Below are 57,671 nucleotides of genomic sequence, written 5' to 3'. Positions count from 1 at the left end.
TGAAGCGCAAGCCGACAATGACGAAGAAACCGCCTTGTTGGATGAATTGCTAGATGACGACGACGTGTCGTTTGACAGCGACAGCACGGATTTGCTCGATGAGTTACTTTCTGAAGCGGACGAGGACAGCATTCATCTGGATGACGACTTCGATGCGGAAAGTGACAAGTTCCTCAATGAGCTGTTGGAGGAATCTGCAACCACAGACGAGGACGCGTTTGATCACGACAGTGCGACCTTGCTGGATGAATGGGTTGAGCAAGAAAATCAACCGAGTGATACGGTGACCGACGAAGACGAGGTCGAGGCTTCATCGCTGGATGATGGGACTGGATTCCTTGACGAGTTGCTGGAGATCGAGCAACAAGCGCAGGAGCCTGCCGAAGAATTTAATAGTGCGAACTTTAAAGATGATCTGCTGAGTTCGGCGCCAGAACACGATCCTTTACTGGATGAGTTTAAACTCGATGACGATGATGCGTTGTCGTTTGACGACGATGAATTTGACTTTAATCCCGAAATCGAAGGTTTAGACACGACGCCAGAGCCAGAGCCGCAAAGCGAGCCCGACGTGACGTCGCAGCCGGAAGACAAGTCGACTGAAGTCGCCAATGAATTTGGCGTGCCTCAAGATGACGATTGGTTGCTCGACGACGCAATGGAACAGCCTGCCGAAAGCGAATTGCCTCCAGCATCCATGGCGGACGATGCGCCGCTTTCCTCAGCTGATTTTATGGCGGAACTGGATGAGACTCAGGAGCCGGTATCTCAGGATCGCGTTCAAGACACTGCGGGTGAACTGCCAGTGCCAGAAGAGAACGCCATCGATGACATGATCGCTGAAGCGCAGCTTGAATCGGAACCGTTAGCGGATGTTGAGGCGAGTGAAGACGCACTGGCGGCGGAATTCTTAGACGCTGAGGCCGAAGAAGCATTTGGGTTCAACGATATTGAACAGCCAAAAGAAACCGACGCAGCTGCTTTTGCTGACGCGATGGCCGAAGCCGAATTACCGGCTGAAACGGATGTGAGCGATGACGCACTGGCTGCTGAATTTTTAGATGCAGAGGCAGAAGATGAGTTTGGCTTCGATGACGCGGTGCTGCCGGAGTACAACGAAGCGAACGCGTTAGCCGATGCCATCGCTGAACCGGATGTGACGGGCAAGCCTGAAGCGCCGGAGCAAGACAATGCTGTTGAGCCGCAAGTTGCCGCTGATGACGAGTTTGAGTTCGATGATGTCGAGTTGCCGGAGTACAGCGAAGCTGATGCACTCGCGGATGCCATGGCCGAGCCTGATGTGTCGGGTGAACTCGAAGCGCCAGTTCAAGACGATTCAGAGATTGAACCACCACAAGCAGAAGCTGACGACGAGTTTGAGTTCGATGATCTCGAGCTGCCGGAGTACAGCGAATCGGACGCCTTAGCTGATGCGATTGCGGAACCGAATGTATCGGGTGAACCGGAAGCATTTGTTCAAGACGATGCAGAGATTGAGCCGCCACAAGCTAAAGCTGACGACGAGTTTGATTTCGATGATGTCGAATTGCCGGAGTACAGCGAAGCGGACGCCTTAGCCGATGCGATTGCTGAACCGGATATATTGGGTGAACTGGCAGAACCAGTTCAAGACGATGCAGAGATTGAGTCGCCACAAGCAGAAGCTGACGACGAGTTTGAGTTCGATGATCTCGAGCTACCGGAGTACAGCGAAGCGGACGCCTTAGCTGATGCGATTGCTGAACCGGATGTATCGGGAGAACCGGCAGAACCAGTTCAAGACGACGCAGTCATTGAGTCACCACAAGCTGAAGCTGACGACGAGTTTGAGTTCGATGATGTCGAGCTGCCGGAGTACAGCGAATCGGACGCCTTAGCTGATGCGATTGCGGAACCGGATGTATCGGGTGAACCGGAAGCATTCGTTCAAGACGATTCAGAGATTGAGTCGCCACAAGCTGAAACTGACGACGAGTTTGAGTTCGATGATCTCGAGCAGCCGGAGTACAACGAAGCGGACGCTCTAGCTGATGCCATTGCTGAACCGAATGTGTCGGGTGAACCGGAAGCATTCGTTCAAGACGATGCAGAGATTGAGTCGCCACAAGCTGAAGCTGACGACGAGTTTGAGTTTGATGATCTTGAGCTGCCGGAATACAGCGAAGCGGACGCCTTAGCCGATGCGATTGCGGAACCGGAGGCATCGGATGAACTCGAAGCGCCAGTTCAAGACGATGCAGAGATTGAGCCGCCACAAGCACAAGCTGACGACGAGTTTGAGTTCGATGATCTCGAGCTGCCGGAGTACAACGAAGCGGACGCCTTAGCTGATGCCATCGCCGAACCGGAGGTGTCAGAAGCCTCAACGGCTTCGTCGCAAGCGGACGAAGTGAGTGAAGCGATTGAGCCGAAAGCAGAGCAGGGCATTGATTTTGAATCGATGGCGCATCAAGAATTTGATGAGCAAGCCCTCGACTCACTGCTGAATGACAATGAATCCGCTGATGGATTCGCCTTTGACCAACCGATGGACGCGAAAACCATTGATAGCGCAGGCATGGACATTGATGCCATGTTGCAAATGGGTGGCGAAGATTGGAACGGCTTCAGTTTGACGCCGGATCAACAAGCGATCATTCCCGATGAAGTGCCGGAAGATGAGCAAGCGGTATGGCAACAGGACATTCAAAATCAGCAGCCGGAAGTGGAAACAGAAAATTGGGGAACGCAGGAAGATATCGCTGATTTCGATCCGACACAGAACCAGTTTATGACCATTGACGAGCTGATGGCGCAAGTGGAACGTGACGATCCGGCGTTTAACCCTGATGATGAAGCGTTGAAGCTGGATGTGGGGCTTAATGAGTTTCCTGATGTGATCGGTGATATCTCGGATGTGGACGTGGATAACAACTCCGAAGCCGCAGGCAAGTTGGATCTGGCCAAAATCTATATGGAAATGAACGATGAGAAAGGTGCGGTTAAGTTGCTGGAAGAAGCCATCGTGGATGGCAGCGACGACATTCGTCAACAAGCAAAACGCTTGATTGATGTGATTAACGGACGCGCATAAGCACATCGTGGTAACAAGAAGAGGTAACTGGGTTACCTCTTTTTTACCCCATTAGAAATTAACCCCGTTAGGGTTTATACTGCCCGACCCATTTTCAACGCCTTCGTTTTTAAGAGAAAGAGAACATGAGAATCGCTCTGGGTATCGAGTATGACGGCACTCAATATTATGGCTGGCAGCGCCAACGCGAAGTCAATAGTGTCCAGGAAGAACTGGAAAAAGCCTTGTCGGTTATCGCAAATCATCCGGTTGAAGTCCAATGTGCTGGTCGCACTGATGCGGGTGTGCACGGCACCGGACAAGTGGTTCATTTTGACACGACGGCAACGCGTAAAATGATCGCGTGGACAATGGGTGCCAATGCCAATTTGCCGAAAAATATTGCGGTGCGCTGGGCAAAAGAAGTGCCGGATGAGTTTCATGCTCGCTTTAGTGCCACGGCGCGCCGGTATCGCTACGTGATATACAATCACATGTTCCGTCCGGGAATTCTGGCAACCGGTGTCAGCCATTATCACGGTGAGCTTGATGTGGCACGCATGCATCAAGCGGGTCAATTCTTGCTGGGTGAGAATGACTTCACGTCATTTCGTGCCGTGCATTGTCAGTCACGTAGTCCTTGGCGTAACATAATGCACTTAAATGTAACTCGCCACGAGCGCTACGTTGTGATTGATATTAAAGCGAATGCGTTTGTCCACCATATGGTGCGTAATATTACCGGCAGTTTAATTGCCGTGGGTCGTGGTGAGCAGGAGCCCGAGTGGATTCAGTGGCTGCTGGAAGCCAAAGACCGCAAACTGGCGGGGGCGACAGCCAAGGCGGAAGGCTTATATCTGGTTGATGTGGACTACCCAGCAGTGTTTGATTTACCCAAAGCGCCGCTTGGTCCGCTATTCTTACCTGAGAATTTGAACTAATTGGCAGTAATCGGTTCAAAAATGAACAATATTGTGCGTGGGATGCCCGTACAAGAAATAGGTACAACCAGTTTTTTGTCCACAGTTGGCATTTTCTATGCTTTAATCCACACGCGTTAATGTCGAATTAGAATCTGTCGCAATACAGCGGCAGATGAGAGAGTAAAAGGTCTTGCATGAGCTGGCTTGAGAAGATTTTAGAAAAAAGCAACATCGGAAGTTCACGTAAAGCGTCTATCCCTGAAGGGGTTTGGACCAAATGTACATCGTGTGAACAGGTGCTTTATTACGCTGAACTAGAGCGCAATCTTGAAGTTTGTCCGAAGTGTAATCATCACATGCGTATGAAGGCGCGCCGTCGTCTTGAAACGTTCTTGGACGAAGCAAACCGTTACGAAATCGCGGACGAACTCGAACCGCAAGATAAACTGAAATTTAAAGACTCCAAACGTTACAAAGAGCGTCTTGCGACTGCGCAGAAGAGCAGTGGCGAAAAAGATGCGCTGATTGTGATGAAAGGCGAGTTGATGACGATTCCAGTCGTGGCGTGTGCGTTTGAATTCTCGTTCATGGGCGGTTCAATGGGGTCGGTTGTCGGTGCGCGTTTCGTGCGTGCAGTTGAAGCGGCGATTGAAGCGAACTGTGGTCTGGTCTGTTTCTCTGCCAGTGGTGGCGCACGTATGCAAGAAGCGCTGATGTCGCTGATGCAGATGGCCAAAACCAGTGCAGCGCTCGAGCGTCTGACGGCGAAAGGTCTCCCGTTTATCTCCGTGATGACAGACCCAACCATGGGTGGGGTGTCTGCGAGTCTGGCAATGCTGGGCGACATCAACATCGGTGAGCCGAAAGCACTGATCGGTTTCGCGGGTCGTCGCGTGATCGAGCAGACCGTGCGCGAAGAGCTGCCGGAAGGTTTCCAACGCAGCGAATTCCTGCTGGAGCACGGTGCGATTGATATGATCGTTGACCGTCGTGAAATGCGTCAGCGTGTGGCTGGCCTGCTGGCGAAAATGACACGTCAGGAGTCGCCGCTGGTGGTTTCTGTGAACGATGCGCCAAATGAAGCCGCATATTCTGTACCAGAAGCGAACAAAAAAGGGTAAAGTAGGCTCTAACTAAACCAAGCAAAATAATGGTTCTACGTTAGATGAGTCAAAACCCAATTCCTCAAGCCACATCGCCTCTTTCGGTGTGGCTTGATTATTTAACCCATATTCATTCCTCTGCCATCGACCTCGGTCTTGATCGCGTTCAAGCGGTCGCTCAAAAAGCCAACCTAACCAAACCCGCACCGACCGTGATTACGGTAGCCGGCACCAATGGTAAAGGCTCCACTTGCGCGCTCATGGAAGCCATTCTGCTCGAAGCAGGCTATTCGGTGGGTGTGTACAGTTCGCCTCATCTGATTCGCTACAATGAGCGAGTACGTATCAACGGCCAAGATGTACCGGATGAGCAACACACGCAAGCGTTTGATTTTGTCGAGCAGCAACGTGGCGATATCACACTGAGTCTCTTTGAGTTTGGCACCTTAGCGGCCCTGCGCATTTTCCAAACCGAGCAGGTCGATGTGGTGCTGCTGGAAGTCGGCCTTGGCGGTCGTCTCGATGCAACCAACGTGGTTGATCACGATGTTTCTGTGATTACCAGCTTAGCCATAGATCACGTCGACTGGTTGGGCAGTGACATCAATGTCATTGGCTTTGAGAAAGCCGGTATCTATCGTTCGGGGAAACCGGCTATCTGTGGTCAACCGAAACCGCCAGCCACTGTGGCAGCGCATGCCGATGACATCGGCGCGGAATTCCATCAAGTCGGTATTCAATTTACGTATGACAAAGTGAGCGAGACGCGCTGGCAATGGCGCAGCGGCTCGTTTGAACTGACGGATCTGCCGTTGCCCACCTTGCCGCTGCCAAACGCAGCGACGGCCTTGATGGCGCTGGGCTGCTCTGGGCTTGAAATCAGTGATGTCAATATTGTTGACGGGCTGAAAAAAGCGACGCTGGCAGGACGTATGCAGAAAATCAGCGATGCGCCCACCATTTTACTGGATGTTGCCCACAACCCACATTCGGCCGAATACCTGGTGTCTCAGCTCAAGCTGCGTTTCCCCGGCCAAAGCGTGCATTTGGTGGTCGGCATGTTGCATGACAAAGACGTGAAGTCGACCCTTGCGATTTTGAAGCCCGTGGTCAAACAATGGTATCCCGCCTCCTTGAGTGGCCCGCGTGCCGCCAGCGCCGAGGAGTTGTGCCAATACCTTGAGGTGTCGCAAACGCGCTACGCCAATCCGGTTGCGGCATTTGAAGCGGCGTTGACACAAGCGCAAGCGGACGATGTCATAGTCGTGGCCGGCTCTTTCCACACGGTGGGTGAAGTGTTGGAGCATTGGCAAAACAGCAATCCGTCTTAAATCCTAGGGAGTATCAATGGCGAGTAAATTTCAAAGCCGTTTGGTTGGTACCATCATTCTTGTTGCCATCGGGGTCATCGTGCTACCGGATGTGCTGGATGGTAAAAAACTACACTACAAAGAAGACATGGCCAGTATTCCGATCAAGCCTGAGCTTGAGAGCGAAGTGGAAAAATTTGAAGTGTTGGACCCGGTGGAAGATCAAGTCGCCTTGCCGGATTCGCCGGTGACTGCGGTGGATACCGCGCCAGCGAATCCTGCGTCGTCAACGACACCACAACCGAGCAAACCGCTGGCGACGGCGGTGCGAAATGTCCCTGAGAAAAATGATTATCAGGACAGCGCGTGGATTATTCAGCTCATGGCACTGAAAAATTCTGAGAATGCGAAGAATGTGGTGGCCGATCTGCAAAAGCGGGGCTATCAGGCTCATACCAAACAAGAAAATGGTTTTACTCGAGTGATTATCGGTCCGGACGTTTCGAAAAGTAAGCTGGAAAAACAGTTACTGGAATTAGAGAAAATTACCGGCGCGAAAGGTCAATTGCTCAAATTTAAACCACTAAACCCTTAAGAAAACGTTTGCGTCGCGTATTTTTCTGTTAAAATGCGCGCCAACTTAGAATGTAAGAACTCATGAATTGGTTAGATATTGTCATTTTAAGTGTGATTGGTTTGTCTGCACTGATCAGTCTGGTTCGTGGCTTTGCGAAAGAAGCCTTGTCCTTAGTGATATGGTTTGGAGCGTTTTACATCGCTTCGGAATACTACGCCAAGCTGGCGGTATACTTTACTAACATTAAGGATGACATGTTTCGCAACGGAACGGCGATTGCCGCACTGTTTGTCGCAACATTGATTGTGGGCGCGATCGTGAACTACGTGATTTCGCAGTTGGTGCAGAAAACCGGGCTATCAGGTACAGACAGAATTCTCGGCGTCGTCTTTGGCGCACTGCGTGGGGTTCTGATTGTGGCAGCGGCCTTATTTTTTATGGATGCGTTTACCGCATTCCCAAGCTCTGAGTGGTGGAAGAGTTCGCAATTGGTACCGGAATTTAGCCGAATCATTGCGCCATTCTTCGAGCACTTACAAGCAACATCAAGTTTTCTGTCTGGCGCGATTTAAGCGCCAGCTATTGTCGCAAATCGAGGATTAGGACATGTGTGGTATTGTTGGAATCGTGGGTACAACGCCTGTAAACCAGTCAATTTATGACGCGTTAACGGTATTGCAGCATCGTGGCCAAGATGCCGCTGGTATTTGTACCATAGAAAGCAATCGTTTCCGTCTGCGTAAAGCGAACGGTTTAGTGAAGGATGTCTTTGAAGCGAAACACATGCAGCGCCTTCAGGGCTCCGTCGGGATCGGACACGTTCGTTACCCAACCGCAGGCAGCTCAAGCGCCTCAGAAGCTCAACCTTTCTACGTCAACTCGCCATTTGGTATCACCCTCGCTCACAACGGCAACCTCACCAATGCCAACGAAGTTCGCCAGAAACTGTTTGAAAAAGACCGTCGCCACGTCAACACGACTTCTGACTCAGAAGTGCTGCTGAACGTCTTGGCGCACGAGATTGACACCGTGAAAGGCAACGTGACAGCAGAAGACGTCTTCCGCGCGGTGGCCAATGTACACCGTGCGATTCGTGGTGCTTACGCGGTGACTGCGATGATCATCGGCCACGGCATGATTGCATTTCGCGACCCACACGGTATTCGCCCGCTCTGCCTAGGTAAACGTGAAATCAACGGCCGTACGGAGTACATGGTTGCTTCTGAATCGGTAGCACTCGATGCCGTTGGTTTTGATTTCATGCGTGATGTTGCGCCGGGTGAAGCCGTGTATGCGACGTTTGACGGTGAACTGTTTACCAAGCAGTGTGCGGACCACCCCGTGCTGAATCCATGTATTTTTGAATTCGTTTACTTCGCGCGTCCTGATTCGTTCATTGACAAAATTTCCGTGTATAGCGCACGTGTTGAAATGGGTAAGAAGCTCGGCGATCGCATCAAAGCCAACTTCCCGGAACTCGACATCGATGTAGTGATTCCAATTCCAGAAACATCATGCGATATCGCGCTGCAAATCGCTCAGGCGCTGGATAAGCCCTACCGCCAAGGTTACGTGAAAAACCGTTACGTGGGTCGTACATTTATCATGCCGGGCCAACAACAGCGTAAGAAATCAGTGCGTCGTAAACTCAACACCATTCGTTCAGAGTTTAAAGACAAAAACGTTCTGCTGGTGGATGACTCGATTGTTCGCGGCACAACCTCAGAGCAGATCATTGAGATGGCGCGTGATGCCGGTGCGAAGAAAGTGTACATGGTGTCTGCGGCGCCTGAGATTCGCTTCCCGAACGTTTACGGCATCGACATGCCAAGTGCAAACGAACTGATTGCTCACGGCCGTGACAACGAAGCCATCTGTAAACAAATCGGTGCGGATGCACTGATCTTCCAAACGCTAGATGATTTGGTTGACGCTGTGCGCGCAGGCAATCAGGACATCGCCAAGTTTGAAACTTCGGTGTTTAACGGCGAGTACGTGACGGGCGACATCGATCAGCAATATCTGGACTTCCTCGAGTCAATGCGCAGCGATGACGCGAAGACGGAACGTGAAATTCAGCAAGAGCTGGCTAACCTCGAATTGCACAACGAAGGCGCGTAATTCGTTGTCTGCTTAACATTCGTTTTGAACATGAAAAAGGCTTCCCGAGGGAAGCCTTTTTTGTATCTCATGGTTCGCTGGAAACTACAGCACCATGGCGGCCAACCAGCCAAATGCGATTAATGGCAAGTTGTAGTGAATAAAGGTCGGAACCACGGTTTCCCATATGTGCTCGTGTTGCCCGTCGGCATTCAAGCCCGACGTTGGACCGAGGGTGGAATCCGATGCTGGCGAGCCCGCATCACCGAGTGCAGCGGCGGTACCAACCAAGGCGATGGTCGCCATCGGTGAGAAGCCAAATGCCAGACACAGCGGGACGTAAATAGTCGCGATAATTGGAATGGTCGAGAATGACGAACCAATCCCCATGGTCACCAACAGGCCAACAACCAGCATCAGCAGCGCCGCCAGTGGCTTGTTATCCCCAATGCTGGTGGACAGAGACGACACCAAGGTTTCCACGCCGCCAGTCTGTTTCATGACTGCGGCAAACCCTGCGGCTGAAATCATGATGAAGCCGATCATCGCCATCATGTGTACGCCTTTGGTAAAGACGTCGTGTGTTTCTTTCCAAGCAATCACGCCACCAAACGTAAATACCATGAAACCCGCCAGCGCGCCGATGATCATCGAGCCGGTGGTCAACTGCACGGCCAGTGCCGCCAAAATACCTAGGCCAGCAACGAGGATGTGCTTCTTGTTGATCGCCGTGGTTGATTCATTGACGACGGTCAACTCGGTTTCTTTGTATACGCGTGGTTTGCGGTAAGAGAAAAAGACCGCCACGAGCAGGCCAAATACCATGCCCAAGCCCGGCAGCAGCATCGCCATCGGGACTTGGCTCGCGGTGACGCTTTCTAAGCCATTGTCACGTAGGTTTTTCAGCAAAATGTTGTTTAAGAAAATGCCGCCGAAACCCACGGGTAACACCATGTATGGGGTGATCAAACCAAAGGTCAGTACACACGCGATCATACGACGGTCAATGCCCAGACGAGCAAACACGCTCAGCAGTGGCGGGATCAGAATCGGAATGAAGGCAATGTGGACCGGAATAATGTTTTGGGAAGACATCGCCATCAGCAGCAAAGCCACGATCACAACGTATTTCATTCCGGTTGAGGCTGCCGCACTGTGTCGGCCATGAATGCGTTTGATGACGCTTTGAGCCAGCAAATCGGTGACACCCGATTTCGAGATGGCCACAGCAAAAGTACCTAGCATTGCGTAGCTTAGTGCGATGGTGGCGCCACCACCTAAACCACTTTCAAATGCGGCAACGGTGTCGTTAAGGCTCATACCAGCAACCAGACCCCCAACGATGGCACTAAACGTCAGTGCAACGACGACGTTTACGCGCATCAGGGCTAGGACCAGCATGACACAGACAGAAATGACTACAGGGTTCATATACTTCTCGGTCAGTTGTGTTTACTTATTATTAAGGTTATGGTCGTCGGCCAATGGCCAGCCGCCAAGAGCTTTCCATTGATTGACGATGCCGCAGAACAGCTCTGCGGTTTGCTGAGTATCGTAAAGTGCAGAATGGGCTTCACGATTGTCGAACGCCATCCCTGCTGCTTTGCAGGCTTTAGCCAGTACGGTCTGACCATAAGCAAGGCCGCTCAAAGTTGCGGTATCAAAAGTAGCAAATGGATGGAAAGGGACTCGTTTGAGTTTACAACGTTCGCTGGCGGCCATCACAAACCCATGGTCGAACGCTGCGTTGTGCGCCACAATAATGGCACGGCTGCAATCGGCGGCTTTCTGTTCTTTACGAACTTGTTTATAGATCTCTTTCAGGGCGTGTTCTTCGCTGACGGCGCCGCGTAGCGGGCTGAAAGGGTCATAAATGCCGTTGAATTCCAGCGCCGCTTTTTCAAGGTTGGCGCCTTCAAAAGGTTCGACATGAAAGTGAATTGTCGAAGCAGGGTGTAAATCGCCGTTTTCATCCATGGCCAATGTCACTGCGCAAATCTCAAGCAGAGCATCAGTTTGAGGGTTGAATCCTGCGGTTTCTACATCGATTACGACTGGAAAATAGCCGCGAAAGCGCTTTTTCAGAGTCAGAGCTTCATTAATGTCTGTCATGTGATCCCTAGCTTATGTGATAGGGGCAGCATTATTGCAGATTCTCATCGTGAGCAAAACCAAATAGGTGGATTAAAGCGCAATTAAATTTGTGCTTTGGCGGGTGATATTCAAGCCGATTCATTCATATTTCGTGCGGATTTATGCGTTGAATGAGAAAAGGCGGGAAACGCAGGGGGCACGTCTCTGATTTGACAGAAAATCAGCGTACTATCGAGTGGAAATGCACGAAGTATGCCTCGATGGATGTCGCCTTGGCGAGGTTTTTGCATCTTCGAGTTAGAAATCAATAAGGCGGCAAAATATCGTCATTGCCGCTGAACGCGTGAAGAGAAGTAAATCCTTATGAATAAATGGGTTGTAAGCAGTTTTGTTGTACTGAGTGCCTGTTCCTCATTTGCCGCTTCGGCACTGGAAAAGCGCTACGTGGCAACACCACAACAGTCAAGTTGGCAAATGGCGACCAATACGCCGCTCGAATGCCGACTGGTGCATCCCATTCCAAATTATGGTGAGGCGGTGTTTACCTCGCACGCCAGCAAAAAAATTAACCTCGATTTCGAACTCAAAATGCGTCGCCCGATGGGGGAAACCCGCAATGTGAGTTTGGTGTCGATGCCGCCTGTATGGCGACCGGGTGAAAGCGCCGATCGAATCACCAACATCCAGTTCTTTAAACAGTTTGATGGTTATGTCGGTGGTCAAACGGCGTGGGCCTTGCTGAGTGAGTTGGAGCAAGGGCGTTACCCGACGTTCAGTTATCAGGATTGGCAAAGCCGTGATCAGCGTATTGAAGTGGCGCTGTCTGCGGTGCTGTTTCAGCCGCAATACAATGCGTTCAGCGATTGTGTGGCGAGCCTGCTGCCCTACAGCTTTGAAGATATTTCATTCACCATTTTACATTACGATCGCGGCGACAGCGTGGAGCTCAACAAAGCATCACAAAAACGTTTAGCGCAGATTGCTGAATACATTCGTTATAACCCAGATATCGATTTGGTTTTGGTATCAACCTATACCGATTCGACGGATGGCAGAAATGAGAGTCAGAGTCTATCTGACAAACGTGCAGAGTCATTGCAGAAGTATTTTGAATCGCTCGGATTGCCGTCTGATCGCATTCAAGTGCAAGGGTATGGCAAGCGCCGCCCGATTGCCGACAACGCATCGCCTATCGGTAAAGACAAGAACCGCCGCGTGGTGATTTCGCTCGGTCGCACACAAGTCTAAACCGTGTGGTACATCCCCCGAGAATCGGGGGATGACGCTGCCTTAGTGCAAGCGAAACTTGGCAATCAAGTTGCAGGTCGAGGCGGAGTCGATGTCTTTCACCAGCCTGGCCAGCTCAGGATTCGGGTGACGCTTCATAAATTCAACCAGCGCTTTCTTGCAGCAGCCAAGTGAATCCACAAACGCTTCACAGCTCGGGTTACCACATTGCGGGATCAACGTCAGGATACGTTCCGACGCCAGTTCGAGGTATTTTAACTCGTATTGGTCATCGCCGATCGTGCGCCAGAATCCGGCCATGTTATGGCACGAAATCACCGAGATCATCAGTCGGTCTTCCAGCTCAATCTCTTCTGCCACGCCAATGCGATCGCTCAGTGTCAGGGCTTGTTGGTAATGGAGAATGCTACGCAGATGATCCGCTTGTTGCATCGCGATATCTGCTAGTAAGGTGTGTTTTTCCCACTCTTTGATGGTCATCGGTCAATCCTCATGCGCCTGAATAGGTTTAATTTAAATGATAATTATTATCATGTAAACCATGTGAATTGCGGGGAAATACAACAAAACCGCCAGAGCGGCGGTTTTGAAAGGCGTGCGCGTAGGGAGAATTAACCCTCTAGGCCCGCGTTGGCTTGTTTGTTTTGGATCAGCTCAACCATGTAACCGTCAGGATCTTTTACAAACGCGATGTGTGTCGAACCGCCTTTGACTGGGCCCGGTTCACGAGTCACATTACCACCGGCGGCTTTGATGGCGTCGCAAGTGGCGTAAATGTCGTCTGCACCGATGGCGATATGGCCATACGCATTGCCGAGGTCGTAGCTTTCAACGCCCCAGTTATACGTCAGCTCGATCACGGCTGCTTCAGATTCGTCACCGTAGCCCAAAAATGCCAGTGTGTATTTGTATTCGGCATTTTCGTTTTGACGTAGCAATTTCATGCCCATCACTTGTGTGTAGAACGCGATCGAACGGTCAAGGTCGCCAACGCGCAGCATGGTATGAAGAATACGATTGTTTGACATAATGGACTCCTAGCTTTCCGGGTAAACTTTCTCTTTAAATTCGCACAGGTCTTCAATAATGCAGCTGCCACAACGAGGCTTACGTGCCACGCAGGTATAACGGCCATGCAGAATTAACCAGTGATGGACATCGAGTTTGAACTCTTTCGGAACCACTTTCAGCAGCTTCGCTTCCACTTCATCGACGTTTTTGCCGACCGCAAACTTGGTGCGATTGGACACGCGAAAAATATGTGTATCAACGGCAATGGTTGGCCAGCCAAAGGCGGTGTTGAGCACCACGTTGGCGGTTTTGCGTCCCACACCGGGCAGGGCTTCTAGCGCTTCGCGGTTCTCCGGCACTTCGCCTTGGTGTTGGTCGAGCAGAATGCGGCAGGTTTTGATGACGTTCTCTGCTTTGGAGTTAAACAAACCGATGGTTTTGATGTATTCCTTGACGCCATCAACGCCCAAATCCCACATCGCTTGGGGGGTGTTGGCGACGGCATAGAGTTTGTCGGTGGCTTTATTGACGCTGACATCGGTGGCCTGCGCTGACAGCAACACCGCAATCAGCAGTTCAAACGGTGTGTTCCAGTTGAGCTCGGTCTGCGGATGGGGATTGTTTTCCCTTAATCGCTGCAGTATTTCGACACGCTTGCTGTTATTCATGGTGATTCATTACTTCCTTGAAACCGCAGCCGCAGGGGACGCTGCGGCTGTTGGCTTTTTTATACGTTGGTCACGCGCACCCGTTCGATCGCGGGCTTTTCTTGTTTTGGCTGGCGAGATGCCAGCTGTTTATCAATGATGTTTTTGGCGGCAATCAAAAAGCCGACACCGATGAAGGCGCCTGGTGGTAGCAGTGCCAGCAGGAAGCTGTTATCAAAGTGAAAAATTTCGATTCGCAACACTTTCGCCCAATCTCCGAGAAGCAAATCTGCGCCGTCAAACAGGGTACCATTACCGATCACTTCACGGAGTGATCCTAAAACGACCAACACGGAAGTCATGCCAAGGCCCATCCAGAAGCCATCTTGCGCAGAGGGCAGGACGTCGTTTTTCGACGCATACGCTTCAGCACGGCCAATGATGATGCAGTTGGTCACAATCAGTGGAATGAAGATACCCAGGGACAAGTACAAACCGTAGGCGTAAGCGTTCATCAACAATTGTACGCAGGTCACCAGTGCCGCAATGATCATCACAAAGACTGGAATACGCACCTCTTTGGGGACGTAGTCGCGCACCAGAGAAACGGTCACGTTGGAGCTGACCAAAACCAGCAGGGTCGCGATTCCTAAACCGAGTGCGTTGGTCACGGTAGAGGAGACGGCGAGCAGCGGACACAAGCCCAACAGCTGTACCAACGCCGGGTTGTTATTCCACATGCCATTTTTAATCAGCGTTTTATGATCACTCATTGTGTTCACCTCCGCAGTTTAATGGTTGCTTGAAGATGTCGTCACGGTGCTGGTTCACGTACTGCGTGGTCTGCTTCACAGCTTTCACCACGGCACGCGGGGTGATCGTCGCCCCAGTGAATTGGTCGAATTGGCCGCCGTCTTTGCGTACACGCCATTGACCTTCATTATCTTCTGTCACTTGTTTGCCAGTAAAACCAAGAATCCAGTTGGTAATTCGCAAGTCGATTTTGTCACCCAACCCCGGTGTTTCCTGATGCGCGAGCACGCGCGTTCCCGTAATCGTGCCGTCGTTGCGAATCCCGACGATGATCTTAATCGCGCCGTTGTAGCCATCCGGTGCGATGGATTCAATGGCTAATACGTTGGGTTCACCGCCCAGCGTGCCGAGATACACTGGCATGGGTTTGTTGCTGCCGAGCAGCGGATCACTCACCAGTGTACACGTTTGAGACAGGGCATTGTCATGCAGCTTCGGCGGGACGACCTGATTGAGCACCGACAATAGCTGTTTATTTTCTTGCACTTTGATCTGACTTTCGGTCAGGTAGTGCGTGAGCGCAACCACGCCGGTGGACGCACAGGCAAACACAGCAAGGACCAGACCGTTTTTTCGAATAGCGGCTAACATAATGCTCCTTAGTGTCCGTAAGTACGAGGTTTGGTGTAGTAGTCGATCAGTGGAACGCACATGTTCGCGAGCAGCACCGCAAACGCGACGCCATCAGGGAAGCCGCCCCAACTGCGAATAATAAACACCATGGCACCAATAAATGCGCCGTAAATCAGGCGTCCTTTGGTGGTGGTCGATGCGGTGACCGGGTCGGTGGCAATGAAGAATGCGCCTAACATGGTTGCGCCTGACAACAGGTGCATGAGTGGCGAAGCGGTGGTGCCGGGCGCAAACAACGCCATGAGCAGGCTGGTCACCACCAAGCCGCCCAAAAATGCGGCAGGAATGTGCCAGTTGATCACGCGCAGTTTAACCAGAATTAGACCACCGACTAAATACGCCAAGTTCACCCATTCCCAACCTAGACCGGCAATGCCGCTAAATTGTGGTTTCGCCATGGCTTCAGACATCGTGTGTCCGGCACGTAGTGACGTTTTAATCGAATCCAATGGCGTTGCCATGGTCATGCCATCGATGCCAGTCCGAATTTGTTGCAAGGACAAACCATCAACATTAAACCCAGTGAAGATCAGTGAAAATGAGTCCACCAATGAAATGGGCTCCGGTGCCAATTCCGACGGCGCAATCCAGCTGGTCATCTGCACTGGGAAGGAGATCAGCAACACCACATAAGCAATCATCGCTGGGTTAAACGGGTTTTGTCCCAAACCGCCGTAGAGGTGTTTGGCGATTAAAATTGCAAAAATCAACCCAATCACCACGACCCACCACGGTGAAAGCGGTGGAATCGCGACAGCCAATAGCCAGGCCGTCACAATCGCGCTGTAATCACGCAGCGCAAAACGCACCGGTCGGCGGCGCAAGAGCATGACGCCTGCTTCGAACGCCATGGCGACCACAATCGCCAAGAGTAATTGAATCAAGGTACCAAAACCAAAGAAATAACTTTGGGCCAACAGACCGGGCAGGGCGCAGATTGCGACCCATTTCATCATATCGGCAGTACTGCGTTTCGTCCGCGCATGTGGGGAGCTGGCAATGAAAAACGCCACTAGTCGTTCTCCTCAACGTTATTTGGGGTTTGATTCTCGGCTTGCTGCGCGGCTTTGCGCGCTTTGGCACGAGCAATGGCGGCAGCCACGGCGGCTTTCTTTGGATCGCCAGTAGGTTCTTCAGCCGCTGGCGCTTCAACGGGCGCGTTGTCAACCTCAGGCTTGTCGCTGGTCTCTTGCTGGGCAGCTTTGCGCGCTTTGGCGCGAGCAATGGCAGCGGCCACGGCGGCTTTCTTTGGATCGCCGGTAGGTTCTTCAACCGCTGGCGCTTCAGCGGGCGCGTTGTCAACCTCAGGCTTGTCGTTGGCCTCTTGCTGCGCGGCTTTGCGCGCTTTGGCGCGAGCAATGGCAGCGGCTACGGCGGCTTTCTTTGGATCGCCGGTAGGTTCTTCAACCGCTGGCGCTTCAACGGGCGCGTTGTCAACCGCAGGCGTCTCATTGGTCTCTTGCTGCGCGGCTTTGCGCGCTTTGGCGCGAGCAATGGCGGCGGCTACGGCGGCTTTCTTTGGATCGCCGGTAGGTTCTTCAGTCGCTGGCGCTTCAACGGGCGCGTTGTCAACCGCAGGCTTGTCGCTGGTCTTTTGCTGGGCAGCTTTGCGCGCTTTGGCGCGAGCAATGGCAGCGGCCACGGCGGCTTTCTTTGGATCGCCGGTAGGTTCGTCAGTCGCTGGGTCTTGCGTCACCGAAGTCTCACTGGACTCAGGCTGCGCAGCTTTACGCGCTTTGGCGCGAGCAATGGCAGCGGCCACGGCAGCTTTCTTTGGATCGTCCGCAGGTTCGTGAGTCGCTGGGTCTTGCGTCACCGGCGTCTCATTGGACTCAGGCTGCGCGGCTTTACGCGCTTTGGCGCGAGCAATCGCAGCGGCTACGGCAGCTTTTTTCTCGTCGCCCGAGCTTGCCACATCACCGGTGTCGGCTTTTTCTGCTTTCCGTTCGCGCGCCTGACGTTTGCGTTCTGCACGCAGCTTCGCCATGTCGCTATTGTCGGGTTCAGTTGCGCCAGCCTTCGCCGCTTCAGCCTGTTTGGCTTTGGCTTTGGCAATCGCTGCGGCTACCGCAGGTTTGACGGGTGCATCGCTGGTTTCGTTTTGTGCTTTTTGCGCTTTGACGCGGGCGATGGCGGCGGCAATTGCGTCTTCGCCACCACTTTGTTGCATCTCTTTGCGGCGATCGTCTGCGGCTTTCTTAAAGCGGTTTTCACGTTCGGCTTTTTCACGTTCCATGCGCGCTTTTTTCTCTTCAAAGCGCAGTTTGGCCCGTTCAGCGGCTTCCGCTTCCCATTGACGGTTTTTGATTTCTGCTTTGGATTGACGGTAGTACTGAACCAGTGGAATTTCACTTGGACACACGTAAGCGCAAGCGCCACACTCAATGCAATCTTTGAGGTTGAGCTCTTCGCACTTGTCATATTCTTCGGCCTTTGAATGCCAGTACAACTGCTGCGGCAGCAGAGACGCCGGACAAGCGTCCGCGCATTGGCCACAGCGAATGCAGGCCATCTCGTAATCGTGCTGCGGAATTTCGTTGCGGCTTGGCGCCAGAATGCAGTTGGCAATCTTCACGATCGGCACGTTGGCGTGGGGCAGCGTAAAGCCCATCATCGAACCGCCAAGGATCAAACGCGGTAACTTTTTGTCCGCTTGATAACCAAATTCATCGAGCAGCGATTGCACGGGCGTGCCGAGGCGAACCCAAACGTTCCGTGGTTGAGTGAAGGTCTTTCCTGTCAGCGTCACCACGCGGCGAATCAACGGTTCACCGTCGACCACAGCACGTTTGATGGCCTGAATGGAGCCGACGTTTTGCACGATGACCCCAATGTCGGCGGAGTGCTTACCGGCGGGTACTTCCAGATCGGTCAGCAGTTTAATCAGTTGTTTCGCACCGCCGGACGGATACTTGGTCGGAATGGCGCGAATCACAATGTCTTTGCCTTCCGCGGCCAGTTGCAATGCTCGAATGGCTTCCGGTTTGTTGTCCTCAACGCCAATGACGGTCAGCTTCGGTTGCAGAATATGTTCGACAATCCCGATGCCATCGATAATCTCTTGCGCGTGTTCGCGCATCAGCGCGTCATCGGCGGTAATGTACGGTTCACACTCTGCGGCGTTGACGATAAAAATCTCAACGCGGGAGAGGCCAGACTGAATCTTCTTTGCCGTGGGGAAACCCGCTCCGCCGAGGCCCGCGATCCCCGCATTGCGGATGATGTCGATCAGCTCTTCGGGTTGGGTTTGGGTGTAGTCGGCAACCGGATGGCGTTCACACCATTGGTCTTTGCCATCTGGGGTGATCACCACGCACAGCTCGCTTAACCCTGAAGGATGCGCGACGGTGCGAGGTTCAATCGCGCTGACGACGCCAGACGTGGGCGCATGCACCGGCAGCATGGATGTGGTTGAGAATGAGGTCAGGGGCTGACCTTTCAGTACGTTGTCGCCGACCTGCACCAACAAATCACCCGATTTACCGATGTGTTGTTTCAGTGGCAGTACATACTCATGCGCTAAGCGGGCTTCGACGAGCGGCGTTTGAGTCGACTGAACTTTATTTTCCGGCGGATGAATGCCTCCCGGGAAGTCCCAGAGATAGCCGGTTCGAATTTTATCGATTAATGACAACATACCAGTCCTTAACTCGCACTCTTCTGAGAATTCTCGGCATTGGCCGATGAAGAATGGGTAACATCAACAACAGGAATCGCGTTCATTTGCCACTTCCAGGTATCCGTCGTGGTTTTTACGGGAATCATTTCAATACAGTCGGTCGGGCACGGTGCCACACACAAATCGCAACCGGTACATTCATCCTTAATGACGGTATGCAGTGCTTTGTTGCCGCCGACAATGGCGTCGACCGGACAGGCCTGAATACATTTGGTGCAGCCGATGCACATGTCTTCATGAATAAAGGCCACGGTTTTGACGTTGTCGTCCAGATCGTGCGCCGATTCTTGAACCTCAACGCCCATCAAATCCGCCAGTTTTTCGATGGTCGCTTGGCCACCGGGCGGACATTTGTTGATGGCGTCGCCATTGGCAATCGCTTCGGCGTATGGGCGACAACCTGGGTAACCACACTGACCGCATTGGGTTTGTGGCAAAATGGAATCAATTTGATCGACGATGGGATCCGCTTCCACTTTAAAGCGAATGGACGCGAAACCGAGTATGGCACCAAAGACGGCAGCCAGTGCAGCCAACACGAGGACGGCGATTAAAATCGTACTCATTACAGTTTCACCAGACCGGTAAAGCCCATAAAGGCCAGCGACATCAGACCTGCGGTGATCATCGCAATCGAAGCACCTTTGAACGGCGCAGGCACATCGGCAACGTGAATGCGTTCACGCATCGATGCGAAGAGAATCAGAACCAGAGAGAAGCCCACGGCGGCGCCGAAACCATAGATGATCGACTGAATAAAGTTGTGGTTTTCGTTGATGTTCAGCAGCGCCACACCCAACACGGCACAGTTGGTGGTGATGAGGGGCAAGAAGATACCGAGTAAGCGATACAGCGTTGGGCTGGTTTTGTGTACCACCATTTCGGTGAATTGAACGACCACTGCGATCACGAGGATGAAACTCATGGTACGCAAGTATTCAATGCCGAGAGGGCGAAGGATATAGCTTTCAACCAGATACGCGCACACAGACGCGAGCGTTAGAACGAAAGTCGTTGCTAACCCCATGCCAATTGCAGTTTCCAGCTTCTTTGAGACGCCCATGAAAGGACACAAGCCCAGAAACTTTACCAGTACAAAGTTGTTGACTAGCACGGTGCCGACCAACAACAAAAGATATTCGGTCATAGTTATTACGTTCTTAAAATCCGATCCCGATATTATCGTGTTTTGTGACACCAATAACAACCAGTGAACGGTGTGGTTTTAGCTTCACCGACGAAAAACATCGGTTTTGGCGCGTATCGTCGTCGAATGTCGACCCGTTGATATTGTGATTTGAGCGGGGCTGAGGGAAGCGCTGGAGGGCTGTTTGTGGCGATGAGGTTATGTGGCAATGCAAAAAAGCTCGCATCCGCCAGGTAGGACAGGGATGCGAGCAAAGCGTTTGACGATCGGCCTTGTTATCCGTGATGTGTGTGGCCGATCGCGAACAGGCGGTTAAAGCTTGTTCGTGAACGTTCGAGTGATGACGTCTTGTTGTTGTTCACGGGTTAGTGAGTTGAAACGCACGGCATACCCTGACACGCGGATAGTTAACTGCGGGTATTTGTCTGGATGTTCAACCGCATCCAACAGCATCTCGCGATTCATGACGTTGACATTCAGGTGTTGTCCGCCTTCCACCATCGCAGCGTCACCATGGGCTTCGTGGTGGAAGTAACCATCCATCAATGCTGCCAAGTTCTGCTTCTGCGCGGCTTCATGTTTGCCAAGCGCATTGGGCACAATGGAGAAGGTGTAGGAAATACCATCTTTTGCGTAAGCAAATGGCAGTTTTGCCACTGAGCTCAATGATGCGACCGCGCCTTTTTCATCTCGACCATGCATTGGGTTAGCACCGGGGCCAAACGGCATGCCTGCACGGCGGCCATCCGGTGTGTTGCCGGTTTTTTTACCGTAGACGACGTTGGACGTGATAGTCAGGATAGATTGGGTCGGAACGGCTTCGCGATAGGTGTGCATCCGCTGAATTTTCTTCATAAAGCGTTCCACCAAGTCGCATGCGATGTCATCGACACGTGCGTCGTTGTTGCCAAATTTTGGATAGTCGCCTTGGATGTCGAAATCGACCGCAATACCTTCTTCATCACGAATCGGCGTCACGGTGGCGTACTTGATGGCCGCGAGAGAGTCTGCCACAACTGAGAGTCCGGCAATGCCACAGGCCATGGTGCGATACACATCGCGATCCATCAGTGCCATGAGAGATGCTTCGTAGCTGTAGCGGTCGTGGGAATAGTGAATGATGTTTAAGGCGGTGACGTATTGGGTGGCGAGCCAATCCAATGTGCTGTCAAAGCGGGTCATCACTGCATCAAAATCTAACGTGGCGTCTAGCATTTTCTCGGTGGCTGGCGCGACTTGCGCTTTGGATTTTTCATCCACACCGCCGTTGATGGTGTACAGCAACGCTTTGGCAAGGTTTGCACGAGCGCCAAAGAATTGCATGTGCTTGCCCACGATTTGCGGGCTGACGCAACAGGCGATGGCGTAATCATCGTTGTTAAAATCAGGTCGCATTAAATCGTCGTTTTCGTATTGAACAGAAGAGGTCTCAATCGAAATCTTGGCCGCGTAATGTTTGAATGCCGCTGGCAGTTGCTCTGACCACAAAATCGTCATGTTGGGTTCAGGTGCAGGCCCCATGGTGTGCAGCGTATGCAGGTAACGGAATGTCGTTTTTGTCACCAGTGTACGGCCATCAACGCCCATTCCCGCCATGGCTTCTGTTGCCCAAATCGGATCGCCTGAGAAAAGGGAATCATATTCTGGCGTCCGTAAGAAACGCACCATGCGCAACTTCATAATAAAGTGGTCAATCAGTTCTTGCGCTTGTGCTTCTGTGATCACCCCTGACGCCAAATCGCGTTCCAAATAGACATCTAAGAATGTGGATGTCCGTCCCAGAGACATCGCCGCACCATTTTGTGATTTCACGGCGGCGAGGTAACCAAAATAGGTAAACTGAATGGCTTGTTGCGCATTTTTGGCTGGCAAAGACATGTCGATGCCGTATTTCAGCCCCATCTGGCGAATGTCTTCCAACGCTTGAATTTGGTCGGCAAGTTCTTCGCGCAAACGCAACATTTTTTCTAAATCAGCACTGTGTTCAAGAAACGTTTGTGTGGAATCGAACTGCGCTTTCTTGTCGGCTTTTAGGAAGTCGATACCGTACAAAGCAAGGCGGCGGTAGTCACCAATGATGCGGCCACGACCATAGGCATCGGGCAGGCCTGTGATGATGCCGGATTTACGGCAAGCGAGAATGTCTTTGGTATAGAGATCGAAACACGCGGTGTTGTGCGTTTTGCGATAGTCGGTAAAGATTTTCTCAACGGTCGGATCCAGTTCACGGCCATACACTTCGCACGATTTTTTCACCATACGAATACCACCATTGGCAATGATGGCGCGTTTGAGCGGTTGATCGGTTTGCAAGCCGACAATTTTTTCGAGCGCTTTATTGATATAACCGGCGTCGTGAGAGGTGATGGTTGACGGTAGATCCGTATCGAAATCGATTGGCGCGTGCGTTCGGCTCTCTTCTTTGATGCCTTCGAGGACTTGGTTCCAGAGTGTTGAGGTTGAGTGGCTCACATCAGCCAAGAAGGACTCGTCTCCTTCGTACGGGGTGTAGTTGCTCTGAATGAAATCACGGGTATTGACCGAGTGCTGCCATTCACCGGCAGTAAACCCAGCCCATGCGTCGAGCATATCAGTGGTCGGAATAGTCATAAATAAATCCCTAAGTTATTGATAAATAGAATGGAGGCGACGAGTGGACGGAACCATTCTTAACCACTGAAATCGTATGGGTTTAATATATATGAGTAAAATGAATGCTTTTCATTCTTTAAATGATTTTTGTGCATTAATTTTAAAAACAGATGGTTACAGTCGTTTTTATGCAAAAAATGATGGCTGGGTGACAAGACAAGACAAGACAAGACAAGACAAGACAAGACGAGATGGGTGAGGGTAGGGCACGCGGCCGTATGGGGTAGTGTCAGCGGGATTTAGACGGGATTGACTCGGAGGCGGAAAATGTCATCGAGATATGCTCTCTATTTTCGACGAGATAAAACGAAGAAAGCCCAGCGATTGATTCGCTGGGCTTTCGAATTTGGCTCCCCCTGCAAGACTTGAACTTGCGACATACGGATTAACAGTCCGCCGTTCTACCGACTGAACTAAGGGGGAATTGCTGAATGCGGGGCGGATGGTAGCGAGCTGAGATTGGTGTGTCAACCTTTGCGGCTGAAAAATCGGCGAAAAAAATTTCTTCGAAACGCTTTACTTTTCTGTACCCCTTACAGGGTATGCGCTTGATTTACTTATCCACTAAATTTGTGGATAAGTGTGTTAATGAATCTTGAGCAATTATATTTTCTAGACCACGTGTGACTAAATTGCACGATGCAATCGATTTCCATTTATGGCTATTGGGTTGGTTTTATTGGTTTTTTCTTAATTATCCACAGAGGATCTAACTGAGTAATTGAATGGTAATGGATGTTAAATTGAGGTTAAATTTAGAAAAACTGGGGAAAACCCGTGGATTATTTTTTAGGAGAAAAGGTGCCGGACGGCAGATAGGGCTGAGAATAATACCAAAGTCATTTTTTAGAATCCAATACTATTTCAATTTTTTACGCGATCGAAAGCACAAGCTGACCGTATGTTGATGAAGGCATTGAGGATTGGTCGATTCGTCGCCACAAGCGGAATATTTGCTTGCCTTTGGTGGGGACGTAAAGCGACAATAAACTGTATAGATACCCAGGCATAATGAGGACGACATGAGCAAAGCATTTGAATTGGTCTCCGAGTATCAACCTTCTGGTGATCAGCCCGAAGCCATTCGACAACTGTTAGACGGTGTCGATGCGGGTTTGGCTCACCAGACGCTACTTGGGGTAACGGGTTCAGGGAAAACATTTACCTTAGCGAATGTGATCGCGAAAGCGCAGCGTCCGACGATTTTGCTGGCACCGAATAAAACCTTGGCTGCCCAGTTGTATGGCGAGATGAAAAGCTTCTTTCCGAACAATGCGGTGGAGTATTTCGTCTCTTATTACGACTATTACCAGCCTGAAGCGTATGTGCCCACCACCGATACCTTTATCGAGAAAGATGCGGCGGTCAACGCCCACATTGAGCAGATGCGTTTGTCGGCCACCAAAGCACTGTTAGAACGGAAAGATGCGATTATCGTGGCGTCAGTGTCGGCGATTTATGGTCTGGGTGATCCGGATTCTTATCTGAAAATGATGTTGCATTTGCGCCGTGGTGATGTGATTAACCAGCGTGACATGCTGCGTCGGCTGGCGGAGTTGCAGTATTCACGCAACGATGTGGCATTTGAACGCGGTCAGTTCCGTGTACGCGGTGAAGTGATTGACATCTTCCCGGCAGAGTCAGACCAAGATGCCGTGCGCGTGGAGATGTTTGATGATGAAGTGGAGTGCATCAGTATTTTTGACCCGCTGACGGGGGCGATTAAGCAGCGCGATTTGCCTCGTTTTACGGTTTATCCTAAAACCCACTATGTCACCCCGCGCGAGCGTATTCTGGAGGCGATCGAGCACATCAAAGTGGAGCTGGCATCACGTCGCCAATACTTGCTCGACAATAATAAGCTGTTGGAAGAGCAACGCATTTCGCAGCGCACTCAGTTTGATATCGAAATGATGAACGAGCTGGGTTTCTGCTCGGGGATTGAAAACTACTCGCGATATCTCAGTGGCCGTTCGGAAGGCGAGCCGCCTCCGACTCTATTTGATTACCTGCCTCACGATGGGTTATTGGTGATCGATGAATCCCACGTGACGGTGCCACAAATTGGCGCGATGTATAAAGGTGACCGTTCCCGGAAAGAGACGTTGGTGGAATATGGTTTTCGTCTGCCATCGGCACTGGACAACCGCCCCCTGAAATTTGAAGAGTTCGAGGCATTGGCGCCGCAAACCATTTTTGTCTCGGCGACGCCAGGCAATTACGAGTTGGAAAAATCGGGCAACGACATCGCCGATCAAGTGGTGCGTCCGACTGGTTTGCTTGACCCTGAATTGGAAGTTCGCCCAGTGGCGACTCAGGTTGATGATCTGTTGTCTGAGATTCGTATTCGTGCCGCGAAAGATGAGCGAGTGCTGGTGACGACGCTGACCAAACGCATGGCGGAAGATTTAACCGAATACCTGCATGAACACGATGTGAAAGTACGTTACCTGCACTCAGACATCGATACTGTGGAGCGGGTGGAAATTATTCGTGACCTGCGTTTAGGGCTGTTTGACGTGTTAGTGGGCATTAACTTACTGCGTGAAGGTCTGGATATGCCAGAAGTGTCGCTGGTGGCGATTCTGGATGCCGATAAAGAGGGTTTCTTGCGTTCAGAACGGTCATTGATTCAGACCATCGGCCGAGCAGCACGTAACTTAGAAGGTCGAGCGATTTTGTACGCGGACAACATCACCAAGTCGATGAAAAAAGCGATGGATGAGACGAACCGCCGTCGTGAAAAACAACAAGCGTACAATGAATCCATGGGCATTCAACCCCAAGCATTGAAACGTAATGTGAAAGATATCATGGAGTTGGGGGATATCACGAAATCGCGTAAACAGCGCACCAGCAAAGTTGTGCCATTGGCGAAAGTTGCGGAAACGTCAGCCAGCTACGATACTATGACACCACAGCAGTTGGAAAAAGAGATCAACAAACTCGAAGCTCAGATGTACAAACATGCACAGGATTTGGAGTTTGAATTGGCAGCGGAAAAACGCGACCAACTTGAGGCATTGCGCCAGCAGTTCATTGTCAACAGCTAAAAAAATAGCCAATAGAAACGGTTCTATTGGCTGTTATATCGTGAATATCATATTCACTAACAACGTCAGTTGGCTAGGTGACCCTCTCGGGTCAATTCAATAAAAGCATATTCTGTGCCAGTTTGTATCTGTGTGATTCTAAGAAAATTCTGACATTATTTTTACGGTAATATGGCTTTGAATTTGCAAAATGCAACTTCAAATGCGACTATTAAGCAAAATGCAAACGATAAATGGCTAGGCTATGCAATTAAATGATATTCATCATAAAGCGAAATATTTGCTGATGGTCGAAGACACGGCGTCGGTTGCGGCGTTGTATCGTTCGTACCTGACACCGCTCGAGATCGATATCAACATTGTCGGAACGGGACGTGAAGCGATCGAGAGTATCGCCCATCGCGAGCCGGATCTGATCCTCCTCGATCTGCGCCTGCCAGACATGACGGGTATGGACGTCTTGCACGCGGTGAAACAGCGTTCACCGGATGTGCCGGTGATTTTTATGACGGCTCACGGCTCCATTGATACCGCCGTCGAAGCCATGCGCCACGGCGCGCAAGATTTCCTCATCAAACCGTGCGAAGCCGACCGTTTGCGTGTGACGGTCAACAACGCCATTCGCAAGGCAAACAAACTCAAAAACGAGACCGACAATCCAGGTAATCAGAATTACCAAGGGTTCATTGGCAGCAGCCAGACCATGTTGGCGGTGTATCGCACCATCGACTCTGCGGCCACCAGTAAAGCGAGTATTTTCATTACCGGCGAAAGTGGTACCGGCAAAGAGGTGTGTGCCGAAGCCATCCATGCGGCCAGCAAGCGCGGCGACAAGCCGTTCATTGCCATTAACTGTGCGGCGATTCCCAAAGATTTGATTGAAAGTGAGCTGTTTGGTCACGTCAAAGGCGCGTTTACTGGCGCGGCGACGGATCGTCAGGGCGCGGCAGAACTGGCCGATGGTGGCACCTTGTTCTTGGACGAGCTGTGTGAAATGGATTTGGATCTGCAAACCAAGCTGCTGCGCTTTATTCAGACCGGGACCTTCCAGAAAGTCGGATCGTCTAAAATGAAGAGTGTGGACGTGCGTTTTGTGTGTGCGACCAACCGTGACCCTTGGAAAGAAGTGCAAGAAGGGCGTTTTCGTGAAGACTTGTATTACCGTCTGTACGTGATTCCGTTGCATTTGCCCCCTTTGCGTGAGCGCGGCGATGATGTGATTGAAATCGCGTATTCACTACTAGGGTACATGTCGAAAGAAGAAGGTAAAGGCTTTGTACGTTTGGCGCCAGATGTCGTGGAGCGCTTCAAACAGTACGAATGGCCGGGGAACGTGCGCCAGCTGCAGAACGTGCTGCGCAACGTGGTGGTGCTTAATGAAGGGCGTGAAATTGCGCTGACAATGCTGCCGCCACCGCTGAACCAATTGAGTGACTCACGCATCAATGTCCCGAAAGCCAGCCCGGCACCGGTGTCGGTGCATGAAATTTTCCCGTTATGGATGACAGAAAAGCAGGCGATCGAAAAAGCAATCGAGGCCTGTGATGGCAATATTCCGCGTGCTGCGGGCTATTTGGATGTCAGTCCATCCACCATCTACCGCAAGCTGCAAACCTGGAATGAAAAGGTGCAGGAAAAGGAAAAGTAAGCGCACATGGAACTGATGAATCTCAGCAAGATTGATAATCTGGCCCAAGAAATTGGTGAAGAAAACGTCCCGGTATTGGTGGAGATTTTCTTAGGTGAACTCGATACTTATCGCAACAATCTCAGTGATGTCACCTTTGGCGATAAGCTGGAATATCTCAAAGAAATTAGCCACGCACTGAAAAGCAGTGCCGCTAGTTTTGGTGCGGATCAATTGTGTGCGAAAGCGATTGATATTGACAGTCGCGCGAAGCTGGGAAGTACCATTGATGCAACGCTGGATACGGCCATGATGATTGACCTTATCCAGCATACACGTCAGAGCTATGCGCAGTTAATTGCTTAACTGCTCTTCAATGGCTTTACGCAGTTTCACCCGGTCGTGACGCCAGTCGCGGTTGGGTGATGCTAAATCACGGGTGACGCAATTCCAGTCACTGTCTAAATCCGCATGCGCTTCATCCCCCAGAACCACATCAATTTTTCGACCATGACAGGCGCGCTCGCACCACTCGAGCTTTTGGCGCAGCGTCATGCGACCTGCGGGGCCATATTCAGGCGATAAGTTTTCCACGAAAATCAGTTTCGCGTGGCGATTGTTTTCGATGGCCTGACCGAGTTCAGGGAGCAGCAGCGGCGGCATAATACTGGTGAGAAAACTACCAGGGCCCAGAATGATCGCATCAGCTTCAGACAGCGCGACGACCCCTTCACGCGTGGCCGGAACTTCAGGTTCAAGATCCAGACGACGTAAATCCTGCTGCATTTCATCCACGCTGGTTTCGCCGGTCACCCATTTGCCATCCATCGACAGCGCTTTGAGATCAGACGGGTGCTCGGACATCGGGACGATATTCACATCCACTTTCAGCATGCTGCGGATCAAATTGATCGCTTCCAGCGGGCGAACGGACAGATGATCCAACGCCGTGAGCATCAAGTTGCCCAAATTATGGCCATCCAGCTCGCCGGCGCCTTTGAAGCGATATTCGAACATCATCGAACTGATCGACGGTTCGGTGATGAGCTGATTAATGCAGTTACGGGTGTCGCCCCACGCAATACCGCCTTGGCAATGACGAATGCGCCCGGTGGATCCGCCGTTGTCGGTGGTGGTGACGATGCCTGTGGCATTGGCACCAAACACTTTTAACGCAGCCAACATGCGTCCTAAACCGTGGCCACCGCCAATTGCGACCACTTTTTTGTTTTGATACAGAGTCATCTCTCTTCTTCTTATATTTTTACAATCCGCTACAATTTAGAGGATACGATTTATATCTCATAATGATTTCGGGGTAATTTGAGTAACACGCAAGTTTTTTTCGCGTTTACACTGGAATCCCGCACTCTTTTTAAGTATTTTACCAAGCAGCTGCTAATGAGTAACCCATAACGTGGGCGCATTAGTTGCCATTACTCCGAGCTTATTCAGCTAAGTCCTGCGGTAGGATATGGTGAATAAGCCAGTGGTCTCGAGCCACAAGGGCATAGTTGGAAATGGTTATGCCTCCCGTGTTTGGAAAGGTGTGACGTGGCGCAACAATTTGAAGATAGTTTTCAGCGTAAGTTCTACTACTTACGCTTATCGGTTACAGATGTCTGTAACTTTAAATGCACTTATTGCTTACCTGATGGGTATCACCCGTCGGGGAATAAGAATTCCTCTTTTTTAACCCTGCCGGAGATCAAACGTGTTGTGAATGCGTTTGCCACGTGTGGGACCTCCAAAGTGCGCATTACGGGCGGTGAGCCCTCTCTACGCAAAGACTTTACTGACATTATTCATACGGTGGCATCGACCCCGGGCATTCAAAAAGTGGCGACGACCACCAACGGTTATCGCATGGCGAAAGGTGTTGAAGAGTGGCAAGCGGCGGGCTTAACCCATATCAATGTCAGTGTCGACAGCTTAGACCCGCGCATGTTTCACCAAATTACTGGCGAAAACCGTTTTCATCAGGTGATGCAAGGCATCGACCGTGCATTTGAAGTCGGCTATGAGCAGGTCAAAGTCAACGTGGTGTTGATGAAGGACCTGAACGCGCTGGAACTGCCTCAATTTCTCAACTGGATTAAACATCGTCCGATTCAACTGCGTTTTATCGAATTAATGCAGACCGGCGAAATGGACGATCTGTTCAACCGCCATCACGTGTCAGGCACGGCGATTCGCAATCAACTGATTGCTGATGGCTGGATCCTCAAAGCGCGCGCCAACAACGATGGTCCGGCGCAAGTGTTTGTGCATGCCGATTATCAAGGTGAAATTGGCCTCATCATGCCGTACGAGAAAAACTTCTGTACCAGTTGCAATCGCCTGCGCATCTCTGCGCTCGGCAAGCTGCACCTGTGTCTGTTTGGCGAGCACGGTGTTGAGCTGCGCGATCTCATGCAAGATGACGGACAAAACCAAGCTTTGATTGAGCGCATTCAAGCCCAACTGCAAACCAAATCGGTCAGCCACTTCCTGCATGATGGCAATACCGGAATGACGCCGCATCTGGCGTCAATTGGCGGTTAACTCTCTTTTTCTGCTGGGCTTACGGGCCTGGCCGACAACACATTCAACGATTATTGATAAAGGTGGACTCATGGGTCACGCAGAAAGCAAATTTCAGCCTGCTAATATTGCCGTTCTGACGGTATCTGACACGCGCACAGAAGAGAACGACACATCCGGTCGCTACCTCGCCGAACAACTTCAGGAAGCCGGTCATCGCTTGATCGACAAACAAATCGTGATCGATGACATGTACAAAATTCGCGCGGTGGTTTCTCAATGGATCGCCGATGAAAACGTACAAGCGATTATGATCACAGGCGGTACTGGCTTTACATCACGTGACAGCACGCCAGAAGCGCTGAAACCGCTGTTTGATAAAGAAGTAGAAGGCTTTGGCGAATTGTTCCGCATGGTGTCTTATGAAGAAATTGGCACCTCGACTATTCAGTCTCGCGCGGTTGCCGGTTTTGCCAACCACACCGTGATTTTCGCGATGCCGGGTTCAACCGGCGCCTGTCGCACTGGTTGGACGAAGATCATTCGCCAACAAATGGATGCCAGCCATCGCCCATGTAACTTTATGCCGCACCTGTCGGTGTAAGGGGGCGTCATGAGTCAACTGACCCACATCAACGCGTCCGGTGAAGCGAACATGGTGGATGTTTCCGCGAAAAGCGACACCGTTCGTGAAGCGCGTGCTGAAGCTTTTGTGCAGATGGCACCGGAAACGTTGCAACTGATCCTCTCGGGACAACATCACAAAGGGGACGTCTTTGCGACGGCTCGTATCGCGGGGATTCAAGCGGCGAAACGCACCTGGGAGTTGATTCCACTGTGCCATCCACTGCTGCTGTCGAAAGTCGAAGTGCAATTGGAAGCAATTGAAGCGGAAAACCGCGTGCGTATTGAATCCGTGTGCAAATTGGCGGGAAAAACCGGCGTGGAAATGGAGGCGCTGACCGCTGCTTCCGTTGCTGCATTGACCATTTACGACATGTGTAAAGCCGTGCAAAAAGACATGGTGATTGAACAGGTTCGTCTGTTGGAAAAAACCGGCGGCAAATCCGGTCACTTTAAGGTGGATGCATGATCAAAGTACTGTTTTTCGCGCAAACCCGCGAGTTGGTCGGCTGCGACGCGCTGACGTTGGACGCGTCATTTGCCACCGTTGAAGCCTTGCGTGCGCATTTGGCTGCGCAGCCAGGGAAGTGGTCGCTGGCACTGGAACCCGGCAAGCTGTTGGCGGCTGTGAATCAGGCGATCGTGCCGATGGACTTCGCGCTGAATGATGGCGATGAAGTGGCGTTCTTCCCCCCTGTGACCGGAGGTTAATATGGACAATCGAGTTTCTGTTCAAACACAGGATTTTTCCGTTGCCGATGAGTACGCGCAACTTTCTGCGGGCACACAAGCCGGTGCAGTGGTGACCTTTGTCGGAAAAGTGCGCGACATGAACCTTGGCGACAATGTGACGGGATTGCATTTGGAGCACTACCCGGGCATGACCGAAAAAGCCTTGCTTGAGATTTGTGATGAAGCGGCGCGCCGCTGGCCATTGCAAAATGTGCGTGTTATTCATCGTGTTGGTGACATGGACATTGGCGATCAAATTGTGTTTGTGGGCGTGAGCAGTGCGCATCGCAGTGCTTCGTTTGAAGCGTGCGAGTTTGTGATGGATTACCTCAAAACCAAAGCGCCGTTCTGGAAGAAAGAACGCACGACCGAAGCCACGCGTTGGGTCGATTCCCGTGAGTCGGACGCCAAAGCAGCAGAACGTTGGCAGCAATAAGCCACTGATGAACCCAAAAGCAGAGTCGAATGGCTCTGCTTTTTTGATTCTGCCTGCGTCAGTAAATGTGCAGTGTGCCGCGCTGCTGGTGTTTGGCGTGAAACAGTGCTTTGTCGGCAATCGCGACCAGTTTTTCAGCAGTCATGTTCGGTTCGAGCCGCAGGCAGTGCTGAATGCCGATGGTCACCGACAGCACGTCACCGACTCGCGAGGCGTGGTGGGGAATATGTAAGGCTTGAATGTCTTGCAACAGTTGACGTGCTTTGTGTTCGCACTGTTCGATGCTGATGTCAGGAATAAACAACAAAAATTCGTCCCCGCCATAGCGAAAACAGAGATCGCCTTTTCGCTTCCAATGATTCAACGCCTGGCTCACTTGCTTGAGGGCTTCATCGCCTTGCAGGTGTCCGTAGCGATCGTTGAACTCCTTAAAACAGTCAATATCAATCATAAACAGCGCGCTGGACACCTGTTCGAGCTTGGCGACATCGAGCGCCTGTGGCAACAGCGAATCCATGGCGTAACGGTTGTACACCTGCGTTAAATGGTCGATGTGCGTCAGGTGTTCCAACTCCAGCTGGTGACGCGCCAGCTTATCGACCGTTCGCTTGTATTCCGTGATGTTGCGAACAATCCAAAGTACGTATTCGGTGTTTGGCAACGGCACCACAAGTGCGGTAAAAAACTGCACGTCTGTCGGGCCTTCTAACCCCTCAAAGCACGGCATCTGTTTGGGATCTAAATCGTATTCCAGCTCGGTCGCTTCACCGCTGTGAATGGCGTGTGCGATCACCTGCGTAAACCAAGCGGCTTTATCCGGCGGGAGCACTTGGTGCTGGTTCATGCCAATAATGCTGGTGGGGTCATGGTGGCGTTGGGTGTCGGTACCGCCCCATGCTTCGACATACACGCCGTCATGGTTTATCAAAAATGTGGGCTCGGGCAAGGCTTCAAACACCACATGCAGTAGATCCGGGTTGGCCGTAATCACTGAGTAGAAGACAGAATTCACCATAGCTGGCTCTATTGATGGTTGAGTCAATAATTAACATATAGATGAAAACGCAGGGAAAAGCTTGCTTCGTCACGCAGGAACAAAAAATAAGACGGATTTTATCGTGTTGACGTTAAAACGTGAGGCGAGTGGTGTGCAAGGGACGGGGATTCATCGAAAAAAACTATCAACAAAATTGGGGTTTTCCATTTAGTAAAATCAAGAAATTAGTCAACACTTACTAAATACGCAACATGAGTTTGCGAGCGATTAAGGAGAAGCGCGATGGATTCGTTGAAAGTAAGAGACTACATGACCGTGAAAGCCGTGACCTTCAAACCCGATATGTCGATGTCGGCAGCGTTGGAACGGGTGATGAATTCTAACCACTTGGGCGGCCCGGTGATTGATGATCAAGAACGCGTGATTGGCTTTTTGTCTGAACAGGACTTGTTGGAAAAGCTGATCAAAGTGAGTTACCACTGTCAGGACACCCATATTGTCAGCGATTGCATGCATCAAGAGGTGCTGTCGGTCTCGCCGGAAATGTCGATCATCGAGTTGGCCGAAATGATGAAAGTGGGCAAACCGAAGGTGTACCCCGTGGTGGATGAAGGCAAGCTGGTGGGCATCATTACGCGACGTGAAGTGCTTCAGGCGATTGGGAAATACCTCTCCGCGTGTTTTCAGCATCCGGTTTAAGCGACGGCGACAATGTGGGACAAAGGGCACTGCGGTGCCTTTTGTTGTTTCTGCGGTTGTTTCAGCGTCCTAGCGCGAGAATGCGAAATAACGCTTGACCTTGGAGTAGACTCCAAGGTGTAGCATTGAGCCAAGCCTGATAAAAGGAGATCGGTTATGTGTACCAAACATGAAGGTTGTCGCTCAGAAAAATCAGCAGCGCCAGCGATCCAATCTGTGTCTTGCTGCGCGGCAAGTCCAAAAATCCAATCTATTCATCCTGCGGGCGTGCGCGCCCCCGAAGGAAGCTGTTGCTCGTCTGATACAGGCAGCGGCCCCGATGGCCCTGACGAAGACGACCCCGCCAAGGGCACGTCAACATTCAAACAGAGCTGGCGCGTGGCCGGCATGGATTGCCCATCGTGCGCGCGTAAAATCGAAACCGCAGTGAATCAATTGAGCGATATCGTTGATGCGCGGGTGTTGTTTGCGACCGAGAAGTTGGTGGTGCAGTTTAACAGCGCGGCCACAGCAACCGCGATCGAGCAGGCCGTGACCAATACGGGCTTTAAGATTTACAGCGATCAAGCGGCATCAACTGCCGAGCAAACCTCGCCGCGTCATCCACTGCTTGAAACCGAAACGCTACGCATCATCGTGCTGGCCGCCCTGATGGCAGTAGGCGCCTTGGTGAGCTTATGGTCTGCAGAAAGTGGGCATTGGATATTCGTCGTGAGTTGTCTGGCTGGTTTGATCCCCATTGCCAGTAAAGCGTGGAAATTGGCTCAATCGGGCACGCCGTTTGCCATTGAAACCCTGATGACGGTGGCCGCATTGGGCGCATTGTACTTGGGTGAAACCGTTGAAGCGGCGATGGTCTTGCTGCTGTTTTTGATCGGTGAACGTTTGGAAGCCTTTGCCGCCTCAAAAGCGCGCAGCGGCGTGCAATCGTTGATGGAACTGGTACCGGAAACGGCCGTTCGTTTGGTCTCAGGCCAGCGAGTGGAAGTCCCGGTCAGCACGTTGAACCCGGGCGATATTGTGGAAGTGGCTCCCGGTGGTCGTTTGCCCGCTGATGGCGTGCTGCTCGAGCGTGCAGCCAGTCTGGATGAAAGTGCGCTGACCGGTGAATCTCTGCCGGTTGACCATCATCGAGGCGATCAGTTGGTCGCGGGTGCCGTGGTGGTTGACCGAGTCATTCAACTGAAAATTACCTCCCGTCAGGGCGAGAATGCGATTGACCGCATTCTGCATCTGATCGAAGAGGCGGATGCCCGCAAAGCCCCGATGGAGCGTTTCTTAGACCAATTCAGCCGTTGGTACACGCCGCTGATGATGGTTGTGGCGCTGTTGGTGGTCACGGTGCCGCCACTGTTATTTGCCCAGCCTTGGGAAACGTGGGTCTACCGCGGCTTAGCGATGCTGCTGATTGCCTGTCCGTGTGCGCTGGTCATTTCCACACCGGCAGCGATAACATCGGGTCTGGCTGCAGGGGCGCGTCGTGGCGCGCTGATTAAAGGCGGCGCGGCGCTGGAGCAACTCGGCCGTATTCAAACCGTGGCGTTTGATAAAACCGGCACGTTGACCCAAGGCAAACCACAGGTGACCGACCTTGTTGCATTTTCCGGTTGGTCGGAAGCGCGATTGTTGACGGTGACTGCGGCCATCGAGCAGGGCTCTCGTCATCCGTTGGCGATGTCGCTGGTGGACACCGCGCAGCAACGCGGCGTTGTGTTACCGCCTGCGGAGGATAAACAAGCCTTGGTTGGCCGCGGTGTGAGCGGGCGTATTGGTGAGCAGCAGTATCGTGTGTTGGCGCCAAGCAAGGTCGATATCACGCTGGAAGCTTCGGTGACCCAATCCATTGCCACGCTCGAAGCGCAGGGAAAAACCGTGGTCGTTGCGTTTGAGGACGAGCGCGTGATTGGCTTGGTGGCTTGGCAAGATACGTTGCGAGACGACGCGCAGCAAGCCATCGCGGATCTGCATCGCATGGGCATTTCGACCACCATGTTGACCGGGGATAACCCGCGCAGTGCCGCAGCGATCGCCAGCCAGCTCAATATGGATTTTGAGGCCAGTTTAATGCCGGAAGACAAAGTGGAGTTTGTGCGCCAACTGGCGCAGCAGCATCACGTCGCGATGGTGGGCGATGGCATTAACGACGCGCCCGCAATGAAAGAAGCGAATATTGGCATCGCGATGGGCGGCGGAACGGATGTTGCGCTGGAAACCGCAGATGCAGCGATTACGCACAACCGACTCACCGAACTGGCCAGTATGATTGCGCTCTCCCGAGCGACCTTGAGCAACATTCGCCAAAACGTCACCATTGCATTGGGACTAAAGGGCATTTTCTTAGTCACCAGTTTACTGGGCGTGACGGGATTGTGGGTGGCGGTCCTTGCTGACAGTGGCGCGACAGCGCTGGTGACATTAAATGCGCTGCGGTTGTTAAAGTTCAAGAAGTAGCGATGTTTGTGTCTATACTGACTCATGGCAAGGGTGGGCCTTGCCATGTCACGGTATTCAGCGTTGGTAGTGATATTGCGCATAGTTGCATCAGAATCATGATTTTATGTGATTAAGATCTATTTTTATTGAAATGTAACTATTTATTGCGTTAAATCTTGTGATTGCTATCACTTACTGTTTGGGTCGGCTCCGTTAAAGTAGCACGGTACCCAAACATATTTATGAGCTGAATAAGCCACAATGAAGGAGTAACTTATGTCTCAAGCCGTATTCCACCTTGGTGTTACTGAAGCCGATCTGAATGGTGCAACATTGGCGATCATTCCGGGTGACCCTGCACGCGTGCAAAAGATCGCGGAACTGATGGAAAACCCTGTGTTCCTGGCAAGCCATCGTGAATACACGCTGTACCGCGCTGAGCTAGATGGTCAATCCGTTGTGGTGTGTTCAACAGGTATCGGTGGCCCATCAACTTCGATTGCGGTTGAAGAACTGGCGCAATTGGGTGTTCGTACATTCCTTCGTGTGGGCACCACTGGTGCGATTCAGCCTCACGTGAACGTGGGTGACATGATTGTGACTACGGGCTCTGTACGTCTTGACGGTGCAAGCCTGCACTTTGCGCCAATGGAGTTCCCTGCAGTGCCTGACTTTGAAGTGGCAACTGCGATGAAACAGGCGTCAGAAGAGAGCGGTGCGACCGTTCACATGGGCGTGACTGCATCCAGCGATACGTTCTACCCAGGCCAAGAGCGTTACGACACGTTCACAGGTCGTGTGGTACGTCGTTTCCAAGGCTCGATGAAAGAGTGGCAAGAAATGGGTGTGCTGAACTTTGAAATGGAATCAGCCACGCTGCTGACCATGTGTGCAAGTTCAGGCCTGAAAGCGGGCTGTGTGGCAGGTGTGATCATCAACCGCACGCAGAAAGAGATCCCAGACCATTCAACGCTGAAAGAAACCGAAGCGCGCTCTATCAAAGTTGTGGTTGAAGCTGCACGTAAAATGCTGAAATAAGCTTCATCAAATTTCATCAAAAACGCCACCTCCGGGTGGCGTTTTTTTATGTCTGGCGTTTGGCCTTTACGCAATCACCAGCTTGGGGAGCGGTAGATACAGGCTTTCAGTTAAATCAGCCAGCATCTGGTCATACACATGGGCAATGCTCAGCGATACATCGGACGTCAATTGGTAGAGCTGTTCGGCATCGATGTCATACATCGGATTGTCATGCAATTCGGCCAGTGTGTGCATGGCTTTGGAGCACGCTGGTGAGGCGATCGACAGCGGGCTGATCAGCGCCAATTGGTTCAGTTTGCGGCGGACCAAATCACAGTAGTGTTGCATGCGTGAACGGCCGTCGTGCGTGTGCATGTCTTCAATGCAGATGCGCAGCTGCGTCAGGGCGTCCATGGTGTCGATGACTTGCTGCCAGTTCATGTGGTACTCATCGCTCAAATCTTCACGGCTAGATTCCACTAGCCACGCCAGCATGACTTCATCCATCAAGAACATGCAGTGACGAATTGCTTTGCCGTGGATCATTTGGTTGCGCGCAATGGTGCGATCAGACCATTCTTTCATCAATGCTTTGAGCTTCAACTGTAAAATGCGATACATGGGTTTGTTGTCAAAGTGAGCCGTGGCGATCAAATGGTTGGATTTTTCGTGCATCAAGTCGTGCAGGTGACTCAGCTCCGTCTCGCGGTGTTCACCAAACATCAGTGCATGATGCGTTGCACTGCGGTGTTGGCGACATAGATAGAGCAATTGGCGCAGGTCGACGAGCAGTTCGTATTTGCGTTGAAGGGTCGATTCTCTTTGTTTGGCAAAGAAGAACATCAGGCACAGTATGCCGATTGAAATAAGCATCGAAATAAAGACAAACATAACCAACTCCTTGTTAGTGTTTATACTACGAATGAGTTAGCAGTCTTGATGCCAAGTTTTTTATTTTTATAAATCAATTAGTTAACAAAAATAAAACAAATGTTTTGCACTCGAATTGTGCAATGTGAACTAAAAGTGTGAGCTGGTTCAATAAAAAAGCCCTCGGGCAGGTGAGCGCCGAGAGCTTTTGATGGTCAGATGGTGTTCGCGGATGGGGTGATTACATCACACGCATACCCGGCTGTGCACCGTCGTGGGGTTCAAGGATCCACAGCTCGCTGCCACCGGGGCCTGCGGCGAGGATCATGCCTTCAGACATGCCGAACTTCATCTTACGTGGTTTCAAGTTGGCAACGACTACGGTGTATTTACCCACCAGATCTTCTGGGTTGTACGCCGCTTTGATGCCTGAGAACACTTGACGCATTTCGCCACCGATATCCAATTGGAATTTCAGCAGTTTGTCTGCTTTCGGTACCGATTCACACGACACGATCTTGGCAATACGCAGATCCACTTTCGCGAAATCATCAAACTCGATTTCTGCTGCGATCGGGTCTTTGCTCAGTTCAGTTTCTTGTGCTTTTGGCGCTGCTGCTTCCGCGGCGGCTTTCTCGGCAGCCGCTTCTTCGCGTGACGCTTCAATCATCGCTTCGATGTGTTTTGGATCGATACGATTGAACAGGGCTTTGAACGCGCTGATGGTGTGGCCAGTGAGCGGTTGAGCCACGCCGTCCCAAGTCAGTTCTTGGTTCAGGAAAGCTTCTGTGCGCGCGGCAAGGCCCGGCATCACCGGTTTCAGGTAAGTCAGCAGCACGCGGAACAGGTTGATGCCCACGGTACAGATATCCTGCAGCGCTTGATCTTGTCCTTCCTGCTTTGCGACCACCCAAGGTGCTTTTTCATCAACGTATTGGTTGGCTTTGTCTGCCAGCGCTGTGATTTCACGAATGGCGCGGCCAAATTCACGCGCTTCATACAGCTCAGCGATGCGATCGGCTGCTGCGACAAATTCGTTGTACAGCTCAGGCTCGGCGAAGCTGTCAGACAGTTTGCCGTCGAAACGTTTGGTGATGAAGCCTGCGTTACGTGATGCCAGGTTGACAATCTTGTTCACGACGTCTGCGTTGACACGTTGCGTGAAGTCTTCCAAGTTCAGATCCAAGTCATCAATGCGACTGTTTAGTTTTGCTGCGTAGTAGTAACGCAGACACTCTGGATCCAAATGGTTTAGGTAAGTGCTCGCTTTCACGAACGTCCCTTTCGACTTCGACATCTTCGCGCCGTTTACCGTCACGTAGCCATGCACAAACACGTTGTTAGGTTTGCGGAAGCCGCTGCCTTCCAACATCGCTGGCCAGAACAAGCTGTGGAAGTAAACGATGTCTTTACCGATGAAGTGATACAGCTCTGCGGTACTCTCTTTCTTCCAGTACTCATCGAAGTCTAGACCGTCTGTCTTATTACATAGGTTTTTGAACGACGCCATGTAGCCGACAGGCGCATCCAGCCACACGTAGAAGAATTTGTTCTTCTCGCCCGGGATTTCAAAACCGAAGTAAGGCGCATCGCGGGAAATGTCCCACTGTTGCAGGCCAGATTCAAACCACTCCTGCATTTTGTTAGCCGTTTCAGATTGCAGTGAGCCAGAACGTGTCCACTCTTTCAGCATGCTTTCAAACTGAGGCAGATCGAAGAAGAAGTGCTCAGAATCTTTCATGATTGGTGTCGCGCCAGAAACCGCTGATTTTGGATTGATCAGTTCAGTCGGGCTGTACGTCTCGCCACAGGCATCACAGTTGTCGCCGTATTGGTTTTCTGATTTACATTTCGGGCAGGTGCCTTTCACAAAACGGTCTGGCAGGAACATCTCTTTCTCAGGGTCAAACAGCTGAGAAATGGTGCGGCTGGAAATAAAGCCGTTCTTTTTTAGTTCCAGATAAATGTGCGAAGCCAGTTCACGGTTTTCTTCGCTGTGTGTGCTGTGGTAGTTATCAAAGCTGATATCAAAACCTGCGAAGTCTTTTTGGTGCTCTTCACTGACCGCAGCAATCATCTCTTCCGGAGTCATACCCATCTGTTGCGCTTTAAGCATGATTGGCGTGCCGTGAGCATCGTCAGCACAGATGAAGTTTACAATATTGCCGCGTAGGCGCTGGTAACGAACCCAAATATCCGCTTGGATATGCTCAAGCATATGACCTAAGTGGATCGAACCGTTAGCGTACGGAAGGGCACAAGTTACCAAAAGTTTTCTTGGTTCAGTTGCCATACTTAATTATTCGCTTTGTTTGATAGGTATTTAATGTGATAGATAATACTACCTGATGACGCTGTTAACGCCAAGGCGTGAGTAGGGGCAAAGCCTTAACTTTTTAAGGGTTCTGTCTGATGCATGAGAGTGATAGCATGACCTCAAAAGGAGGACTTATGCTTACGTTTACGTCCAAACAGGATTTCTGTTCCTGGTTAAGTCAATTTACCCATCCGAATTTGGTGGCCGATTGGGCATCAACCGCTGGTATTGTGTCTGTGGCCCCGACGGGCGCGTTTGTGATTGAGCTGCCATTTGCCTGCCGCGGTGTTGTTGCAGCGCTCGACGCGTGGCTGACCACGCAACAAGCGTCACACGCGGTTGCGCCGTTTGAATACGCGATTCAAGTCAAACCCAAAGCGCTGGAAACGCAGGTCACTCATCCACTGAAAGGGGTGAAGAACATCATCGCGGTCACCTCAGCTAAAGGCGGGGTGGGTAAATCAACCACCGCCGGGAACTTAGCCTTGGCGATTGCCGCTTGCGGAGCCAAAGTCGGGATTTTGGATGCCGACATTTATGGGCCATCGGTGCCCATGATGTTTGGTCAGCCGGATGCCAAACCAACGGTGCGCGACAACAAATGGATGCAGCCGGTAATGGCTCATGGCATTGCCACTCAATCGATTGGGTATCTGGTGGATAAATCCGATGCAACGATTTGGCGTGGCCCGATGGCATCCAAAGCGTTAGCCCAGTTACTCAATGAAACCGAATGGCCCGATCTGGATTATCTGGTGCTCGACATGCCACCGGGCACGGGTGACATTCAATTGACGTTGGCGCAGCAAATTCCGGTGACGGGCGCGGTGATTGTGACCACACCGCAAGACTTGGCGCTGGCGGATGCTCGTAAAGGCGCGGCGATGTTCGAAAAAGTCGATGTGCCGGTGGTGGGGCTGGTTGAGAACATGAGCTACCACATTTGCAGCCATTGTGGCGAAAAAGAGCACATCTTTGGTGTCGGTGGCGCGCAGACGCTGGCGGCGGAATATGGTTTGTCGCTACTGTCGCAAATTCCACTGCACATTCAGATGCGTGAAGATATTGATGCGGGCAATCCAACTGTCGTGGCACATCCAGACAGTGAACATACCGCGTTGTATTTGGATTTGGCGGAGCGAATTTGCGCCCAGTTATATTGGCAAGGCAAAGCGAAACCGGACCCGATCAGCTTCACTTTGGTGGAGTAATCTAGATCACAAATATTTGCAGAGTGAATGTAATCGTTTGCTCTGTTTTAATGTTGTTCGATCAGGGAAATTATTGATACTTTGCTCCACTGCAAACTGGTATCTACCTTGTGAACTCCCTATAATCAGGCGGTTTATCTTAGTTTCCTCATCTTCACGTATCGGGTGCACATACATGTCTGATAATAATCAATGCGTCATCGTCGGTATCGCTGGCGCTTCTGCTTCTGGGAAAAGCCTCATCGCCAGTACCATTTACAATGAACTGCGTGCGAAAGTAGGCGACCATCAAATTGGTGTGATCACGGAAGATTGCTATTACAAAGACCAAAGCCATCTGAGCATGGAAGAACGTGTCAAAACCAATTATGACCACCCGAGTGCGCTAGACCACGATCTGCTTTGTGAACACCTGCAAAAGCTGACCCGTGGTGAAGCGGTTGACGTCCCTGAATACAGCTACACCGAACATACTCGCACCTCAAATACGGCCACGATGACACCAAAGAAGGTGATCATTTTAGAAGGCATTCTGCTGCTGACGGATCCACGTCTGCGTGATTTGATGCACGCAAGCATCTTTATGGACACCCCACTGGACATCTGCCTGCTGCGCCGCGTGAAACGCGATGTAGAAGAACGGGGTCGTACCATGGAATCGGTGTTGGCTCAGTACCAAAAGACGGTACGCCCTATGTTCATGCAGTTTATTGAACCGTCTAAACAGTACGCAGACATCATCGTGCCGCGTGGCGGTAAAAACCGCATCGCGATTGACGTGTTAAAAGCGCATATTGCGAAGTTGCTAAAATCGTAAATTTAACCAATGCTTAGCATTAGCTGACTTTATTTTTCTTCGTATAAGTGGCACTTTAGGTGCCACTTTCTTTATCCGTCAAGCAAGGAAAAAAGCAGATGAAAAAACTGTTCCTGTTCGTTGCTGCATTGTTGATCGTCGTGCTAGGCGCGATCGCAGCCCTCGTTATTTTGGTCAATCCCAACCAATTTAAGCCCTTGTTGGTTGAGCAAACCAAGAAGCAAACTGGCCTTGATCTGGTGATCGAAGGCGATATCGGTTGGCAATTCTTTCCCTCCATTGGGTTTGAGTTGGGCAAAACCGAACTGAAAAACCCATCAGGCTTTAGTAGCCCGAATCTATTTAAAGTCGACAGCGTCGGGATTGATGTGTCGGTGATGCCGCTGTTTGATAAACAGTTGCAGATCGGCAACATCCGCCTAGACGGTGCCGAAGTGCATCTGGAAACGCTCAAAGATGGCCGCTCGAACTTAGACAGCCTGACCAAAGCGCAGGCCTCGACCCCATCGAACGATGCGAAAGAGACCGCTCCGGCAGCAGAAACACCGACCGCCAATGACTCGGCTTCTGCGGCGCAGGATTGGTCCATCAACCTCGCTGGTGTTTCCATCAACAATGCGTTGCTCGAAATACAGGATCGCAAAGCGGGCACACAAACCAAGTTGTACGATGTGCAGTTGCAAGTGTCTGAATTTGCTGCTGACGCTTGGACTCGTGTGGATTTTGCAGCCAAGGGCAGCAACAACCAACAGCAGTTTGGTGCCAGTGGTAACGCGGAAATCAAGCTGTCGAAAGATTTCAAACAATATGCGCTGCGCAATATCACGCTTGATGCGAATTTCAGCGATCCAAGCACGCGTATTGATTCAGCCAAACTGGCCTTGGCAACCTTTGAGTTTGATAAAGCCAACGCGCTGACATTCTCTGCCAAAGGCACCGCCTCGCAGATGAAACTGGACGCCAACGGCAGTGCCTCGGTGACCGTTGATCAGGCAATCAGTCACGTGAGCGTTGAGAAGTTGGATTTAACCGCCAACCTTGATGGTGCGGCGTTGCCACAATCGCCGATGAAGGTGACCATGCAATCTTCAGTCGCGTTTGATATGACCAAAAATGCGCTGAGTGTGGTTTTAGATAAACTCACCGCCAACGCATTGCAGTTCGATGGAAAAGCCAACGTGGTGTTGGGGGATATTCCCAAAGTTCGCTTTAATCTGCACAGCCCAGATATCGATTTGGATGAATTCCTCGGGCTCAATCAGTCAACAGCAACCGCTGAAAGCAAGCCAGCCGCTGGTGGTTCTGCAGGCAAGAGTTCTTCAGACAAAGCTGAGGTTGAACCGGATTTGTCGGCACTGAAAACGTTGGATGTCGCGGGTGATATCGCCATCGATAAATTTAAAGCCAGCAACGCAAAAATGCAGAACGTGAAAACCAGCTTTACGGTGAACCGGGGCGTGATCGATCTTAAATCGTTTACTGCCAACCTGTATGACGGCAGTGTGAAAGCAACCGCGCAAATTGACGCGCGCAAAACACCAGCCACATACACCGTGAAGAAAACTGCTATTGGTATCAAGGTTCAGCCGCTGCTGAAAGATGTGTTGGATAACGACAAACTGGAAGGCACCGGGAACATCGATGTCAACGTGCAAGGGAAAAGCCTGACGCCAACGGGGATCAAACAGAATCTCGCGGGTACGGTGGCGATTAATTTTGCCGATGGGGCCGTCAACGGGATCAACGTGGCGCAGCTCATTCGTACCAATTACGCCAAGATCAAAGGCCAGACCGTGACGGAAGTCGATTCTGTGCAGAAAACCGATTTCAGCGCGATGACCGCGACCCTGAAGCTGAACAAAGGCGAAATGACCACCGATAACCTCAACATGCAATCGCCTTTGCTGCGCATTCATGGTGAAGGCAAAGCGAACTATCTGCAGGAAACTGTCGATTTTCTGGTGCGCACCTCAATCGTCGGAACCTTGGAAGGGCAGGGAGGCAAGAACATTGATGAACTTCGCGACGTGACCATTCCAATCAGCATCTCTGGTCAGTGGGCAGATCCGAAATTCAAGTTGGTATTTGATGATGTGCTGAAACAGAAAGCACAAAAAGAGATAGATCGTGGCCTTGAGAAACTCAACGACAAGATCAAAGACGAGAATACCAAGAAAGCGGTGGATGGCTTACTCAAAGGACTATTCAAATAAGCGTTCGACACCTCAATCAGTTGACGTACTGAACCAATCTAGGGCTGGCATATCCAGCCCTTTTTTATGGTGGTAATGAGATGCGTAGGGTCTTCCTCACGCAATGGGGAAGAAGGGAAGCAACGGCGCAGTGCGAGTTTACCAATCCACGCCTTGTAACGCTTTCACGCCGGACTCGAACGCGTGCTTCACGTTTTTCACTTCAGACACGGTATCGGCCATGTCAATCAGCGTACGATGGGCGCCACGGCCCGTGATGATGACGGATTGCATGTACGGGCGATTCTTGAGCGCCTCAACCACTTCATCAAGGTCGATGTAGCCGTAACTCACCATGTAAGTCAGTTCGTCAAACAGCACCACATCCAGTGACTCATCTTGCAGCATGCGTTTGCACTCTTGCCACACCAGTTGTGCAGCTGCCGTGTCGCTCTCTTTATTTTGCGTTTCCCAAGTAAAGCCCGTTGCCATGACCTGAAATTCAACGCCGAGTTTTTCCAGCAGGTTGCGTTCACCGTTGTCCCAAGTGCCTTTAATAAATTGTGCCACGGCACACTGTTTACCGTGGCCCACCGCACGTGCAATGGTGCCAAAACCTGAAGTGGATTTCCCTTTGCCGTTGCCGGTGATGATCAGCAATAAGCCTTTCACTTCCTGTGCGGCCGCAACGCGCGCATCAACTTGTTCTTTGACTTTCTGTTGTCGTGCTTGATGGCGTTCTTGTTTGATCTCTTCGCTGGACATGCGCAATCCTTGTTGTCGTGATACTCCCGCTATGATAGCCCAACTCGTGAATGGCAAACACCAACGAAAAGCATGGAGATACCGGCAAAATACGCGTGTTGACGCGGGCGAAGGCTGCCAACCGGTGGCAGCGTTGCCTGCCGTGCGCTAAATGGAGAGCTTTTGCACGGTTTCCGACACCAGATCTGCGTCGTAGATGATCTCTTCAATCACACGTGAGACGGTGTTGGCTTGATTCTCACCGTGTGAGGCTTTATCAAACACGACTTTGATGGTGTGATCGATATTGCCAATGATTTGCGAGTTTTTGTCGATCACGGATGCGATTTCAGATGTGGATGCTGAGGTGCGAGAGGCCAGTTTACGGACTTCATCGGCGACCACGGCAAATCCACGTCCTTGATCGCCAGCTCGCGCCGCTTCAATCGCCGCGTTGAGTGCCAACAAGTTGGTCTGTTCGGCGATGTCGCTGATGGTGGAGACGATGGCCTCGACGTTCTTCGATTGGCGATTGAGTTCTTCAATCAACCCACTGACGACATCGACCGCGGCATTGATCTCTTTGGAATTCGACAACATCGATGCAATAGAGCCTTGCCCCTGACGTGCAATGGAGACGGTGTCTTCGGCAATTTGACAGGACTTTTTCGCGGCATCGCGTACGACCATGGCTTGCTCAACCCGTTCGGTGATGTCGCTTGCTAGCTTGATGATCTTCACCACCTTGTTTTCGTGATTGAAAATGGGGTTGTAGGTGGCTTCCAACCAGATCACGCGCCCGTGCTTGTCCCGGCGTTTAAAAAGACCAGATTGAATTTTTCCGCTGGCGAGATCGGCCCAGAAATTGGGATTGTTTTGGTAAAAATCATCTTCGCAAAATAGGCGATGATGCTGACCGACAATGTCGTTGAGCTGATAATCCAAACAGGCGAGAAAGTTTCGGTTGGCGCTGAGAACCGTGCCATCGGGCGTAAAATCAATCACTGCCAGTGACTTGTCCATTGCTTTGAGCAGTGCCTGATTTCGCTCTAATTCCACTTGCTCTTGAGTGACGTTCGACGCCACTTTGGCCACGTAGGCGACGTGGCCATGCTCAAGTACCGGAAAGTACGTCGCAGCCACCCAAACGGCGTTGTCGTGGCGGTCTTTGCGAATGAATCGACCTCGAACGGGGTGGCCGCTTTTTAAGTCGTGCCATAACTGTTGATAGTCCGCTTTGGCGGTGTCTTCAGGAAAGCAAAGTATGCTGTGATGTTTGCCTTGAACCTCCTCTAGGGTATATCCGACCACACTCAGAAAGAGTGCGTTGGCAAAGCGGATGTGGCCGTCAGGCGTAAATTCGATGTACGGTACTTGGTCTCTGATGGCGTTTTTAAAGCATTCGAACTGAAACCGTTCTTGTTGCAATGCTTCCATGGTGTGGCGAGTTTTCTTGGACCCAAACATGTCATTCCCTCAACAAATAAAACTAGGTCAAACCATCAGTTATTTAGTCGTAATAGCGGATGATTACAAGCCGCATTGACCGCTTTTTGGCGGAAGTGTGTGAGCCGATGTATTCAACATGCGTTTCAACAACATCAACTGCAACTCGAATGTATGATGGCATGGATTCTGTGATCTTATTCTTTTGATATGCAATGAGTTTAGTTCAAATTCGGAGGGATGCGATCTCAACGACAGATTGAGTCACCTGTCATGTGTTGTATGAATCGCATTTACTCAACGTGATAAGTCTGTCAATTACACAAATTTATTTGAAGTTGCTGGCAATATTGCGCGTTTTTTACTCAATTGGTCACTCATTTGCCACGGGCCATCTATAGTCAGTCATGAAACCAATGACAATATCTCCACGATACACTTCGCTTGCTTAAAGGGCTGAGCTGCTGCTTAGCCCTTTCTTTTTGTGTGATGCATCTACCCATCCATCAAGTCGTGTGATTCGTTCATAGCATCAGCATGTGAATTTATACTGTAATTATATACAGGTATCTTTTATACTGCGGATTCATCTACACCGATGGAGAACGAGAATGGAATGTGCAGTGCAGACAAACCCACGCTTTCCCCGCGCCGACACGGATGGCGTGATGATGGAGTGTGAAGCGCGGACACAACGCACCCACTTGGCGGTTGAGCGCGTGGCACGAGAATCGCAATGCTTGGCAGATTGGCTCAGCTACGTTTATCTTGACCATACCGCGACGCAAGACGTATGCCGTCGCCGTCTGTTTAATGCCATTGATGCCCAGTGGCAACAGCAACACTTGGATCGTGTCCTTGCTCCTTCTTTCCGATCGCTGATCCCTGTTCTTGTTGATGGTTTTGCGCTGACACGAGGCGGCCATGCCGAATTGATGTCACGCGTGGGGCGTCGACAGGCATTCCCGACGTTTACGCGTGTCTATTTGATCAATGCGCTGGTGGAGGCGGACAGCTTGGCTTCTGGAGAACGTTGTGAGGCGTATAAACAGGAGCGCCGAGCCTACTACCGCCACCAGTGGCCGACTTGGCAAAGCAAAGTGAATGAGTTAATGCACCTTTTACTGCAATACGATCAGATGGCGCGTACACTTTTTAAAAACAAACTGGAATGAGTGGATGAAACGTAAAACTGCCATATTGGTTGTGTGTATGGGAAATATTTGTCGTTCTCCAACGGGAGAAGCGGTGCTGAAACACAAAGCGCAGCAATTGGGGCTTGAGATCGAGGTCGATTCTGCGGGCACCATTGGCTATCACCAAGGGAACCTGCCCGATGCACGCGCAAGAGCGGCGGGAGAAAAACGTGGTTATTCATTTTCTGGAATGCACGCTCGTCAAGTGACGAATGATGACTTCGCTCATTTTGACCTTATTTTGGCTGCAGATCGCGACAACTTATCGGATTTAAAACAGCGCTGCCCATCTGAATATCAACATAAATTGGCGCTATTTTTGAGTTTTGGCCATTCAGAATATGATGAAATTCCCGACCCTTATTACGGCGGAGAGCACGGTTTTGAAATGGTGTTGGATCTGATTGAAGAAGCGTCCGAGCAATTGCTTTTTCAACTCAAACAAAAAGGCCAGTGTTGAACACTGGCCTTTTGGGTATCAAGGATAATTAGAAACGGTAGCTGGCTTGGATACCGGCAATCCATACGTTGCCGCTCATTTGACCGTCAAATTGGCCACCCACCGCCTCGGCTTTGTCATCGGAAGCATAGCCACGAGATTCCAAAATGTCGGCATCTTTAGCGAAAATGTAGGTAAATGCAGCGTCTAGAGTGAGCTGTTCGGTGATGTCGTAACCTGCACCGATACTTAGCCAAATACGATCAGTTTCTGGAATCGTGATTGTACGGTTTTTAGTGCTCACCGCGGCGGTATCGTAGGCGACACCCGTGCGTAGCGCCAGTTTCGGATCGAGTTGATAGGTCGCACCAACGGCAAAGCGGTAGTTGTCTTTCCAGTTTTCTTCTTTCACCATCACCGAACCCATGGTATCGAGTTCTGCTTGCAGCTTTTCAAAGCTGCTCCAGTCCGTCCAGTTGATGCTGGTATGCAGCGCAAACTGATCGGTGATTTGGTGGTAGGTTGACAGCTCAGCCGTTGCAGGTAGTGTCAGCATCATATGGCCGGTATCAGACAGCACGGCATTGTATGCTTGAACATACATGTTTGCTGAGCCTGTCAGTTTCAAATCGACTTCAGATTTATACGCAAAGCCAATGCGGTTGCTCGGCGTCACTTGCCATGCAGCGCCGGCTTGCCAGCCCCAGCTGGTGTCATCGCCTTCCATGTATTTCAACGTTGTGCCTTGAGCAAGGCCAAGCGCTGCAGTTTGTGCGGGTGATTTGGCGCCAAAGTGGCCTTCACCTTTCACAAAACGAACACCACCACCCACGCTAACGGTTTCTGTCAGTTTGTAGGCGATGTTGGCGTTGGCTTCCATGGTTTTCACCATGGCTTCATTACCAAAATGGCTCGCGGCGAACCCAGAATCTAATTCGGTTTCCATGCCGTAGTTGGTGCCAAATGCCAGGCCAACAGCCAGTGTGTCACTCAGTTGGTGAGACAGATAAAAGTTTGGAATGACAGCATCATTGGCGTAATCAGAAGAGCTGGCGCTTGAGGTCTTGCCGTAAAAGTTCACATCGCCTTCGACGTCCACATTGGGGTTCACGTACAGTGCGCCTGCTGAAAATTGGGTGCCTTTCAGATAAGTAAGCATGGCAGGGTTACGCCATTGTGCGCCTGCGTTGTCAGCCATGGCAGCTTCACCAGCGTACGCTCGGCCAAGGCCGGTTGCAGAGTATTCTGCTAACTGGAAACCAGCTGCTTGAGAGAGAGTTGAGACACTTGCTAGACCACATGCTACTGCAATAGAAAGAAATTTCTTATTGGTTTTCATTATATTGTTCGCTGAATTTATCTGAATGGATGACCGTAAAGTCTAAAACTAGAGCTTTTGCTTTAACAATAAAAAACACTGTATTGGACTTGTTTGGATATAAAATCTGCTAATTGATGGATAAATAGCGAAAGTAACTGATTTAAACCGTACGGTTATTCTTCTTTCGGCGTACAACTGTAGGGCGGGGGGCGCCTTTGGGGACACAAGTGTTCGCCAAAATTCAATCGGGTGAAAGCATTCCAGAAATAAAAAGGGCTGGAAATCCAGCCCTTAAAGTGAGTTGTCTATCGACTATTTTGCTTAGAATGTACGGCTGTATTGTAAGCCCAATAGGATCGCATCAGCGTGCGTTGTTGCTGTGAGGCTTGAACCTGCATCCGTTTCTTCTACGTCAACATCTTTGCCCATTAGGTAAGTAAAACCGAAGTCAAAGTTAGACTGTTCGTCGATTTGATAGGTGAAACCAGCAGAGAACCATTGGCGGTCTGAATCTGGTACAGAGATTGATGTTTTCTTGTCCTGAGCGCTGGTGTCGTACATGTAACCGGCACGTAGAGTCCAATCTCTGTTCAAGTAATACGTACCACCTAAAGCATAGTGCCAGCCATCTTGCCAGTTATAGATCTTGTCATAGCTTCCGTTTGATGTTGCACCAACGGCGGAACGAGAAGAGTCGAGGTTTCTGAATTCAATTTTGTCGAAGTCGCTCCAACCGATCCACTGAACGCTATAGTGAACAGCGAATTTAGTATCTTCAATTTTGTGGAAACCTGAGAATTCTGCGATATCTGGAAGTGGCAGCGTGATTTTCTGGCCGTAATCATCTTTTGCTTCAAAGTCTGGGCTGTAGCGATATGACAGACCGAATCGGTTGTTCTTGTTTACTTCGTAAACGGTACCTACGTTAAAGCCATAAGCCCAGCCGTCAGCTTTATCGACGTTTAGCAGAGAAGTACCTTGTCCAGGAATGACCGTTGAGCCAATCACTAAAGGACTTGATGGGAATCCTTCACCTGTTGTTCTTTTCATGGTGCCTTGACCATAGATAATGTCAAAGCCAGCACCAAAGCTTAACTGTTCATTTAAACGATATGAACCAGCAAGGCCTAAGTTGAAGCTTTTTACGTCAGTTAGACCACCGTATTCAGCGGCAGCGTAGCTGTCAGAGAATTCTGTTTTTGTGCCAAAGTTGGAGTAAGCGCTTACACCAACAGCAAATTTTTCGTTGATTGGGACAATCAAATGTAAGTTTGGCGCAACAGAAGTGCTGCCTACGTCGTCGGTATCTTCTACATCAACAGAATTACCTAAAACGCCTGTGTACTCGACATTTTTTACATCGATCATTGTGGTAATGGTTTCAAAACCTAAGGAGAGAGAGGTTTTGTCAAACAGAGCCATTGCTGCTGGGTTACGAGACATCACCGCTGCGTTATCTGCGATAACGGCATCACCGGCGAATGCTCGGCCAAGGCCTGTGGCAGATTGAGCGTTGAGCTGGAAGCCCGCAGCCATTGCTTGCTGCGTAGCGAGAGAGACGGTCACTGCTAAGAGTGACTGTTTAAACAGACGCGTCTTGTTCATTTGGACTTTTCCTTATTATTCGCCTCTTTGGGCGTTTGTTTTGAGCAATTGCTCAGTTGGTGGCTGATACTAGACGCAAGTATAGAGTATAGAAATCCGACCATTGTCTAATTGGATGATAAAGTTATAGAAATGATGACCATTTGGCATGAAAATGCTCGGATATGTGATTTTTTAGAGTTTTAACTCTATTTTAACAATTAAAAAACCCGCTCAAGGAGCGGGTTGGGGTTATTTTGCTGGTTTTATCATCGGCATCAGATGTTCGGCTATTTTCGCAACATTTTCGCCTTGATTACCGACGAGTATCAAACTCATGTGGCCGATGGGCTCAATGATACCGGACATGCCAGCCTTATCGAACTGGACATTTTGCTCACTGGTCATGGCGGTCAAAAACAGCGTGACTTTGCCTTTTTCGCCTTGAAAAACCATGTGAACAGCATTGGCATGCCCAAATCCGCAATGGTTGAGGTAGTACACGTGATACGGGAAGGTCCCGTTGAGGTGATAGGCGAAAGGTTGCATCTTCGCATTAATTTGGCGGGAGCTAACCGCTTCATCTAATACAGAAACAAACACTTCTTCGTCTAAAACGTGCTTGACGGCGATATCTGCAAGACTCGCTTGTGCTGGCGTCACGAGCAGGTTGCCCCAATTGACTTGTCCTACCGCTAAACCGACGACAAACGCCACGGATGCAGCCATCGCCATGGCACGGCGTACAAAGCGCGGACGCACAACGTTATCGGCAGCCGAACTGTGGCTGAACAAGATACGATCTGCCAAACCATCGGGCACCTCGACTCGCATTGCTTCAGCAATTCTTGCATCCAGGTTCAACACGTCGTCGGCAAATTTGCTGTTTGCTTCATGCGCAGCAATAGCCTCTTGCATCGCTTTGTCGCGATGCTTTGGATCCGACAACATGCGGCGGCGAAATTCTAAATCATCCATTTTGCTGCCCCCTGTAATTCTCTGAAGAATCTAACATCTCTTTGAGTTGGTTGCGTGCCCGAAATAGTCGGGTCATCACGGTGTTTTTATTCAGCTCCAGTATCTCAGCAATCTCCTCGCCACTAAAGCCCCCAATCACTTGCAAAAACAGCGGCTCTCGGTAATCCACATCCAGTTTCATGATTTGTGCGTGCAGCCATTCCTGTTGATGATGTGCATCATCTGAAACGTTGGCTTCGTTGCTGTGGTCATCGATGTCCACCAAGTCAAACTGTTTGCGTTCAAACCGCCGTGCGTTTTCGCGCCGCAATATGGTAATCAGCCACGACTTTGCGGCTTTCTCATCTTGTAAACTGTCGAGCGATTTCCACGCCCGTAAGCAGGTTTCTTGCACCAGATCTTGCGCCACGCTTTGGTCTTTACACAGCCAGTAAGCGTAGCGATAGAGATCGCGATGGTAAGCACGAACCAGTGCTTCATATTTTCTTTGTCTGTCCATACCGCTATTGACCGGACGGTTGGAACTTTTCTTTCCAAATATTTTGAGTAGCGACACAAAAGTCTCCAGTTGATCACGCCAGATCCGTTCAGAAGGAGGAATGCACAAATACTATTCAGTTTCGAAATGTGCTCAGAGATTGTTTTGAATCAAGTTTAGGCGGCGTTGGGGTTACAAAACCACGATAAAATTGATCTAAGCCAAAATCTCATGCCTTGATACGGTTATAGTAGCTCCTGTCATCTAGTTAGTCTTTGCGGCTAACGTGTTGAGCAAGATGACACTTCCTTTTGAAGGCTGACTTTACTTTCTCCTAATCAGGAAACTGATTATTTTCAATTGGCGCAAGTTAATTGCTTTAAAAACATTCCGACCACACAACTTTGTGTGGTTTTTTTTTGCCTCCGATTTTTGTTTCCCACACCCTCGACCTACTTTGACAAAAGCCAAACCCATAAACTCTTTGATTCTTCTACACTTAACAAGTGATTCGCTGCAAATATCACGTTTATTTAAACAGTTGTTTGATTGTCTTAACAATCTCGTTACAATGCATCAGGTCAGACCTCTTATTCTAAGGAGAAACAATGGGCAAACAGGAAGTGAGAACACGCTCCGGTGAACGTGTGGCGATCGTAGCGGGTCTACGAACTCCCTTTGCGCGTCAAAGTACAGAATTTGGCCAGGTGCCAGCTGTTGATTTGGGCAAAATGGTCGTGAGCGAAATGCTGGCGAGAACGGATATCGATCCCGCGTTGATTGAACAAGTGGTGTTTGGTCAGGTGGTACAGATGCCCGAAGCGCCGAACATTGCGCGTGAAATTGTACTGGGTACTGGGATGAGCATTCATACCGATGCGTACAGTGTCACTCGTGCTTGTGCCACCAGTTTTCAGTCGGCGGTGAACGTCGCAGAAAGCATTATGGCCGGTACCATTGATATCGGCATCGCAGGTGGTGCGGATTCTTCCTCTGTTTTACCCATTGGTGTGTCTAAGAAACTGGCGTCGAGCTTGCTGGCGTTGAGCAAAACCAAAACCTTGGGCCAGAAATTGAGTGTGCTGAAATCCTTGTCACTCAAAGACTTGATGCCAGTGCCGCCTGCGGTGGCCGAGTATTCCACCGGTTTGTCCATGGGGCAAACGGCTGAACAAATGGCGAAATCGCATGGTATTTCGCGTCAGGATCAAGATGCCTTGGCGCATCGGTCGCATACACTGGCGGCGCAAGCTTGGAAAGACGGTAAGATTCGCGATGAAGTGATGACCGCTTTCCCAGAACCGTACAAAAAATGGATCGATACCGACAACAACATTCGTCAGGATTCCACGCTGGAAGGCTACGCCAAATTGCGTCCGGCGTTTGATCGCCAATACGGTAGCGTGACGGCTGCAAACAGTACGCCACTGACCGATGGTGCTGCGGCCATCATGTTGATGCGCGAAGGCCGTGCGAAAGAGCTAGGGCTTGAGATCCTTGGGTACATTCGCTCCTATGCATTCTCTGCCATCGGTGTGGAAAAAGACATGCTGATGGGGCCGTCTTACGCCACGCCTCTGGCGCTGGATCGCGCTGGCATTACGCTTGCCGACCTGACGCTGATTGACATGCATGAAGCGTTTGCCGCGCAGACGTTGGCCAACCTGAAAATGTTTGCCAGCGACAAATTTGCGCAGGAGTATTTGGGTCGCAGCCAAGCGATTGGCGAAGTGGATATGGATAAATTTAATGTGTTGGGCGGGTCGCTGGCGTATGGCCATCCCTTTGCGGCAACGGGCGCGCGCATGATCACGCAAACATTGCGTGAATTGAAACGTCGTGGTGGCGGTTTGGCCTTGAATACCGCGTGTGCCGCGGGTGGATTGGGCGCAGCAATGATTCTGGAGGTGGAGTAATGAGCCAATCGAAAGCATTTCATCTGAGTGTTGATGAGCAGAACATTGCGTGGCTGGCCATTGATGTGCCGGGAGAAAAAATGAATACCTTGCAGGCGGCATTTGCCGACGACATGCAGGCCGTGTTCAAACAGCTCGACGCGCAAAAAAGTCAGCTCAAAGGGTTGATTGTGCATTCGCTCAAACCGGACAACTTCATTGCGGGCGCTGACGTGCGCATGCTGGAAGCGTGTACGTCTGCACCGGAAGCTCAAGCGTTGGCCACGCAAGGCCAAGCGATGTTCCAGCAGTTGTCCGATCTACCATTCCCCGTGGTGGCCGCGATTCATGGCCCTTGTTTGGGCGGCGGTCTGGAATTGGCATTGGCCTGTGATTATCGTGTGTGTACCGATGACGATAAAACGCGTCTCGGTTTGCCGGAAGTGATGTTGGGTCTACTGCCAGGCTCTGGTGGGACGCAACGTCTGCCGCGCCTGATTGGTTTGTTGCCTTCACTGGATTTGATTTTGACGGGCAAGCAATTGCGCGCCAAAAAGGCCAAGAAACTGGGCGTGGTGGATGCGTGTGTACCACATACCGTGTTGCTTGATGTGGCCAAACGTTTCATCGACGAAAACGGCAAGAAGAAAGGCAAAGTCAAACTGACGACCAAAGAAAAGCTGATGTCTCAGACCGGGTTTGGCCGCAAAGTGATCTTTGATCAGGCGAGTAAGAAAACGGAACAAAAGACGCGCGGAAATTACCCAGCGGCAAAAGCGATTTTGGAAGTGATTCAACATGGTCTTGAGAAGGGCATGAACGCCGGGCTAGAGCTGGAAGCCAAACGTTTTGGCGAACTAGTGATGACACCGGAATCGAAAGCACTGCGGTCGATTTTCTTTGCGACCACCGAGATGAAGAAAGAGAACGGCACCGATGCGACCCCGCTGACCGTCAATCGTATTGGCGTGCTGGGCGGCGGATTGATGGGCGCGGGGATTAGCCATGTCAGCGTAGCAAAAGCCAAAGTGCCGGTACGTATTAAAGATGTGTCCAACGATGGCATTCTCAATGCACTGAATTACAACTACAAACTGTTTGATAAGCAGCGCAAGCGTCGCATTCTTAGCAAAGCGCAATTGCAGGCACAAATGAGCCAGCTGTCTGGCGGTATCGATTTCACCAGCTTCAATCACACCGATGTGGTCATCGAAGCGGTGTTTGAAGATCTGGCTCTGAAACAGAGCATGGTGGCGGATATTGAAGCCAACGCGAAAGCGAGCACCATTTTTGCGACGAACACGTCGTCGCTGCCGATTCATCACATTGCCGCGAAAGCCGCGCGTCCTGAGAATATCGTCGGTCTGCATTACTTCAGCCCGGTGGAAAAAATGCCGCTGGTGGAAGTGATTCCGCACGATACCACGTCGGATGAAACCATCTCGACCGTGGTGGCTTTGGCGCGCAAACAAGGGAAAACGCCCATCGTGGTCAAAGACTGCGCGGGTTTTTACGTCAACCGCATTCTGGCACCCTACATGAATGAATCGGCGCAGATCCTGATGGCAGGTGAACCGATTGAAAACCTAGACCGTGCGCTGCTTGACTTCGGCTTCCCGGTCGGGCCGATTACGCTGCTCGATGAAGTGGGCGTTGATATTGGCGCGAAGATCATGCCGATTTTGGTCAACGAACTGGGGCCACGTTTCCAAGGGCCAGATGTGTTTGATACGTTGCTCAACGATGGCCGCAAAGGGCGCAAATCAGGCAAAGGCTTCTACAGTTACAAAGGCAGTAAGAAGAAGGAAGTCGATAAGTCCGTGTATAAATTGCTGAAATTGACGCCGGAATCGAAGTTCAGCGACCAAGACATTGCGCTGCGCTGCATTTTGCCGATGCTCAATGAAGCGGTGCGCTGCTTGGACGAAGGCATTATTCGCAGCCCGCGTGATGGCGATATTGGGGCGATTTTCGGCATCGGTTTCCCGCCGTTTCTCGGTGGCCCGTTCCGTTACATGGACCACATTGGCATGAAAAAGCTGGTCGAGCTGATGAACCAACATGCCGAGAAATATGGTGATCGTTTTGCGCCGTGCGATGGCTTGTTGACCCGTGCAGGCTTGGATGAGCGTTTCTATCCAGCCTAAACCACGCAGTGAGCGCATCGACAAATAACGGGGCATTGGCCCCGTTTTTTTATCGCCGTCTTGCACATTGGTCTTGCGTGTCTTGCCGCGGAGTGTGCTAGCATAATTTGCAATATCAAGAAGTAAGAAGGATTCAACATGGATGCGCTTGAACTGCTGTTACACCGTCGCTCAGTTGCCAAACTTGAGGCGCCTGCGCCGGAAGGAAAGGCTTTGGAAAACATCATTCGTGCGGGGCTGCGTGCGCCTGACCACGCCAACTTAATGCCTTGGCGATTTGTGATCGCTCAAGGAAGCGGTTTGCAGAAGCTGTCGAATATTTTGGTCAATGCGGCCTTAAGCGATCACAGCGATGATGCGGTGGTGACCAAAGTGAAGAATGCGCCGTTTCGCGCGCCCATGGTCATTACTGTGATTGCGAAAGTCACGCCGCATGAGAAGGTGCCCGCGTTTGAGCAGCATTTATCGGCTGGTTGTGCGGTGCAGGCGATGCAGATGGCTGCGATTGCGCAAGGGTATCAAGGCATCTGGCGCTCTGGAAACTGGATGTTCCATCCACAAGTGCATCAGGCATTTGGGCTGGAAGGTGACGATCAAATCGTCGGTTTTCTCTATTTAGGCACGCCAGCGATGACGCCGATGAAAGTGCCAGAGCGCGAACTGAGCCAGTTTGTGGAGTTTCTCTAATCGCAGCACTGCAATACTACGCGCGTTCTAACAGGCGGTCTCACTAACTGCAGTCGATCTTAAACAGAGAGGGCCTTGTGGCCCTCTTTTCTATCGGTTTGTTTTCTTCGTGACTCTCTGCTGAGTCACCATGACTTAGTGAATGTGGTAAGCAATCACGAAGTCGATAAACAGGCGCACTTTCTCAGGCAGATGATCTTTGTGGTTGTAGAGCAT

General features: G+C 50.9%; 51 protein-coding genes, 1 tRNA gene and 1 riboswitch (2 of these 53 only partly in view). Of the genes, 28 read left to right on the top strand and 24 right to left on the bottom strand.

From position 1 onward, the window contains the following. The 7 genes from ACF8PK_RS18515 to purF all read left to right on the top strand — a co-directional run. On the top strand, positions 1-3,073 hold the 3' portion of the coding sequence (locus ACF8PK_RS18515) for a FimV/HubP family polar landmark protein (protein WP_392442955.1). It extends 1,604 nt beyond the left edge of the window; 3,073 of the gene's 4,677 nt are visible here — the last part of the coding sequence; the start codon falls outside the window, past its left edge; the stop codon is at positions 3,071-3,073. A gap of 125 nt (positions 3,074-3,198) precedes the next feature. Beyond that, positions 3,199-3,993, top strand: coding sequence for a tRNA pseudouridine(38-40) synthase TruA (truA, locus tag ACF8PK_RS18510; RefSeq protein ID WP_004726663.1), 795 nt, complete (start codon positions 3,199-3,201; stop codon positions 3,991-3,993). A gap of 176 nt (positions 3,994-4,169) precedes the next feature. Continuing rightward, positions 4,170-5,096: an acetyl-CoA carboxylase, carboxyltransferase subunit beta gene (gene accD / locus ACF8PK_RS18505; protein ID WP_004726662.1), complete on the top strand. Its 927-nt coding sequence runs from the start codon at positions 4,170-4,172 to the stop codon at positions 5,094-5,096. Positions 5,097-5,140: 44 nt separating this feature from the next. Then, entirely contained in the window at positions 5,141-6,409 is a 1,269-nt protein-coding gene (gene folC / locus ACF8PK_RS18500; protein ID WP_392442952.1) for a bifunctional tetrahydrofolate synthase/dihydrofolate synthase, read from the top strand. Positions 6,410-6,425: 16 nt separating this feature from the next. After that, positions 6,426-6,983: an SPOR domain-containing protein gene (locus ACF8PK_RS18495; protein ID WP_014205533.1), complete on the top strand. Its 558-nt coding sequence runs from the start codon at positions 6,426-6,428 to the stop codon at positions 6,981-6,983. Positions 6,984-7,045: 62 nt separating this feature from the next. Further along, on the top strand, positions 7,046-7,537 hold the full coding sequence (locus ACF8PK_RS18490; protein WP_004726659.1) for a CvpA family protein: 492 nt from the start codon (positions 7,046-7,048) through the stop codon (positions 7,535-7,537). 34 nt (positions 7,538-7,571) lie between these two features. Then, positions 7,572-9,086, top strand: a complete 1,515-nt coding sequence (purF, locus tag ACF8PK_RS18485) for an amidophosphoribosyltransferase (RefSeq protein WP_014205532.1) — start codon at positions 7,572-7,574, stop codon at positions 9,084-9,086. Between the two features lie 84 nt (positions 9,087-9,170). On the opposite strand, the gene ACF8PK_RS18480 is transcribed toward purF, so the two are convergent. Together ACF8PK_RS18480 and rnt are read right to left on the bottom strand one after the other, a co-directional pair. Further along, the gene (locus ACF8PK_RS18480; protein WP_038151368.1) at positions 9,171-10,496 is read right to left on the bottom strand and encodes a Na+/H+ antiporter family protein; all 1,326 of its coding nucleotides are present in this window, start codon (positions 10,494-10,496) and stop codon (positions 9,171-9,173) included. A gap of 21 nt (positions 10,497-10,517) precedes the next feature. Further along, entirely contained in the window at positions 10,518-11,177 is a 660-nt protein-coding gene (gene rnt, locus ACF8PK_RS18475; protein WP_004726656.1) for a ribonuclease T, read from the bottom strand. Between the two features lie 345 nt (positions 11,178-11,522). On the opposite strand from rnt, the gene ACF8PK_RS18470 reads away from it, so the two are divergent. Continuing rightward, positions 11,523-12,407 (top strand): flagellar protein MotY, encoded by an 885-nt coding sequence (locus ACF8PK_RS18470; protein ID WP_004726655.1) that lies wholly within the window; start codon positions 11,523-11,525, stop codon positions 12,405-12,407. A gap of 42 nt (positions 12,408-12,449) precedes the next feature. On the opposite strand, the gene ACF8PK_RS18465 is transcribed toward ACF8PK_RS18470, so the two are convergent. The 10 genes from ACF8PK_RS18465 to pflB form a co-directional block, all read right to left on the bottom strand. Then, complete coding sequence (locus ACF8PK_RS18465; protein WP_004726654.1) at positions 12,450-12,887, bottom strand: DUF2753 domain-containing protein; 438 nt, start codon at positions 12,885-12,887, stop codon at positions 12,450-12,452. Between the two features lie 131 nt (positions 12,888-13,018). Beyond that, positions 13,019-13,435: a lactoylglutathione lyase gene (gene gloA, locus ACF8PK_RS18460; RefSeq protein ID WP_143679270.1), complete on the bottom strand. Its 417-nt coding sequence runs from the start codon at positions 13,433-13,435 to the stop codon at positions 13,019-13,021. Positions 13,436-13,444: 9 nt separating this feature from the next. After that, the gene (gene nth, locus ACF8PK_RS18455; RefSeq protein ID WP_004726652.1) at positions 13,445-14,086 is read right to left on the bottom strand and encodes an endonuclease III; all 642 of its coding nucleotides are present in this window, start codon (positions 14,084-14,086) and stop codon (positions 13,445-13,447) included. Positions 14,087-14,145: 59 nt separating this feature from the next. Next, positions 14,146-14,838, bottom strand: a complete 693-nt coding sequence (locus ACF8PK_RS18450) for an electron transport complex subunit E (RefSeq protein ID WP_004726651.1) — start codon at positions 14,836-14,838, stop codon at positions 14,146-14,148. Beyond that, positions 14,831-15,469, bottom strand: a complete 639-nt coding sequence (rsxG, locus tag ACF8PK_RS18445) for an electron transport complex subunit RsxG (protein WP_004726650.1) — start codon at positions 15,467-15,469, stop codon at positions 14,831-14,833. The genes ACF8PK_RS18450 and rsxG overlap by 8 nt, the downstream gene beginning before the upstream one ends. A gap of 8 nt (positions 15,470-15,477) precedes the next feature. After that, positions 15,478-16,524: an electron transport complex subunit RsxD gene (gene rsxD, locus ACF8PK_RS18440; RefSeq protein ID WP_004726649.1), complete on the bottom strand. Its 1,047-nt coding sequence runs from the start codon at positions 16,522-16,524 to the stop codon at positions 15,478-15,480. Beyond that, positions 16,524-19,148, bottom strand: coding sequence for an electron transport complex subunit RsxC (rsxC, locus tag ACF8PK_RS18435; RefSeq protein ID WP_392442946.1), 2,625 nt, complete (start codon positions 19,146-19,148; stop codon positions 16,524-16,526). The genes rsxD and rsxC overlap by 1 nt, the downstream gene beginning before the upstream one ends. 8 nt (positions 19,149-19,156) lie before the next feature. After that, positions 19,157-19,756: an electron transport complex subunit RsxB gene (rsxB, locus tag ACF8PK_RS18430; protein WP_275724020.1), complete on the bottom strand. Its 600-nt coding sequence runs from the start codon at positions 19,754-19,756 to the stop codon at positions 19,157-19,159. Then, positions 19,756-20,337: an electron transport complex subunit RsxA gene (rsxA, locus tag ACF8PK_RS18425; RefSeq protein WP_004726646.1), complete on the bottom strand. Its 582-nt coding sequence runs from the start codon at positions 20,335-20,337 to the stop codon at positions 19,756-19,758. The genes rsxB and rsxA overlap by 1 nt, the downstream gene beginning before the upstream one ends. A gap of 312 nt (positions 20,338-20,649) precedes the next feature. Next, the gene (gene pflB, locus ACF8PK_RS18420; protein WP_392442942.1) at positions 20,650-22,947 is read right to left on the bottom strand and encodes a formate C-acetyltransferase; all 2,298 of its coding nucleotides are present in this window, start codon (positions 22,945-22,947) and stop codon (positions 20,650-20,652) included. Positions 22,948-23,038: 91 nt separating this feature from the next. Here pflB and ACF8PK_RS18415 point away from each other — a divergent pair, with 91 nt between their 5' ends. Further along, positions 23,039-23,188: a hypothetical protein gene (locus ACF8PK_RS18415; RefSeq protein ID WP_392442939.1), complete on the top strand. Its 150-nt coding sequence runs from the start codon at positions 23,039-23,041 to the stop codon at positions 23,186-23,188. 148 nt (positions 23,189-23,336) lie between these two features. On the opposite strand, the gene ACF8PK_RS18410 is transcribed toward ACF8PK_RS18415, so the two are convergent. Further along, a tRNA-Asn gene (locus tag ACF8PK_RS18410) sits at positions 23,337-23,412 on the bottom strand. A gap of 599 nt (positions 23,413-24,011) precedes the next feature. Between ACF8PK_RS18410 and uvrB the strand changes: the two genes are divergently transcribed. The 3 genes from uvrB to luxU all read left to right on the top strand — a co-directional run bounded on the left by uvrB (position 24,012) and on the right by luxU (position 28,035). Further along, a complete protein-coding gene (gene uvrB / locus ACF8PK_RS18405) occupies positions 24,012-26,042 on the top strand; it encodes an excinuclease ABC subunit UvrB (protein ID WP_055466263.1) in 2,031 nt (676 codons plus the stop codon). A 286-nt stretch (positions 26,043-26,328) separates the two neighbouring features. After that, positions 26,329-27,690 carry a quorum-sensing sigma-54 dependent transcriptional regulator LuxO gene (luxO, locus tag ACF8PK_RS18400; protein ID WP_086027297.1) on the top strand — a complete coding sequence of 454 codons (1,362 nt, stop codon included), beginning with the start codon at positions 26,329-26,331 and terminating at the stop codon, positions 27,688-27,690. 6 nt (positions 27,691-27,696) lie between these two features. Next, positions 27,697-28,035: a quorum-sensing phosphorelay protein LuxU gene (gene luxU, locus ACF8PK_RS18395; RefSeq protein WP_004726642.1), complete on the top strand. Its 339-nt coding sequence runs from the start codon at positions 27,697-27,699 to the stop codon at positions 28,033-28,035. Here luxU and ACF8PK_RS18390 read toward each other — a convergent pair. Beyond that, positions 28,024-28,914: a YvcK family protein gene (locus ACF8PK_RS18390; RefSeq protein ID WP_004726641.1), complete on the bottom strand. Its 891-nt coding sequence runs from the start codon at positions 28,912-28,914 to the stop codon at positions 28,024-28,026. The genes luxU and ACF8PK_RS18390 overlap by 12 nt on opposite strands. Before the next feature lie 182 nt (positions 28,915-29,096). Beyond that, positions 29,097-29,235, top strand: a riboswitch (molybdenum cofactor riboswitch). Between ACF8PK_RS18390 and moaA the strand changes: the two genes are divergently transcribed. The 5 genes from moaA (at position 29,224) to moaE (ending at position 31,984) form a co-directional block, all read left to right on the top strand. Beyond that, on the top strand, positions 29,224-30,213 hold the full coding sequence (gene moaA, locus ACF8PK_RS18385) for a GTP 3',8-cyclase MoaA (protein WP_195723457.1): 990 nt from the start codon (positions 29,224-29,226) through the stop codon (positions 30,211-30,213). It overlaps the preceding riboswitch by 12 nt. 70 nt (positions 30,214-30,283) lie before the next feature. Further along, positions 30,284-30,796: a molybdenum cofactor biosynthesis protein B gene (gene moaB, locus ACF8PK_RS18380; protein WP_004726639.1), complete on the top strand. Its 513-nt coding sequence runs from the start codon at positions 30,284-30,286 to the stop codon at positions 30,794-30,796. Positions 30,797-30,805: 9 nt separating this feature from the next. Then, entirely contained in the window at positions 30,806-31,285 is a 480-nt protein-coding gene (gene moaC / locus ACF8PK_RS18375) for a cyclic pyranopterin monophosphate synthase MoaC (RefSeq protein ID WP_004726638.1), read from the top strand. Further along, the gene (moaD, locus tag ACF8PK_RS18370) at positions 31,282-31,527 is read left to right on the top strand and encodes a molybdopterin synthase sulfur carrier subunit (RefSeq protein ID WP_004726637.1); all 246 of its coding nucleotides are present in this window, start codon (positions 31,282-31,284) and stop codon (positions 31,525-31,527) included. The genes moaC and moaD overlap by 4 nt, the downstream gene beginning before the upstream one ends. 1 nt (position 31,528) lies before the next feature. Next, on the top strand, positions 31,529-31,984 hold the full coding sequence (moaE, locus tag ACF8PK_RS18365) for a molybdopterin synthase catalytic subunit MoaE (RefSeq protein WP_014205521.1): 456 nt from the start codon (positions 31,529-31,531) through the stop codon (positions 31,982-31,984). 58 nt (positions 31,985-32,042) lie between these two features. Here the strand turns inward: moaE and ACF8PK_RS18360 are convergent, their stop codons facing one another. After that, positions 32,043-32,996, bottom strand: coding sequence for a sensor domain-containing diguanylate cyclase (locus tag ACF8PK_RS18360; protein WP_172475415.1), 954 nt, complete (start codon positions 32,994-32,996; stop codon positions 32,043-32,045). A gap of 267 nt (positions 32,997-33,263) precedes the next feature. Between ACF8PK_RS18360 and ACF8PK_RS18355 the strand changes: the two genes are divergently transcribed. From ACF8PK_RS18355 to udp, 3 genes are all read left to right on the top strand, one after another. Then, complete coding sequence (locus ACF8PK_RS18355; protein WP_392442934.1) at positions 33,264-33,680, top strand: CBS domain-containing protein; 417 nt, start codon at positions 33,264-33,266, stop codon at positions 33,678-33,680. A 156-nt stretch (positions 33,681-33,836) separates the two neighbouring features. After that, positions 33,837-36,131 carry a zinc/cadmium/mercury/lead-transporting ATPase gene (locus ACF8PK_RS18350; protein WP_392442931.1) on the top strand — a complete coding sequence of 765 codons (2,295 nt, stop codon included), beginning with the start codon at positions 33,837-33,839 and terminating at the stop codon, positions 36,129-36,131. A gap of 258 nt (positions 36,132-36,389) precedes the next feature. Then, positions 36,390-37,151 (top strand): uridine phosphorylase, encoded by a 762-nt coding sequence (udp, locus tag ACF8PK_RS18345; RefSeq protein WP_004726632.1) that lies wholly within the window; start codon positions 36,390-36,392, stop codon positions 37,149-37,151. Positions 37,152-37,217: 66 nt separating this feature from the next. Here the strand turns inward: udp and ACF8PK_RS18340 are convergent, their stop codons facing one another. Next, positions 37,218-38,024: a hypothetical protein gene (locus tag ACF8PK_RS18340; RefSeq protein ID WP_014205518.1), complete on the bottom strand. Its 807-nt coding sequence runs from the start codon at positions 38,022-38,024 to the stop codon at positions 37,218-37,220. A gap of 220 nt (positions 38,025-38,244) precedes the next feature. Beyond that, positions 38,245-40,296, bottom strand: coding sequence for a methionine--tRNA ligase (gene metG / locus ACF8PK_RS18335; RefSeq protein ID WP_392442928.1), 2,052 nt, complete (start codon positions 40,294-40,296; stop codon positions 38,245-38,247). Positions 40,297-40,454: 158 nt separating this feature from the next. Between metG and apbC the strand changes: the two genes are divergently transcribed. The 3 genes from apbC (at position 40,455) to ACF8PK_RS18320 (ending at position 44,561) form a co-directional block, all read left to right on the top strand. Next, positions 40,455-41,531 (top strand): iron-sulfur cluster carrier protein ApbC, encoded by a 1,077-nt coding sequence (gene apbC / locus ACF8PK_RS18330; protein ID WP_392442925.1) that lies wholly within the window; start codon positions 40,455-40,457, stop codon positions 41,529-41,531. A gap of 175 nt (positions 41,532-41,706) precedes the next feature. After that, positions 41,707-42,348: a uridine kinase gene (udk, locus tag ACF8PK_RS18325; RefSeq protein WP_004726628.1), complete on the top strand. Its 642-nt coding sequence runs from the start codon at positions 41,707-41,709 to the stop codon at positions 42,346-42,348. A gap of 98 nt (positions 42,349-42,446) precedes the next feature. Beyond that, positions 42,447-44,561: an AsmA family protein gene (locus ACF8PK_RS18320; protein ID WP_392442923.1), complete on the top strand. Its 2,115-nt coding sequence runs from the start codon at positions 42,447-42,449 to the stop codon at positions 44,559-44,561. A 138-nt stretch (positions 44,562-44,699) separates the two neighbouring features. Here the strand turns inward: ACF8PK_RS18320 and cobO are convergent, their stop codons facing one another. Together cobO and ACF8PK_RS18310 are read right to left on the bottom strand one after the other, a co-directional pair. Further along, entirely contained in the window at positions 44,700-45,305 is a 606-nt protein-coding gene (cobO, locus tag ACF8PK_RS18315; protein WP_055466272.1) for a cob(I)yrinic acid a,c-diamide adenosyltransferase, read from the bottom strand. Between the two features lie 147 nt (positions 45,306-45,452). Further along, positions 45,453-46,751, bottom strand: coding sequence for a PAS domain-containing methyl-accepting chemotaxis protein (locus tag ACF8PK_RS18310; RefSeq protein WP_172562004.1), 1,299 nt, complete (start codon positions 46,749-46,751; stop codon positions 45,453-45,455). A gap of 590 nt (positions 46,752-47,341) precedes the next feature. Here ACF8PK_RS18310 and ACF8PK_RS18305 point away from each other — a divergent pair. Together ACF8PK_RS18305 and ACF8PK_RS18300 are read left to right on the top strand one after the other, a co-directional pair. Further along, on the top strand, positions 47,342-47,905 hold the full coding sequence (locus tag ACF8PK_RS18305; protein ID WP_392442920.1) for a hypothetical protein: 564 nt from the start codon (positions 47,342-47,344) through the stop codon (positions 47,903-47,905). A 4-nt stretch (positions 47,906-47,909) separates the two neighbouring features. Beyond that, on the top strand, positions 47,910-48,386 hold the full coding sequence (locus tag ACF8PK_RS18300) for a low molecular weight protein-tyrosine-phosphatase (protein WP_392442917.1): 477 nt from the start codon (positions 47,910-47,912) through the stop codon (positions 48,384-48,386). Positions 48,387-48,414: 28 nt separating this feature from the next. Here the strand turns inward: ACF8PK_RS18300 and ACF8PK_RS18295 are convergent, their stop codons facing one another. The 4 genes from ACF8PK_RS18295 to ACF8PK_RS18280 all read right to left on the bottom strand — a co-directional run bounded on the left by ACF8PK_RS18295 (position 48,415) and on the right by ACF8PK_RS18280 (position 52,816). Then, on the bottom strand, positions 48,415-49,704 hold the full coding sequence (locus ACF8PK_RS18295) for an outer membrane protein transport protein (RefSeq protein ID WP_392442914.1): 1,290 nt from the start codon (positions 49,702-49,704) through the stop codon (positions 48,415-48,417). Between the two features lie 303 nt (positions 49,705-50,007). Further along, a complete protein-coding gene (locus tag ACF8PK_RS18290) occupies positions 50,008-51,291 on the bottom strand; it encodes an outer membrane protein transport protein (RefSeq protein ID WP_143679259.1) in 1,284 nt (427 codons plus the stop codon). A gap of 231 nt (positions 51,292-51,522) precedes the next feature. Next, entirely contained in the window at positions 51,523-52,248 is a 726-nt protein-coding gene (locus ACF8PK_RS18285) for a DUF3379 domain-containing protein (protein WP_014205508.1), read from the bottom strand. After that, a complete protein-coding gene (locus tag ACF8PK_RS18280) occupies positions 52,241-52,816 on the bottom strand; it encodes a sigma-70 family RNA polymerase sigma factor (protein WP_172562352.1) in 576 nt (191 codons plus the stop codon). Before ACF8PK_RS18280 ends, ACF8PK_RS18285 begins: the two co-directional genes overlap by 8 nt. Before the next feature lie 518 nt (positions 52,817-53,334). Here ACF8PK_RS18280 and fadI point away from each other — a divergent pair. The 3 genes from fadI to ACF8PK_RS18265 all read left to right on the top strand — a co-directional run bounded on the left by fadI (position 53,335) and on the right by ACF8PK_RS18265 (position 57,455). Beyond that, on the top strand, positions 53,335-54,642 hold the full coding sequence (gene fadI / locus ACF8PK_RS18275) for an acetyl-CoA C-acyltransferase FadI (protein ID WP_158140971.1): 1,308 nt from the start codon (positions 53,335-53,337) through the stop codon (positions 54,640-54,642). Beyond that, complete coding sequence (gene fadJ / locus ACF8PK_RS18270; RefSeq protein ID WP_283512814.1) at positions 54,642-56,768, top strand: fatty acid oxidation complex subunit alpha FadJ; 2,127 nt, start codon at positions 54,642-54,644, stop codon at positions 56,766-56,768. Before fadI ends, fadJ begins: the two co-directional genes overlap by 1 nt. A gap of 138 nt (positions 56,769-56,906) precedes the next feature. Next, positions 56,907-57,455, top strand: coding sequence for an NAD(P)H nitroreductase (locus ACF8PK_RS18265; RefSeq protein WP_014205504.1), 549 nt, complete (start codon positions 56,907-56,909; stop codon positions 57,453-57,455). 135 nt (positions 57,456-57,590) lie between these two features. Here ACF8PK_RS18265 and ACF8PK_RS18260 read toward each other — a convergent pair whose 3' ends face one another. Next, positions 57,591-57,671, bottom strand: the final stretch of a protein-coding gene (locus ACF8PK_RS18260) for a LysR family transcriptional regulator (protein WP_392442909.1). 795 nt of this gene lie beyond the right edge of the window; only the last 81 of its 876 coding nucleotides appear in the window; its start codon lies beyond the right edge, outside the window — the gene reads right to left on this strand; its stop codon occupies positions 57,591-57,593.

It is taken from the genome of Vibrio sp. CJQ_6 (genome assembly GCF_043106745.1).
GTDB classification, from domain to species: Bacteria; Pseudomonadota; Gammaproteobacteria; order Enterobacterales; family Vibrionaceae; genus Vibrio; species Vibrio furnissii.
The sequence above is the reverse complement of the archived record's forward strand: the minus strand, read 5'-3'. Positions and strand labels throughout refer to the sequence as shown.

Bases quoted from the DNA above. Each gene is read 5' to 3' on its own strand.
- truA (WP_004726663.1), top strand. From the start codon at position 3,199: ATGAGAATCGCTCTGGGTATCGAGTATGACGGCACTCAATATTATGGC.
- accD (WP_004726662.1), top strand. From the start codon at position 4,170: ATGAGCTGGCTTGAGAAGATTTTAGAAAAAAGCAACATCGGAAGTTCA.
- folC (WP_392442952.1), top strand. From the start codon at position 5,141: ATGAGTCAAAACCCAATTCCTCAAGCCACATCGCCTCTTTCGGTGTGG.
- ACF8PK_RS18495 (WP_014205533.1), top strand. From the start codon at position 6,426: ATGGCGAGTAAATTTCAAAGCCGTTTGGTTGGTACCATCATTCTTGTT.
- ACF8PK_RS18490 (WP_004726659.1), top strand. From the start codon at position 7,046: ATGAATTGGTTAGATATTGTCATTTTAAGTGTGATTGGTTTGTCTGCA.
- purF (WP_014205532.1), top strand. From the start codon at position 7,572: ATGTGTGGTATTGTTGGAATCGTGGGTACAACGCCTGTAAACCAGTCA.
- ACF8PK_RS18480 (WP_038151368.1), bottom strand. From the start codon at position 10,496: ATGAACCCTGTAGTCATTTCTGTCTGTGTCATGCTGGTCCTAGCCCTG.
- rnt (WP_004726656.1), bottom strand. From the start codon at position 11,177: ATGACAGACATTAATGAAGCTCTGACTCTGAAAAAGCGCTTTCGCGGC.
- ACF8PK_RS18470 (WP_004726655.1), top strand. From the start codon at position 11,523: ATGAATAAATGGGTTGTAAGCAGTTTTGTTGTACTGAGTGCCTGTTCC.
- ACF8PK_RS18465 (WP_004726654.1), bottom strand. From the start codon at position 12,887: ATGACCATCAAAGAGTGGGAAAAACACACCTTACTAGCAGATATCGCG.
- gloA (WP_143679270.1), bottom strand. From the start codon at position 13,435: ATGTCAAACAATCGTATTCTTCATACCATGCTGCGCGTTGGCGACCTT.
- nth (WP_004726652.1), bottom strand. From the start codon at position 14,086: ATGAATAACAGCAAGCGTGTCGAAATACTGCAGCGATTAAGGGAAAAC.
- ACF8PK_RS18450 (WP_004726651.1), bottom strand. From the start codon at position 14,838: ATGAGTGATCATAAAACGCTGATTAAAAATGGCATGTGGAATAACAAC.
- rsxG (WP_004726650.1), bottom strand. From the start codon at position 15,469: ATGTTAGCCGCTATTCGAAAAAACGGTCTGGTCCTTGCTGTGTTTGCC.
- rsxC (WP_392442946.1), bottom strand. From the start codon at position 19,148: ATGTTGTCATTAATCGATAAAATTCGAACCGGCTATCTCTGGGACTTC.
- rsxB (WP_275724020.1), bottom strand. From the start codon at position 19,756: ATGAGTACGATTTTAATCGCCGTCCTCGTGTTGGCTGCACTGGCTGCC.
- rsxA (WP_004726646.1), bottom strand. From the start codon at position 20,337: ATGACCGAATATCTTTTGTTGTTGGTCGGCACCGTGCTAGTCAACAAC.
- pflB (WP_392442942.1), bottom strand. From the start codon at position 22,947: ATGACTATTCCGACCACTGATATGCTCGACGCATGGGCTGGGTTTACT.
- ACF8PK_RS18415 (WP_392442939.1), top strand. From the start codon at position 23,039: ATGAGTAAAATGAATGCTTTTCATTCTTTAAATGATTTTTGTGCATTA.
- uvrB (WP_055466263.1), top strand. From the start codon at position 24,012: ATGAGCAAAGCATTTGAATTGGTCTCCGAGTATCAACCTTCTGGTGAT.
- luxO (WP_086027297.1), top strand. From the start codon at position 26,329: ATGGTCGAAGACACGGCGTCGGTTGCGGCGTTGTATCGTTCGTACCTG.
- luxU (WP_004726642.1), top strand. From the start codon at position 27,697: ATGGAACTGATGAATCTCAGCAAGATTGATAATCTGGCCCAAGAAATT.
- ACF8PK_RS18390 (WP_004726641.1), bottom strand. From the start codon at position 28,914: ATGACTCTGTATCAAAACAAAAAAGTGGTCGCAATTGGCGGTGGCCAC.
- moaB (WP_004726639.1), top strand. From the start codon at position 30,284: ATGGGTCACGCAGAAAGCAAATTTCAGCCTGCTAATATTGCCGTTCTG.
- moaC (WP_004726638.1), top strand. From the start codon at position 30,806: ATGAGTCAACTGACCCACATCAACGCGTCCGGTGAAGCGAACATGGTG.
- moaD (WP_004726637.1), top strand. From the start codon at position 31,282: ATGATCAAAGTACTGTTTTTCGCGCAAACCCGCGAGTTGGTCGGCTGC.
- moaE (WP_014205521.1), top strand. From the start codon at position 31,529: ATGGACAATCGAGTTTCTGTTCAAACACAGGATTTTTCCGTTGCCGAT.
- ACF8PK_RS18355 (WP_392442934.1), top strand. From the start codon at position 33,264: ATGGATTCGTTGAAAGTAAGAGACTACATGACCGTGAAAGCCGTGACC.
- ACF8PK_RS18350 (WP_392442931.1), top strand. From the start codon at position 33,837: ATGTGTACCAAACATGAAGGTTGTCGCTCAGAAAAATCAGCAGCGCCA.
- udp (WP_004726632.1), top strand. From the start codon at position 36,390: ATGTCTCAAGCCGTATTCCACCTTGGTGTTACTGAAGCCGATCTGAAT.
- ACF8PK_RS18340 (WP_014205518.1), bottom strand. From the start codon at position 38,024: ATGTTTGTCTTTATTTCGATGCTTATTTCAATCGGCATACTGTGCCTG.
- metG (WP_392442928.1), bottom strand. From the start codon at position 40,296: ATGGCAACTGAACCAAGAAAACTTTTGGTAACTTGTGCCCTTCCGTAC.
- apbC (WP_392442925.1), top strand. From the start codon at position 40,455: ATGCTTACGTTTACGTCCAAACAGGATTTCTGTTCCTGGTTAAGTCAA.
- udk (WP_004726628.1), top strand. From the start codon at position 41,707: ATGTCTGATAATAATCAATGCGTCATCGTCGGTATCGCTGGCGCTTCT.
- ACF8PK_RS18320 (WP_392442923.1), top strand. From the start codon at position 42,447: ATGAAAAAACTGTTCCTGTTCGTTGCTGCATTGTTGATCGTCGTGCTA.
- cobO (WP_055466272.1), bottom strand. From the start codon at position 45,305: ATGTCCAGCGAAGAGATCAAACAAGAACGCCATCAAGCACGACAACAG.
- ACF8PK_RS18310 (WP_172562004.1), bottom strand. From the start codon at position 46,751: ATGTTTGGGTCCAAGAAAACTCGCCACACCATGGAAGCATTGCAACAA.
- ACF8PK_RS18305 (WP_392442920.1), top strand. From the start codon at position 47,342: ATGGAATGTGCAGTGCAGACAAACCCACGCTTTCCCCGCGCCGACACG.
- ACF8PK_RS18300 (WP_392442917.1), top strand. From the start codon at position 47,910: ATGAAACGTAAAACTGCCATATTGGTTGTGTGTATGGGAAATATTTGT.
- ACF8PK_RS18295 (WP_392442914.1), bottom strand. From the start codon at position 49,704: ATGAAAACCAATAAGAAATTTCTTTCTATTGCAGTAGCATGTGGTCTA.
- ACF8PK_RS18290 (WP_143679259.1), bottom strand. From the start codon at position 51,291: ATGAACAAGACGCGTCTGTTTAAACAGTCACTCTTAGCAGTGACCGTC.
- ACF8PK_RS18285 (WP_014205508.1), bottom strand. From the start codon at position 52,248: ATGGATGATTTAGAATTTCGCCGCCGCATGTTGTCGGATCCAAAGCAT.
- fadI (WP_158140971.1), top strand. From the start codon at position 53,335: ATGGGCAAACAGGAAGTGAGAACACGCTCCGGTGAACGTGTGGCGATC.
- fadJ (WP_283512814.1), top strand. From the start codon at position 54,642: ATGAGCCAATCGAAAGCATTTCATCTGAGTGTTGATGAGCAGAACATT.
- ACF8PK_RS18265 (WP_014205504.1), top strand. From the start codon at position 56,907: ATGGATGCGCTTGAACTGCTGTTACACCGTCGCTCAGTTGCCAAACTT.